General features: G+C 39.8%; 50 protein-coding genes and 3 pseudogenes (1 of these 53 running past the window's edge). 19 read left to right on the forward strand and 34 right to left on the reverse strand.

Going from position 1 to position 57671, the window contains the following annotated elements:
• Positions 1-259 (forward strand): transcriptional regulator (locus tag HWX04_RS01770; RefSeq protein ID WP_175868536.1); only part of this gene is annotated, 259 nt, incomplete at its 5' end.
• A gap of 565 nt (positions 260-824) precedes the next feature.
• Here the strand turns inward: HWX04_RS01770 and ybgC are convergent.
• From ybgC to HWX04_RS01800, 6 genes are all read right to left on the reverse strand, one after another.
• Entirely contained in the window at positions 825-1265 is a 441-nt protein-coding gene (gene ybgC, locus HWX04_RS01775; RefSeq protein WP_175868578.1) for a tol-pal system-associated acyl-CoA thioesterase, read from the reverse strand.
• A gap of 212 nt (positions 1266-1477) precedes the next feature.
• A complete protein-coding gene (ruvB, locus tag HWX04_RS01780; protein WP_175868537.1) occupies positions 1478-2569 on the reverse strand; it encodes a Holliday junction branch migration DNA helicase RuvB in 1092 nt (363 codons plus the stop codon).
• A gap of 13 nt (positions 2570-2582) precedes the next feature.
• Positions 2583-3197, reverse strand: a complete 615-nt coding sequence (ruvA, locus tag HWX04_RS01785; RefSeq protein ID WP_175868538.1) for a Holliday junction branch migration protein RuvA — start codon at positions 3195-3197, stop codon at positions 2583-2585.
• Positions 3198-3210: 13 nt separating this feature from the next.
• Positions 3211-3717, reverse strand: a complete 507-nt coding sequence (ruvC, locus tag HWX04_RS01790) for a crossover junction endodeoxyribonuclease RuvC (RefSeq protein ID WP_175868579.1) — start codon at positions 3715-3717, stop codon at positions 3211-3213.
• Between the two features lie 1067 nt (positions 3718-4784).
• Positions 4785-5303: a DUF1465 family protein gene (locus tag HWX04_RS01795; protein WP_175868539.1), complete on the reverse strand. Its 519-nt coding sequence runs from the start codon at positions 5301-5303 to the stop codon at positions 4785-4787.
• Between the two features lie 181 nt (positions 5304-5484).
• Positions 5485-6627, reverse strand: coding sequence for an OpgC family protein (locus HWX04_RS01800; RefSeq protein WP_175868540.1), 1143 nt, complete (start codon positions 6625-6627; stop codon positions 5485-5487).
• Between the two features lie 143 nt (positions 6628-6770).
• Between HWX04_RS01800 and HWX04_RS01805 the strand changes: the two genes are divergently transcribed.
• The 6 genes and pseudogenes from HWX04_RS01805 to HWX04_RS01830 all read left to right on the forward strand — a co-directional run bounded on the left by HWX04_RS01805 (position 6771) and on the right by HWX04_RS01830 (position 12762).
• A complete protein-coding gene (locus HWX04_RS01805; RefSeq protein ID WP_175868541.1) occupies positions 6771-7433 on the forward strand; it encodes a thiamine phosphate synthase in 663 nt (220 codons plus the stop codon).
• Between the two features lie 547 nt (positions 7434-7980).
• Positions 7981-8384 (forward strand): annotated as a pseudogene (locus tag HWX04_RS01810) (helix-turn-helix domain-containing protein).
• 324 nt (positions 8385-8708) lie between these two features.
• The gene (locus HWX04_RS01815; RefSeq protein WP_246257294.1) at positions 8709-8900 is read left to right on the forward strand and encodes a hypothetical protein; all 192 of its coding nucleotides are present in this window, start codon (positions 8709-8711) and stop codon (positions 8898-8900) included.
• 649 nt (positions 8901-9549) lie between these two features.
• Positions 9550-10593, forward strand: a complete 1044-nt coding sequence (locus HWX04_RS01820) for a tetratricopeptide repeat protein (protein ID WP_175868543.1) — start codon at positions 9550-9552, stop codon at positions 10591-10593.
• A 657-nt stretch (positions 10594-11250) separates the two neighbouring features.
• Complete coding sequence (locus tag HWX04_RS01825) at positions 11251-11661, forward strand: conjugal transfer lipoprotein TrbH (protein WP_175868544.1); 411 nt, start codon at positions 11251-11253, stop codon at positions 11659-11661.
• A gap of 779 nt (positions 11662-12440) precedes the next feature.
• Positions 12441-12762, forward strand: a pseudogene (locus HWX04_RS01830) (helix-turn-helix domain-containing protein).
• Between the two features lie 351 nt (positions 12763-13113).
• Here HWX04_RS01830 and HWX04_RS01835 read toward each other — a convergent pair.
• Positions 13114-13677, reverse strand: coding sequence for a hypothetical protein (locus tag HWX04_RS01835; protein ID WP_175868545.1), 564 nt, complete (start codon positions 13675-13677; stop codon positions 13114-13116).
• A 1239-nt stretch (positions 13678-14916) separates the two neighbouring features.
• On the opposite strand from HWX04_RS01835, the gene efp reads away from it, so the two are divergent.
• Together efp and HWX04_RS01845 are read left to right on the forward strand one after the other, a co-directional pair.
• Positions 14917-15492, forward strand: a complete 576-nt coding sequence (gene efp, locus HWX04_RS01840; RefSeq protein ID WP_175868546.1) for an elongation factor P — start codon at positions 14917-14919, stop codon at positions 15490-15492.
• Between the two features lie 12 nt (positions 15493-15504).
• Entirely contained in the window at positions 15505-16296 is a 792-nt protein-coding gene (locus tag HWX04_RS01845) for an inositol monophosphatase family protein (protein WP_175868547.1), read from the forward strand.
• Positions 16297-16867: 571 nt separating this feature from the next.
• On the opposite strand, the gene HWX04_RS08410 is transcribed toward HWX04_RS01845, so the two are convergent.
• The 4 genes from HWX04_RS08410 to HWX04_RS01855 all read right to left on the reverse strand — a co-directional run bounded on the left by HWX04_RS08410 (position 16868) and on the right by HWX04_RS01855 (position 20168).
• On the reverse strand, positions 16868-17173 hold the full coding sequence (locus HWX04_RS08410) for a hypothetical protein (protein ID WP_246257297.1): 306 nt from the start codon (positions 17171-17173) through the stop codon (positions 16868-16870).
• A 64-nt stretch (positions 17174-17237) separates the two neighbouring features.
• Positions 17238-17681, reverse strand: a complete 444-nt coding sequence (locus HWX04_RS08415) for a hypothetical protein (RefSeq protein WP_246257299.1) — start codon at positions 17679-17681, stop codon at positions 17238-17240.
• Positions 17642-18232, reverse strand: a complete 591-nt coding sequence (locus tag HWX04_RS08420; RefSeq protein WP_246257301.1) for a hypothetical protein — start codon at positions 18230-18232, stop codon at positions 17642-17644. Before HWX04_RS08420 ends, HWX04_RS08415 begins: the two co-directional genes overlap by 40 nt.
• Positions 18233-18377: 145 nt before the next feature.
• The gene (locus HWX04_RS01855; RefSeq protein ID WP_175868548.1) at positions 18378-20168 is read right to left on the reverse strand and encodes an ABC transporter transmembrane domain-containing protein; all 1791 of its coding nucleotides are present in this window, start codon (positions 20166-20168) and stop codon (positions 18378-18380) included.
• 190 nt (positions 20169-20358) lie between these two features.
• On the opposite strand from HWX04_RS01855, the gene rpmE reads away from it, so the two are divergent.
• A complete protein-coding gene (gene rpmE, locus HWX04_RS01860; protein WP_005774581.1) occupies positions 20359-20580 on the forward strand; it encodes a 50S ribosomal protein L31 in 222 nt (73 codons plus the stop codon).
• A gap of 749 nt (positions 20581-21329) precedes the next feature.
• Here rpmE and HWX04_RS01865 read toward each other — a convergent pair.
• The 6 genes from HWX04_RS01865 to tkt all read right to left on the reverse strand — a co-directional run bounded on the left by HWX04_RS01865 (position 21330) and on the right by tkt (position 28225).
• A complete protein-coding gene (locus HWX04_RS01865; protein WP_246257306.1) occupies positions 21330-21545 on the reverse strand; it encodes a hypothetical protein in 216 nt (71 codons plus the stop codon).
• A 305-nt stretch (positions 21546-21850) separates the two neighbouring features.
• Entirely contained in the window at positions 21851-22000 is a 150-nt protein-coding gene (locus HWX04_RS08335; RefSeq protein ID WP_210259576.1) for a hypothetical protein, read from the reverse strand.
• A 274-nt stretch (positions 22001-22274) separates the two neighbouring features.
• The gene (locus HWX04_RS01870) at positions 22275-23306 is read right to left on the reverse strand and encodes a class I fructose-bisphosphate aldolase (RefSeq protein WP_175868549.1); all 1032 of its coding nucleotides are present in this window, start codon (positions 23304-23306) and stop codon (positions 22275-22277) included.
• 122 nt (positions 23307-23428) lie between these two features.
• A complete protein-coding gene (locus HWX04_RS01875) occupies positions 23429-24622 on the reverse strand; it encodes a phosphoglycerate kinase (protein ID WP_175868580.1) in 1194 nt (397 codons plus the stop codon).
• A 385-nt stretch (positions 24623-25007) separates the two neighbouring features.
• Complete coding sequence (gene gap / locus HWX04_RS01880; protein ID WP_175868550.1) at positions 25008-26015, reverse strand: type I glyceraldehyde-3-phosphate dehydrogenase; 1008 nt, start codon at positions 26013-26015, stop codon at positions 25008-25010.
• Between the two features lie 203 nt (positions 26016-26218).
• Positions 26219-28225, reverse strand: coding sequence for a transketolase (tkt, locus tag HWX04_RS01885; RefSeq protein ID WP_175868551.1), 2007 nt, complete (start codon positions 28223-28225; stop codon positions 26219-26221).
• A gap of 339 nt (positions 28226-28564) precedes the next feature.
• Between tkt and HWX04_RS01890 the strand changes: the two genes are divergently transcribed.
• Both HWX04_RS01890 and HWX04_RS01895 read left to right on the forward strand, forming a co-directional pair.
• Positions 28565-28840, forward strand: coding sequence for a DUF4164 domain-containing protein (locus HWX04_RS01890; RefSeq protein WP_175868552.1), 276 nt, complete (start codon positions 28565-28567; stop codon positions 28838-28840).
• A gap of 28 nt (positions 28841-28868) precedes the next feature.
• Positions 28869-29246, forward strand: a complete 378-nt coding sequence (locus HWX04_RS01895) for a cell division protein ZapA (RefSeq protein ID WP_175868553.1) — start codon at positions 28869-28871, stop codon at positions 29244-29246.
• 884 nt (positions 29247-30130) lie between these two features.
• Here HWX04_RS01895 and pyk read toward each other — a convergent pair.
• Positions 30131-31566 (reverse strand): annotated as a pseudogene (gene pyk, locus HWX04_RS01900) (pyruvate kinase).
• A complete protein-coding gene (locus HWX04_RS01905; protein WP_175868554.1) occupies positions 31563-32051 on the reverse strand; it encodes a DUF1036 domain-containing protein in 489 nt (162 codons plus the stop codon). Before HWX04_RS01905 ends, pyk begins: the two are co-directional and overlap by 4 nt.
• 262 nt (positions 32052-32313) lie before the next feature.
• Between HWX04_RS01905 and HWX04_RS01910 the strand changes: the two genes are divergently transcribed.
• Entirely contained in the window at positions 32314-32574 is a 261-nt protein-coding gene (locus tag HWX04_RS01910; RefSeq protein ID WP_039760779.1) for a DUF2312 domain-containing protein, read from the forward strand.
• Positions 32575-33118: 544 nt separating this feature from the next.
• Here the strand turns inward: HWX04_RS01910 and HWX04_RS01915 are convergent.
• From HWX04_RS01915 to HWX04_RS01930, 4 genes are all read right to left on the reverse strand, one after another.
• Positions 33119-33682: a GNAT family N-acetyltransferase gene (locus HWX04_RS01915; protein ID WP_175868581.1), complete on the reverse strand. Its 564-nt coding sequence runs from the start codon at positions 33680-33682 to the stop codon at positions 33119-33121.
• Between the two features lie 554 nt (positions 33683-34236).
• Positions 34237-36102: an ABC-F family ATP-binding cassette domain-containing protein gene (locus HWX04_RS01920; protein WP_175868582.1), complete on the reverse strand. Its 1866-nt coding sequence runs from the start codon at positions 36100-36102 to the stop codon at positions 34237-34239.
• Positions 36102-36488 (reverse strand): YMGG-like glycine zipper-containing protein, encoded by a 387-nt coding sequence (locus tag HWX04_RS01925; RefSeq protein ID WP_175868555.1) that lies wholly within the window; start codon positions 36486-36488, stop codon positions 36102-36104. Before HWX04_RS01925 ends, HWX04_RS01920 begins: the two co-directional genes overlap by 1 nt.
• Before the next feature lie 103 nt (positions 36489-36591).
• Complete coding sequence (locus HWX04_RS01930; RefSeq protein WP_175868556.1) at positions 36592-37227, reverse strand: thiamine diphosphokinase; 636 nt, start codon at positions 37225-37227, stop codon at positions 36592-36594.
• A gap of 146 nt (positions 37228-37373) precedes the next feature.
• Here HWX04_RS01930 and HWX04_RS01935 point away from each other — a divergent pair, with 146 nt between their 5' ends.
• A complete protein-coding gene (locus tag HWX04_RS01935) occupies positions 37374-38936 on the forward strand; it encodes a M48 family metalloprotease (RefSeq protein ID WP_175868557.1) in 1563 nt (520 codons plus the stop codon).
• Between the two features lie 333 nt (positions 38937-39269).
• Here HWX04_RS01935 and HWX04_RS01940 read toward each other — a convergent pair whose 3' ends face one another.
• Entirely contained in the window at positions 39270-40181 is a 912-nt protein-coding gene (locus HWX04_RS01940) for an RNA polymerase factor sigma-32 (protein ID WP_175868558.1), read from the reverse strand.
• A 580-nt stretch (positions 40182-40761) separates the two neighbouring features.
• Between HWX04_RS01940 and HWX04_RS01945 the strand changes: the two genes are divergently transcribed.
• The 3 genes from HWX04_RS01945 (at position 40762) to HWX04_RS01955 (ending at position 43592) form a co-directional block, all read left to right on the forward strand.
• Positions 40762-42342 (forward strand): hypothetical protein, encoded by a 1581-nt coding sequence (locus HWX04_RS01945; RefSeq protein WP_246257310.1) that lies wholly within the window; start codon positions 40762-40764, stop codon positions 42340-42342.
• 21 nt (positions 42343-42363) lie between these two features.
• On the forward strand, positions 42364-42705 hold the full coding sequence (gene fdxA, locus HWX04_RS01950; RefSeq protein WP_175868560.1) for a ferredoxin FdxA: 342 nt from the start codon (positions 42364-42366) through the stop codon (positions 42703-42705).
• A gap of 302 nt (positions 42706-43007) precedes the next feature.
• Entirely contained in the window at positions 43008-43592 is a 585-nt protein-coding gene (locus tag HWX04_RS01955; RefSeq protein ID WP_175868561.1) for a CarD family transcriptional regulator, read from the forward strand.
• A gap of 1108 nt (positions 43593-44700) precedes the next feature.
• On the opposite strand, the gene rpmF is transcribed toward HWX04_RS01955, so the two are convergent.
• A complete protein-coding gene (rpmF, locus tag HWX04_RS01960) occupies positions 44701-44880 on the reverse strand; it encodes a 50S ribosomal protein L32 (RefSeq protein WP_005774555.1) in 180 nt (59 codons plus the stop codon).
• A 370-nt stretch (positions 44881-45250) separates the two neighbouring features.
• Between rpmF and HWX04_RS01965 the strand changes: the two genes are divergently transcribed.
• On the forward strand, positions 45251-46153 hold the full coding sequence (locus HWX04_RS01965; RefSeq protein WP_175868562.1) for a polyprenyl synthetase family protein: 903 nt from the start codon (positions 45251-45253) through the stop codon (positions 46151-46153).
• A 470-nt stretch (positions 46154-46623) separates the two neighbouring features.
• Here HWX04_RS01965 and HWX04_RS08940 read toward each other — a convergent pair whose 3' ends face one another.
• From HWX04_RS08940 to ispG, 3 genes are all read right to left on the reverse strand, one after another.
• Complete coding sequence (locus HWX04_RS08940; RefSeq protein ID WP_439330024.1) at positions 46624-47286, reverse strand: hypothetical protein; 663 nt, start codon at positions 47284-47286, stop codon at positions 46624-46626.
• Positions 47193-47486 (reverse strand): hypothetical protein, encoded by a 294-nt coding sequence (locus HWX04_RS08945; protein WP_246257315.1) that lies wholly within the window; start codon positions 47484-47486, stop codon positions 47193-47195. The genes HWX04_RS08940 and HWX04_RS08945 overlap by 94 nt, the downstream gene beginning before the upstream one ends.
• Positions 47487-48271: 785 nt before the next feature.
• Entirely contained in the window at positions 48272-49513 is a 1242-nt protein-coding gene (ispG, locus tag HWX04_RS01975; protein ID WP_175868563.1) for a flavodoxin-dependent (E)-4-hydroxy-3-methylbut-2-enyl-diphosphate synthase, read from the reverse strand.
• A gap of 877 nt (positions 49514-50390) precedes the next feature.
• On the opposite strand from ispG, the gene HWX04_RS01980 reads away from it, so the two are divergent.
• Positions 50391-50678 (forward strand): hypothetical protein, encoded by a 288-nt coding sequence (locus tag HWX04_RS01980; protein WP_175868564.1) that lies wholly within the window; start codon positions 50391-50393, stop codon positions 50676-50678.
• Positions 50679-51135: 457 nt separating this feature from the next.
• On the opposite strand, the gene HWX04_RS01985 is transcribed toward HWX04_RS01980, so the two are convergent.
• The 6 genes from HWX04_RS01985 to atpA all read right to left on the reverse strand — a co-directional run.
• A complete protein-coding gene (locus HWX04_RS01985) occupies positions 51136-52143 on the reverse strand; it encodes an HlyD family secretion protein (protein ID WP_175868565.1) in 1008 nt (335 codons plus the stop codon).
• A gap of 24 nt (positions 52144-52167) precedes the next feature.
• Entirely contained in the window at positions 52168-53799 is a 1632-nt protein-coding gene (locus HWX04_RS01990) for an MFS transporter (RefSeq protein WP_175868566.1), read from the reverse strand.
• 23 nt (positions 53800-53822) lie between these two features.
• A complete protein-coding gene (gene atpC / locus HWX04_RS01995; protein WP_175868567.1) occupies positions 53823-54239 on the reverse strand; it encodes an ATP synthase F1 subunit epsilon in 417 nt (138 codons plus the stop codon).
• Positions 54240-54351: 112 nt separating this feature from the next.
• The gene (gene atpD / locus HWX04_RS02000) at positions 54352-55959 is read right to left on the reverse strand and encodes a F0F1 ATP synthase subunit beta (protein WP_175868568.1); all 1608 of its coding nucleotides are present in this window, start codon (positions 55957-55959) and stop codon (positions 54352-54354) included.
• A gap of 19 nt (positions 55960-55978) precedes the next feature.
• Positions 55979-56890, reverse strand: coding sequence for a F0F1 ATP synthase subunit gamma (locus HWX04_RS02005; RefSeq protein ID WP_175868569.1), 912 nt, complete (start codon positions 56888-56890; stop codon positions 55979-55981).
• 20 nt (positions 56891-56910) lie between these two features.
• On the reverse strand, positions 56911-57671 hold the 3' portion of the coding sequence (gene atpA / locus HWX04_RS02010) for a F0F1 ATP synthase subunit alpha (protein WP_175868570.1). Its footprint extends 775 nt past the window's final position; 761 of the gene's 1536 nt are visible here — the last part of the coding sequence; its start codon lies beyond the right edge, outside the window — the gene reads right to left on this strand; the stop codon is at positions 56911-56913.

A 57671-nucleotide genomic window follows, 5' to 3' on the forward strand; every position in this document is an offset into this window, starting at 1 on the left:
TTTCCAACAAATCCAGAAATATGAAAAAAGCTTCAATCGTGTAAGCGCAGGGCGTTTACAAGAAATTGCCAACATACTGGAGGTTCCTATTACCTTTTTTTATGCGGATATTGCCACACAAGAAGATAACCTCACAAAAGAAAATCATTCCCACCATGATCAAAAAACCTATAGCGAAAAAGAATACACCCTTTTGAAAAATTTTAGAGAACTCCACCCTAAAAAACAGAAAGCAATTTGGTGGCTAATTTCAGATTAAGCAAAAGCCACCCAAAAGCCCAAATTCCTCACTTGCTTCTTACAGATTCACGTCTTTACGCTTTTTCATCTTAAAAGAAAACAGCAAACGAAACTATTCTCCGCACCATTCTATAAACACTCCGATTTCTGATTTAGTGAACTCCCCTACTGATTATTTCATAGGGTTATCACTTTCTCTCAAAGAAGCGTGTTCTCCAGCCTGCCAATCCTGCCCTAAAATATTTCACCCCCCATTTTCACAAGCAGCCCCTTACCTTTTACATTGCCAAACAATCACCATCGCAAAAAGCAGTGTTTTTCGGTATGATAGAATAAACATTCTCAGCTCAAAATTTGCAATCAGTTTTGAAACTTAAAAGGCTTTGTAAAAGGCATTTTATGCCTTTCTCAATCCTTTTTGTATTCACCCATCAATCCTGCCTGTGACAAGAAAATGATTTTAATGAATTCACACAAGAGTTCGAAATGAGAAAAACTTGACGTTATTCAAAGGCTGTCTTCAAGTTGAAGAATGCTATATTATCTTTATCAATCAAACTGTTATATTTTCAATATACAACAGTTTAACTAAGCATTTTTGCAAAAAGCTCTTTGGGTAGGCGTCGCGGTTTTGCCTCCTCATTAATCAGAGCAATTTCAACTTTCGCAGTTACCAAGGTGTTCGCCTCATGCCCAATAGATTGCTCCATAAAAAAGCGTGCCCCTTGGACATGATCAATCCTTGTTTTAACCACTAAAAGATTATCAATTTTAGCGGGTCGTAAAAAACTAATTTCCATATGACGCACAACAAAAAACAGTTTTTCTCCCTCACTCCCTGCGGCTAGCATCTTATTATTAAAACCGGTATCCCGTAAAAACTCTGAACGTCCCCGTTCAAAAAATTCTAGATAACGTGCATGATATACCACACCGGAAAAATCTGTATCAGCCACATAAACGCGCACCTGAAAATTATGAAAAGCATTTTTATGACTGCTCTTGAAAGGCGTTACTCCTGTCATTAACTTCATGTCCCATAAAATCATTTAAGATAGCAAATTGTTTATCAATCAAAAGATTGAACATATTTTTGTGTTGAAGTTGTGAAAAGAAAAAGAACAAAACTCTCCATCATTCTAAGCCTTTTCGGTCACAACACAAAGACAAAAAAACACCTCTTGCCCTTATAAGAGCATACGATCAATCATCCACACAGTTTCTTTAAAAAGATGCCTCAGTCATCTTCCTCATCCCATAAAGTTGTCTGAAGTGATGCATTGTCTTGAGCATCAGAAAGTTGCGTACGTTTTTGTATAGACGCTGAAGCAGGAGCGACAAGTCCTAAATGGCTCCAAGCCTTTTCGGTCAGAATGCGTCCACGAGCCGTTCTCTGAATAAAGCCTTGTTGGAGAAGATAGGGCTCAACGATATCTTCAATAGCATCACGGGGTTCTGATAAGGCAGCAGCAATGGTTTCAATGCCCACCGGTCCTCCTAAAAAAATTTCCGCAATCAAGAGCAAATAGCGACGGTCCAGCGGATCAAGCCCAAGATGATCCACCTCAAGGCGAAAAAGCGCTTCATCAGCGATTTTTCGGTCAATTTGTTTTGCTTGTTTTACCAACGCAAAATCACAAACGCGCCGTAAAAGGCGTCCGGCAATGCGCGGGGTCCCCCGTGCTCGGCGTGCAATTTCATGGGCGCCATCATCACTGATCTTAACAGCAAAAAGCCGCGCATTACGCTGCACAATATATTCCAATTCCTCTATCGTATAAAAATTAAGACGAATGGGAATACCAAAACGGTCTCTAAGCGGTGTGGTTAAAAGCCCCAACCGTGTGGTTGCCGCCACCAACGTAAATTTAGCCAAATCAATTTTAACCGAGCGCGCCGCCGGCCCTTCCCCAATGATCAAATCGAGCTGATAATCTTCCATGGCTGGATAAAGAATTTCTTCAATCGCTGGATTTAAGCGATGAATTTCATCGATAAACAAGACATCGCGTTCTTCCAAATTGGTCAAGAGAGCAGCCAAATCTCCTGCTTTAGCAATAACCGGTCCTGAAGTAGAGCGAAAATTAACGCCCAATTCTTTTGCCATAATCTGTGAAAGCGTTGTTTTTCCCAAGCCCGGTGGTCCAACAAACAAAACGTGATCTAACGCTTCTTGCCGCGTTTTTGCAGCTTCAATAAATATTTTTAAATTAGCCCGTGCCGCTTCTTGCCCAATAAAGTCATCGAGAACTTGTGGTCTTAAGGAACGATCCGGATCGTTGGAAAGGGAGGCAGCCCCCAAAAGGCGTTGATCTTCATCTTTTTGCATTGTTACCTTTTATTCAAGTAGGAGAAGAAAGTAATTTGAGACTATGGCGGATCAGCAGGGCAGAAGAAACAGTTTCGCCCTCAAGAGTATTCATTGCAAGAGCAAGAGCTTTGGCTGCTTGCTCACGTTCAAAGCCTAGTTTCATCAATGCGGAAAGTGCATCCTGCGCAAGCTGATTGGTCATCTCATTTTGTGGAACCGAAATAGTCTTGACCGCCTGTTCAAAGGGAAGTGTTTTACTTTTCAACTCACCCACAATTCTTTCACTGACTTTTTTCCCAACGCCAGGTGCTCGACTAATCATCGCCACATCATGTAAAGCAATGGCTTGTGCAAGTTCATCTGGCGATAAAGTCCCCAAGATTGCCAAAGCAACCTTAGCCCCTACGCCTGGAACATTTTGGAGCATACAAAACCACTCCTGTTCAGCTCTGGTTGCAAAACCAAAAAGGCGGATTGCCTCTTCCCGAACATGCGTTTCAATAAAGAGACTTAACGCCTCCCCAACAGAGGGCAAAGAAGAACGCAACCGATTTGAGATAAAAACAACATACCCCACCCCATGAACATCAAGAACAATATAATCCTCAAAGATATGTTCAAGCGTACCCTTTAATTTGCCAATCATAGTGTCGCCCTCATCACATCGCCATCCTTGCCTGATCAATCCTCTTACGATGCATACTATGACAAAGAGCAAGAGCAAGGGCATCAGCCGCATCATTACTATCAAATTCAGCCCGTGGAAGTAAAACTTTTACCATCATATGAATTTGTTCTTTAGCCCCGTGTCCAACACCAATAACCGATTTTTTCACTTTATTGGGCGCATATTCAAAAACAGGACAATTTGCCTGCGCAGGAACCAGCAGCGCAATCGCACGCGCTTGCCCAAGTTTTAAAGTTGCAGTAGCATCTTTATTGACAAACACATGTTCCACCGCAGCTTCATGGGGCATAAATCGATGTACAACCTCTGAAAGACCTTTATGGATCTGACAGAGTCTGGAAGCTAAATCACACTGTACCTTAGAAGAAACCGTCCCTGCGGCAACAAACTGAAGACGATTACCCGCAACATCAATAACGCCCCATCCAGTATACCGTAATCCGGGATCAATGCCTATAATACGAATCGTCTCTGCCATAACCCGCAGTTTATACACTTTTCCCCCTTTTGAATAAAGGCTCGCCCACAAAGAAAACAGCAGCAAAACATAAAACCCGTAAAAAGAAGGTCATGTGTCATGTATTTATACAGTATAACAGACGAACAAACAGTAGCTTTATGGAGCCCATAACTAAAAATCAAACAAAACCACACGCACACCTCAAAAGAAAGCAAAAGCACCCCATAAAAATTCCCCTTCTATCTCATCTTCCCCCTTCTATCTCATCTTTAATGTCATAACGATTAAATATCACAAGCAAACAAAGAGAGGCACCGTACTTTGATAGATAAATGGTAAAAATACTCCTCTCCAGATAGCATAGTCTTTACGAGATACGTTATACCCTCCCCATGGATATGGACATACATAAACATTAAGAAGTGTTTTTTATCATGCCCATCACACCATAATAACATTGCATGAGAGAGCCACAACATAGGAACCTCCATAGGCCCCATAGCGCGAGCTATACCTCTCCTATCAAAACTTAAGAAAACTCAAAAACTAAAACAATGCATCATTATCATAAGAAAACGCATTAATTGACAAGAATAGCCTAATATTCTTCATGTTAAATAAAAGGCGTGAAATATCGAAAGATTCTCTCACTCCAAATCTGTTTTATGTTGTATCCATCAAAACCATTCCCTTGCACACCATAAGGAGAAGAGCCATGTGGTATGAAACTGTACAAGAAGACATGCTTCTGATGAACCATCTCAAATATCAAGAACTGTAACAACATGAGAGATTCGTAAAGTGTATGATTACTCTTTTATGAAGCGTAAAGATGGAAGTGCTCAATGATTTTGTATGATTGAGAGAGAACTTTATACACTTCATGATAGCTTTACCCTTATATCATTCACGCACTGCCATCGCGAAAAGGGGGGTAACGAGCCTTAAGAGATATTTCTTTCAAACAAACGCGCAGATTGGCAACACCAGTATATTCCGTTTGAGACATTCGTTATAACACACGCTTTTCAGTTTTACTGGTTCTGATGACATTTCCCCTTCCTAAAAAGCCAAGGAAATACCCTCTAAGAACGCCCAAAAGCTGTTTTCAGCAATTCGATTTGTTTTCCCACTGGATTTTCATCACTCAAGTCAGAAGAGGCTGCTGCTTCCCACCCTGCGCGCATATATTTTATGCGTGCTTCTAAACGCAATGAATGAGCAACAAATTGGCGGAAAATTTCTGGAAGTTCGTTCCAATAAGGGGTTTCAAGCTCCAATGTTGGAGTATGAAGAGAGACCTTTACGATTTCTTTTTGTATTTGTTCTGATGACATTTCTCCCTCACGCTCTGCCCGAAGAAGAAGGAGTTGAGAAGCAATTTGCATAAGCCGTGTACTTAAATACATCGCCTCTTTTGCATAGACTGCAGAAATTTCTGCAGAAAGGGAACGTGCCATGACCTTCCCTTCTGAATCGATATAGGCTGCTGTTTTTTCAATCAGCGCCATTGTCTCTTCATAAAGACGATTAAAAGCATTTTCAAAAGCATTATGCTCAATCATGATAATAGGTTCATCATAGGGACGTTTATGTACGCTCACGCTTTTATACTCCAAATATCAGCACAAAACCACACCACTCAACGAACAGAGTCTTAAAAAGTTTCTTTTGTTGCTGTACAGAATACTTTTTTAAATTGACTACCTCTTTTAAATTCTTTGTGCAATGCGCTTTTTATACTAAGGTTAACGCAGACAAACAAGCACCATGGGACCGTTTTTCTTATAAACAGATCAGCTTCCTTGAAACAGTCCCCTGCAAAGACCGCCGTTTTTCACAATAATAGGCGACTCCAAATTGCAGAGCGATACCCGCTATCATTAAGAGGCTATCGGAAAAAAACGTTCCTGTCACTATTGTTTTTACAATTTGTCCAAACATCGCAAAAATAGTCCCCGTTACAAAGACTGGTAGACTATGTTTTCCTAAGATTGCTAAAGGGTTGTTCTCTGAAACAGAAAACCATTTATTGACACACGGCAAGCATACAATAAGAAAGGATAATGCAAGAACATGGAGCAAACGTGGCAAGCTTAAAAAGGTTTTATTAAAGTTGAGCAATGGGGAAGACCAGCCCAACCACCCCAAAATGCCCCACCAATTTAAGCGAACCCATAACAGTGCCAACAAGAGATATCCTGCCGCACAAACCACCCCAAAAGACTGAAAAGCGACTGTTTTTCCTTGTTTAAGCGCTAAAGTGCTGGTCAAGCCTATGACAAATAAAATTTGCCAAGACAAAGGGTTTAAAAACCACTTTCCCTCTATAGGATAGGAAGGGGGAGCAATTTTATAAAATCCGCAAGTAAGATAGAGTATAAACGAACCCAAAAGCAACCACTTTGTCTGTTTACGCGCCAAATACAGGATAAAAGGTGCAAAAAACATCAAAACGATATAAAGTGGAAGAATATTATTATAGCCTAATTGATGCCCCAAACTTAAGGTGCTAAAAAATGCTGTGAGCGGCTGTGTAACAAAAAGCCCTACATTGTTCATCGCTAACAATTTTTCTGTTCTCCATAATAAGAAGGCTCCTAAAAATAAGCTTAACGTAACAAAACTAGTGAAAAGATATGCCCCATAGAGTTGCAAAGCCCTATACCAAAGTTTACGCACAATGAAAGAAAAAGACTTATGCTGTAGCCGCGCATGAAAGCTTAAGCCCAGCGAAACACCTGAAAGCAAAACAAAAACTTCTGCAGAATCAGAAAAACCGAAATTTCTATGGGTTATATGCTCATAGAGTGTTCCGGGAATATGGTTGATAAAAATCGTCAATAAGGCTAAAGAACGAAAAACATCAATGCGTGTATCACGATGAAAAGGCTGCGTATTATGATCAATAACAGCTTGGTATTTCATAAATGGTCTCCCACACGACACAAAAACTTGAAGTTACATAAAAATGGTATTTACCCTTATTGCAAACAAGGTAGAATGAAACTTTAACTTTTAAGCATCATTTTTTTAAGAGTCATTATTTTTTTAAGAGACAGGGATAGGGCATGACACAACAAAAAAATACACCGATTAACTCCCCTCTTTTTCCTCAATTGGTTTTAACACTGGATGTTCGACGCAACACCCCGCACAGCTTTTTGCGTCCAATTTTGCAAACAAAGTCTTTTGCATGTGTCATCCTTTACGATTCTGAGAAGCAAAAAGATGATAGCTTTTTTTTACAACAACAGGCTCAAACCTACGCAAAAGATATTCAAAACAATGACGCCGCGCTTCTCATTGCTGATGACAACCGCATTGTGGGACGCATAAAGGCTGATGGCTTACACATAGAAGATGATCTTAGCGCTCTTGAAAGCTTTAAAAATCAGCAAAAGGAACAAAAAATCATCGGCTTTGGCAATCTACGTAATCGCCATAGTGCTATGATTGCCGCAGAAACAGGGGTTGATTATCTATTTTTTGGCAAATTAGGGGCTAATAAAAAACCCCATGCGCACCCCCGCAATATCCAGTTAGCCACATGGTGGTCAGAGATTATGGAAACCCCCGCCATTATTCAAGCAGGCAGCGATTTTGCCACCTTTGATGAAGCCTTAAAGACGGGCTGTGAATTCATTGCCATAGAAGAAGTCATCTTTACCCATGACACCCCCTTATCTCTGCTTCAACTTTGCCACGAAAAATGTAAAAACATCCCCTTGTAAAGCGCCTCCCTTTACAATTTTTCTTGTAAAGGAAAAAGCCTTTAGGATAACGTATACGCCCAAAACTACATAGACGCCCCACCACTTCCCACAGACATACACATCCTGTAGACACAAAAATTGCCCGCACCCTTCTTCAAACAGCAAGCGATTGTGCAAATTTTAATAAAGAAACCGCCTGTGAATTCATTACCGTGAACGAAATCTTTTTACCCCTCTCAACAAACACGGGGGCTGATGTCATGATTTTGGTACTCGCTCCAAAAAGGTTGAGAGGCGCGAATAGCCTCTCATTCAAAAAACAAATTTTGTCAGTCAAAAACTATTTTTATTGTAAATTTTCCGAAATTACTTTACACATTAAAAGGTGTCTTGGTCGTATACGCAACGACCAATAGGGATCTAAAAACCCGAAACCTAAACATGAATTTACCCCGCTTTGCGGGTATCCCGGAATTCCGGGCAATTTTGTTATGTCCAAGTGCTTACCAGCACTAAAAGCAAAATGCTGATTTAGGTTCAGTGTTTTTAGACTCCCGGAATACTCATGCGAGGGCGCTCGCAACCGGCGGGAGGGAAAATGCAATCTCAAAATCAAAATCTTAATATCGACCTTTTGGTCGGCAAAAAATTCGCTTGAGACGAAAATTGCTAAAAATGTCTCAAACAACTCTAGGCCATGCTTTAGGCTTAAGTTTCCAACAAATCCCAAAATATGAAAACGGTTTAAATCGTGTAAGCGCGGGGCGTTTAATGGAAATTTCCGATATTTTGAATGTTCCAATTTCCTTTTTTTATGCGGATATCGCCACCAAACAACAGCCTTCATATGATCATGATGAAGTCATCTCGAACGCAGAGGAATACCAGTTGCTCAAAAGATTTAGAACGCTCACCACTGTAAAAAGAAAAGCCTTTTTACAGCTCATCACAGATGAGAATGCAAGCTAAAATCATGTGAGTACCACAGGCTCTGTTTACCCTACAGGCTCTGTGCATCTGCATACATCATAAACATCCCCCAAAGAGCAGTGCTTGAAAATTTATTGGACAATCTGCAGGAGCACCCCATACAATCATTTCACTTCATCTGTTAAGCATAAGCTTTAAATACCATGAAAGATGATGATCGTTATATTGTTAAACAAAAACTTGACGAGATACCGACACGTGATAGCATAATAATAGAGAAGTTTCTTTTCTTAATCTTGTGCAAGAACTTTCTTAAGAAAAACGAGTCAGAAAAATTAAAAATGATAGAAGGGGGGAATGAAGATGTTAAAATATTTATTTCTGTCACAACTTTTGTTAGCGGCTGGTTGCGCATCTTCAGGGAGTTATGTATCAAATTACGTTGATCAAAATCTTGTGGAGAAGGATATAGAGACAAGATTAATCGAAAAATATCTTGCTAACGGTGTCAAAAGATCTTTACCATTAAATCCAACCGTACTTCCCCTCTTATAAAATGATACAATAGACAGCTTTACGCCTTTATTTACTGATCTGTCGCGGCGAACTGGATAAAATGTGATTTATACAGATCACCCCCAAAAGCAGCAAAACATGGGGGTGGGTTTGTTTTACTCACGAACACCAAGGATGATGGACGTATAATTTCTATGCTTCAGGAGGATTGGTCTGGAGAACCAAGTATTATCTACGCATTTATCAGAATAAATAAACCAGCTCTTTGCATATAGACATTCTCTCTATTTCAAACATAAAGACTTAGAAAGTTTTTGCAAAAAATAAAGAAATTTTCACCTCATTTTAAAGGCTCTCACAAGTGCTCCTACACGCTCTCTTCTTCTCAATATTGCGCGTTCTTCATAAGTAATTCATTGCGTACTTTAAAAGTAGCCTCATTATAGACGCTTTTTCATTGTAAGATGGGTAATTTATTAAAAGAAGATAGCCTCTCTAGGTCATTCTTTCATCATTGTTGTTTAAAATCGCACTGTTTAAAAAACTCTGGTTCTTATAACATTGATACACTTTTTATAAACCCACCTTAACTGCCATAAAAAATAAGAGCGCAATGGTGTCCTTATACGGCTTGTAATCATGAAAAAAAAATGTGAAAATTCTGACCGGTAATGAGGAGGAGATATCGATGATCAAGAGAAGTGTTAAACTGCTTATCCTAGGAATGATGGGGCTTGCAAATTCTGTTGTAAATTCTGCTGGAAACACTGAAGAATCGACCAGTTTTGAAAACTCTTTCAATACGATTCAAGAATCTTCAAAGCCAGAAAAACCTTTTCACCCCTTAAAAGCTGGAGACTATGACCAAGCTTATGACTATTACATCCAAGGCTATTATTTAAAAGCTTTTCAAGAAGCGCTCCGGCGTGCTGAAAAAAATGATCCTTTTGCCCAAACGCTTCTTGCCCGAATTTATATGGAAGGATGCGCTGTTCCTGTTGACGGAGCGCGGGCTGCTTTATGGTTTGAACGCGCTGCAAAACAAGGGGAACCGCAAGCCCAACTCCGCTATGGACTTATGTTGTTTGATGGTCATTTTGTAAAACAAAATCAAGAACTTGGTGAAAAGTTTATTCAAAAATCTGTCAACGCAGGCGTCAAGGAGGCCTATTTTTATTATGGACAACTGCTTCTTTATAAAGCCTCACAAGAAAAACAAAATCTCCCTGGCGTCTCTTTCCAAAGCCGTGAAAATGAAGCCATCGAGCAAGCTTTAAAATGGCACTTAAAAGGGGCTGCCCTTGGAGATGCTGAAGCTGCTTTTGCGGCAGCAAAAATTCTTTCCTTAGGCACTTTAAATCGACCAAAAGATGATCATAATGCCCGCAAGCTTATGGAAATCGCGGCTCAAAACAATCACTTAAAAGCTCAACTTCATTTAGCACAATGGCTTATACAGGGCCGTGGAGGAGAACCAGATTTTGACCGTGCTTTTCATTTGCTGCTTCACAATGCCAACAACATGATCGCCCCCGCACAGATTTCTCTTGCAAGACTTTATCGAGACGGCATTGGAACAAAAGGCGATACAATCATGGCAGCAGCATGGTATATGCTTGCGAAAGAAGCAAAAATGCAAGCACCTGATCTTGAAACAATGCTCCAAGGTATGGACGATACACAACAAGAAGAGGCGCGCAAAGAAGCAATAAAGCTTCTTCCTGTTTTTTAAAACGCCTTTAACAAACTTAAATTTTGCGGGGCACAAATTTCTTTCAGAAAGGCAGCATCAAAAGAATAAACAAAAGGGTGCTTTAAAACATGGAAGGGCAACACAATAACAACGCCATACTCTAACGGCGCCATGCGGCTCTTTCGGCTCAAGCAGGCAAAAAATACCTGCTCTTGAAACAATGCCCCCCCTCCTCACATATTCACCACCCATTCTTATAAAAACATCACATGTGCAAAGTCTTATGCCTTACCACACAACATTTCAAACGATAGCATTTTACAACAAACAGCATAAGCACTTATTCATATTTAAAAAAGGGAGCCTTCAAAAAGCAATGTTTGAAAATTTATTTGGTCGATCTAGAGCAACACCTAACACATCATTGTTATAATGGTGCCAGAAAACGTCATCTTAACATACAAGCGCAAAAGATTGCTCTTTTATCGCACTCCCCAAAAGCAGCAGTTTATTTAAAATATATGCTGCAAGAAACACTTCAAACAGCCTTAAATTCAAGCTAGAACCATTATCCATTAATGAATTACCGATTGTTTGGAAATCGATATGTTGTTAGTGTAGTTATGAGCGAAGTTGTTCTTATTCCTAATATAGAAACTTCGCAGAAGAGGCTGACAATATTGGGGGAGAGTTAAGATGTTAAAATATTTATTTCTGTCACCTATTATAGTGGTAGCTGGTTGCGCATCTGTAGGCAATTATTCATCAAATTATGTTGATCAAAATCTTACGAAGCAAGAAGCAAAACTCGTCGCTAACAATTTTATGAGCGATATCAAACGATCTTTCCCACCAGCAACAACCACACTTCTTATAAAGAAAAATGATACAGCAGACAACTTTACCCCTTTATTTATCGATCTGTTGCAACGGAATGGATATCGCGTAATCTATACAGATCAACCTCAAAAGCAGCAAAACATGGGTGTGAATTTGATTTATAGAATAAGATTAAATAGTACAACTATAGTGTCTGTTTTTCAATATAGTGTGGATGGAGAGCCACGTACTCATATAAGTACTCGTCCTAGATTAACCCGCCATTAATGTGAACATTCTCTATTTTCATACGTAAAAATTTAAAAGTTATTGCGAAAGACAAAGAGATTTTCACTTCAATAAAAAACTTGTTTTTTAGACAGAATGGATAAATTTTATTACATATTGTAACGATACAAAATAGTATAAGTTATGGCTTTAAGATTTAAAGAAAGTAGAGTACTAGAAACAATGAAAAGTACTCTACACCCTAGCAAATTACTATGCGAAGATGTCAATGCAAAGCTTGGTTTATCTATGATTAAAGCACCTGAATAGCTCGCTATATCTCGTGTAGCATTTTCTAAAGTATCGATAAAAACCCTCATCACGACATAATTCATGAGCAAAAAAATTCATTGGCAAGAAAAAGCGCTGTATCATTTGCTGAACACTATCCAATAAAGCAAAACAAGCTAACCGCAACACTGTAAATATTATCCTCCGGATATGGAAAGATCATAGGAACAAAAGAGCGCTGCCTTCTTTTCCATTACATAAAAAACACAGCGCCTCTCATTCAAAAAACTATTTTTTATTGCCAATTTCTTGAAATTACTTTATGAGTTAAAAGATGTGTTGGTCGCATACGCAACGACCAAGAGGGTCTTGAAAGCCCGAAAATCTAAGCATGAATTTATCCCACTTTGTGGGTATCCCGGAATTCCGGGAGTTTTTGCTATGTCCAGGTGCGTTTTCGCACTAAAAGCAAAAAAAGCTGATTAGGTTTCAGTACTTTCAAGCTCCTGGAATACTTATGCGAGGGCGCTCGCAACCGGAGGGGGCAAATGCAATCTCAAAATATTAATATCGACCTTTTGATTGGCAAAAAATTCGCTTGAGACGAAAAATGCTAAAAATGTCTCAAACAACTCTAGGGCACGCTTTAGGCTTAAGTTTCCAACAAATCCAAAAATATGAAAACGGCTTAAATCATGTAAACGCGGGGCGGTTAATGGAAATTTCCGATATCCTCAATGTTCCGATTTCCTTTTTTTATGCCGATATCATCACAAAACAACAGCCTCCATATGATCATGATGAAGTCATCTCGAACACAGAGGAATACTACTGCTCAAAAGATTTAGAACGCTCACCTCGATAAAATAAAGAGCCATTCTACAGCTCATCATGGACGAGAATGCAAGCTAACTAGCAACACACCACACTCTATAACCCGAAACGCGCTATGGAGCCAACACGCGCTGTTCATCAACATTCCACTCTTTTCATCTGGTCAAAATGAAAACTTTTAACATCATACACGCCCCCACAATCTCTATGCACTGCAACCACACCTATGGCTGCCTCTCCTTACCAGTGCTCTGTAATTTGAGACAATCTACACTCAAAAAAATGAGGCTCAAAACCCAATATTTTATTGTGTATTAAACCCAAAAAAATAAAAAGAAGATATAGAAAAAAGCTCTTCCTATTTTATACAACATTCAAAATTATTTTTTATTCATCATTTGAAAGATTGTCATAAGAAGCAGATAATTTTAGTTCATAGGTTCGTACGAATGCTACAGATTGATCACCTTTGAAGAAAAGTGCAGGATTAACCCAATACTGGTTACGCAATTTGGGTTTTAAAAAACCTTTAGCTATAAGTTCTTTTAAGCCATTGTGGAATGTTCTGTCAGTCATATCAGACTTTTCACCATTTAAGCCACCATTAAGCCAAGATAAAGTAATGCTATCTGTTAATTGAGTAGATTGATATATTTGAAAAACCTCTATGAAAATACGATATCCCGTACGGGTTAAGTTAAAAGTTTTTCGAAAATTTTCAATAAATGTTTCTACAAAGTATTTTTCATCCGTTTTTACAATCTCTTCAGCTTTTTCCTCAGCAATATGAGACAAATGTATGCGAACAACTTCATGTGTATTAGGATTGTTAAGTTCTTGGTGCTTAACATTTGTTATAACAGTTTTACCACAAATGCGTATTTGATGTTTATTAAGAAATGGATTTTTTATAGGTGAGTATTCTAACTTTCGCAAATTAATATTGTTCATTATAACTGTCCACCAAGAATTTTTAGGCAGCAATTTCACTCTTGTAACAAGCCATCAAATACAAAAGAAATAATTTTATATTTTTTCTTCTTTTTAAAGAAGAAAAAATTTGACATAACTTTCTTAAATGTCACATCTTATTAAAACTCACTACCAAACTGACAATTGTATTATTATAAATGACAATTCATACATTAGCTACACAAAGAAAGCAAACCATCAGGTGTGCAAAAAATCCATTTGAACGACAAAAACCATTTGGGGATGAGCATCCTTCTATTAAGAAAGAATCCATACTAATAGAAAAATCACATTTATCCAGCAGATGAAAAAACCCTTCCTACGCTTCCGGAAGATCTTGAATTTAGACAATTTACAAAACAACGCATTTCTAACATCGGGCTATTTTACAAGCTTGGTTCATCTGGTGTGAAGGTTTTTGAAATATTAGCGTGGATATTTCAAAATAAGACTATCTGTAAAGATCCCATACCTTTGAATTGTTTTGCGCAATTTTCTCAACCAGGAAAAACACGCCCCTCAATAACATACATTGTCTTTATCATCATCAACATTTTCACGCGTCCTAGCAGAGCTAGAAGAAGCCAAGATAATTGCCAAACATATCCGCAAAGGTTGGTATTTTATCAATCCAAATTTTGTTTTTAATGGACAATATGTGATATTCTTACGCCACATGAATTCTTAAAAAGAGTATAACAAAAATGTTGTTTCACACGGCTAACAACATTTTTTTCAACAGTATATGCCTCTTTTTTATGGAGCTCACTTTCATAAAACACTTAAGCTCTCCCTCACATATTCACCCCCCATTCTTATAAAAAACACCTCATAATTTTACGGAATTTCTATCATCAGCCTTAATAATATTTGACGACACAACGGGATAAATTTCCCCCGAATCCCCAAAATCTTAAAAAAACTTTGTGCAAATTTTTAAAAAGCTTGCGTCTTGGCGCTTTTTATGGTCTTGCAAAGAACTGAAAAGCAAGAATACATCAAGGTCCTTTTTGTACTTAAGCTTTTCGCTGCAAAGCCCATGAGAAAATCCATGGCAAGACAAATGAAAAGCACTTAAGAACCATGCAGAAGCAGCAAAGCGAACAAGAGGATTGGAGCCCAAAACAACACAAGAGCTCACAGTTAAAGGCAGCAAAGAAAAGTACCGTAAGGACAACAAGAGAGCTCTTTTTGCAGGAATAGATTTGGATAGAAACGATGAAAATTAATGGCAATGAAATTCGTCCAGGGAATGTGATTGAGCATCAAGGCAGCCTATGGGTTGCAGTGAAATGTAATGCTGTAAAGCCTGGAAAAGGTGGTGCATTTAACCAAGTTGAAATGAAGAATTTGCTTGATGGTACAAAACTCAATGAACGCTTTCGTGCCGCAGAAACAGTAGAACGCGTACGCCTTGAACAAAAAGATTTCACCTTTCTTTATCAACAAGGGGATGCTTTGGTCTTTATGGATTCAGAATCTTATGAACAATTGGAATTGCAAAAGGATTTTGTTGGTGAACGCGCTGCTTTCTTGCAAGATGGAATGACTGTCACCGTTGAACTTTATCAAGAAAAGCCTATTGGCATCTCACTTCCTGATCAAGTTGCTGTCACGATTGTGGAAGCTGATCCAGCTCTCAAAGGACAAACAGTCACAGCTTCTTATAAACCAGCCATTCTTGAAAATGGCATTCGTATTCTTGTCCCCCCTTTTATGAATGCCGGTGAACGGATCATTGTCGATACCAACGAGTTGATTTATTTGCGTCGTGCAAATGAAAAAGATAAATAAAGGAATTAAAAGATGGCCCATTCTGCGATCATGAATGTCATGGTGCAAGCTGCCATGAAAGCAGGGCGCTCGCTCGTGCGTGATTACGGTGAAGTACAAAATTTGCAAGTATCTTTAAAAGGGCCAGCCGATTACGTCAGCCAAGCAGATCGCAAAGCAGAAAAAATTATTTTCAATGAACTGAGCAAAGCACGCCCTAAATTTGGTTTTCTAATGGAAGAATCTGAGGAAATCGTTGGCGAAGATTCCCAACATCGTTTTATTGTCGACCCTTTAGATGGCACCACCAATTTCCTCCATGGCATTCCTTTTTTTGCTGTTTCCATTGCTTTAGAAAGCCAAGGAAAAATCGTTGCCGGTGTCATTTACAACCCCGTGAGTGATGAACTCTTTACCGCTGAACGTGGTGGTGGTGCTTTTTTTAATGACCGCCGCTGTCGTGTTTCTGCGCGGCGTAGATTAGAAGATTGTATCATAGCCACAGGCATGCCGCATTTTGGACGCCCAGGTCATGGAACCTATCTCATTGAACTGCGCAATATGATGATGAAAGTTGCTGGACTTCGCCGTTTTGGTGCAGCAGCCCTTGATTTAGCCTATGTCGCCGCAGGCCGAACCGATGGCTATTGGGAAGACAACCTGCAAATTTGGGATATGGCTGCTGGAATATTAATGGTTCGCGAAGCCGGTGGTTTTGTCACCGATAAAGAAGGTGGCGATGACATATTCCGCAAAAAAAATATCCTCGCCGGCAATGAACACATTCGTACCAAGCTAGAAAAAGTTCTCAAGAAAGGCATTTAAACCTTACAGCCTTTCGAAAAGCCCTTTAAAACCTGCCCCCTCCTTAAAATTTTATAAAATCCGAAAAAAAGCAATGTGGAGGTAGGCTTTTCAACTTTCTTTACAGACATAACAGAAAACAACGCATGAAACAGTGACAAAACACCATCACAACAATCAGTGCCCCCTATCCCCCTAAAGACGCAAGAACAGCTTAGCCAATATTATAAACGCTATTTTTCCCAATTCCCCTACAAACAAACTAGAAAACAAAAAGCACCATCACAAACCGCTTCAAAAAACACCAACCATACCAAAAACAAGCCCCTCTACTCCTCTTAAGAGATCCCCCCCTACACAACAGCAAAAATCTTGGCTCTAAAAATCCCCCTCTTTTGTGAGAGCTGTCACATATACCTCTCAAGAACCCTCACCCCTACAGAGCAACAGAAACCTCAGCAAATTCATTGCACGCCCCCTTTATTCAACCATTATATTCCAGACAGTTTATGAAATGCGCACAAGATTGATTGTAATGAAAATCTTTATTTTCGACAATCGCCTCTCGTAGTTTGATACTAAAAAGCTCTTTTTATTTATTAATAGCCTCTTCCAGTTTCTTTAGCTGCTCCTCACCAAAAATATATTGTAATTTATCTTTCGCATTTTCTATTTTTAGAAACATATCCCAATAAAACAATTGATCAAAACATTTCTCATTTGATGATCTCATCCATTCTTTAGCACCTAATTTGTAAGCTTCTTCAAATGTTGGTATCTCTTCAGAAATGCTAAGGTCTTTTTTCTCTTCTTTATCATTCTCCCTACAAGTATTAATCGCATTTTTAACTGTATTAAAATCGCAACTCTTATCAAAGGCAAGATACCTCTCTTTCACCGTATTAATCAGCTTCTTATAGTAAATAAAAGTTGTTATTGCTTTTCTATAAGCATTAGAAATACTATATAATAATGACAAAATGTAACTTTATATTATCTAATAACCAATCACCTTCATTGCGATGGGGACTTATTGTTTTCTGTATTTCTTCGCATTCTATAATCGTAGATATGTTGCCCTTATAACTATCCGTAGATTCCTGTTTTTCATTCTTCTCACTAGAGAATTCTTCTGATTGTTTTCGATTCCAATTAGCAATCATATTATCAACCACATACAAGTACCAATGAAAAAACAACATTGTAGGTTTATATTTTATTTCTTGCGTATAGGGCTTTACAGCCTCTTCAATAATTATCCCATTCTCTTCTATTAACTGTAATGTTTTCTGATAATTTTCCTTAAAATGACTAATATCTATACAATACTTTACGCTGTTATTAATTTTTTCATAATGCTCTTCAGTCAGTTCTTCTTCAAGTGCCTCTTTGTACAATAAACGCAATTCTCTCCCCCTTGCGCACAAATATTCTTGAGTTCCTTCTCATACAATGAATATATTTTTTCTTGCCCTTGCACACACATCCCCTTTACCAATGAAAGTCTATTGCCGCTGACTTTTATTCCTGACCCAGTTTTTTCAATCCCTAATACATTCCTTTCCCATTGCCTTACTCCCTCATCCCATTGCTCAATCCATTCCTTGGATATTTTTTGCGTTTTTTCAAAAAGCCTTTGCTCCCCTTCTTCAATAATTTTTTGATGTATCTGACACTCTTGCTCTTTTTGCTCAAGTTGCTTAGTTAATTGCTTGTTACGATAAATTTGGGCTACCAGTATTATACCTCCCACACAAAACACTATTCCCATTGCAAAGCCTAACAACACGTTCGTTGAGTATCCCCAAGACCGCAACCCACCTATCACTATGGCAAATACAACCAATCCTATAAAAACAGATAGCTTCTTCCTCTCTTGGATGAACTTAATTATAGTTATTATGAAATCAATTCCTTCTATCGCGGCAATAATTCTGTCTATTATTTCTCCATACATTATGCCCCTCTTTTTTAGCTAATCGTTTATGCAACCTTCTCGGAGATTGATGCACTTTAAAGAAAAGCCAGCCCTTAAACTTGATAAGCATGGCTTTAAAAAAGAGATATTAGCCTTAAAAGAACTGCCCTTGGATCAAGATCTCTTATTTGGGTGAAAATTGCAATTTGGCGAGATAAGCATAAATGCCATTTTTTTCCACAAGTTCGGCATGAGTTCCCTCTTCCACAATGGCTCCTTTATCCATCACAAGAATACGATCCGCTTTTAAAATTGTTGCCAAACGGTGAGCAATCACCAATGTTGTGCGGTTTTTCATGAGCCCTTCTAAGGCTTTTTGCACCAATTTTTCACTTTTTGCATCTAAAGCAGATGTCGCTTCATCCAGCAGTAACAGAGGAGCATTTCTTAAAATCGCCCGCGCAATACCAACGCGTTGCTTTTGCCCACCAGAAAGCATGATACCGCGTTCTCCTACTTGTGTATCCAAACCGTTTGGTAAAGCTTCAATAAATTCAAGGGCATTGGCTGCTTTAGCAGCAGCGATAATTTCCTCTTCCGTAATATTTTCAGTGCCAAAAGCAATATTATCACGCAATGTACCATCAAAAATGGCAACATCTTGAGAAACATAAGAGATTGCACCACGTAAATCTTGCAGAGTCAGACGATTAATCTCCACACCATCAAGTCGGATTTTCCCCCTTGTTGGATCATAAAAACGAAGGATCAAAGAAAAAAGTGTACTTTTCCCAGCCCCTGAAGCACCAACAAAAGCAACTGTTTCACCTTCTTTTATAGAAAAGGAAAACGCGTGTAAAATCTTCCTTTGAGCTCTAGAGGGATAGGTAAAATCAATCTTATCAAAAACAAGTTCGCCTCGAACAGGTTTTGCCAAAGAAACAGGATTTTTTGGTGCTAAAATCATGGGCTGTTCTTGCAACAATTCAGCCAATCGCTCAGCAGCGCCTGCTGCTTGGATTAATTCTGCTCCCAATTCTGATAATTGCGCAAAGGTTGAGGCGCCAAAAACGGCATAGAGAACAAATTGACCTAAAGTTCCCGCTGTCATGGTACCATTCAAAACATCTCGAGAGCCAATCCATAAAACAGCAACCACACTGCTAAACACAAGAAAAATTGCAAAGCCGGTAAAAAAGGAACGCAAGATCACAGAAGCACGCGCGGTTTGCAAAGCACGTTCAATCAACTGTGAAAAACGTGTTATAACAAGTTTTTCAGCAGTAAAAGCTTGCACCGTGCGAATAGCGCTAACCTGTTCGGTTGCCAAAGCATTAGCATCTGCAACACGGTCTTGTGCCGCGCGTGTACGTGTGCGAACCTTGCGCCCAAAAACCACTAAGGGAATTGCCACAAAGGGAATAGCAAGTAGCACAAGAGCAGATAATTTGGCATTAGTGATAACCATCATGACGATTGCACCAATCACCACAATCAGATGACGCAAAGCTGTCGAGGCAGTTGAACCAACAGCTAGTTTTATTTGCGTTGTATCGGTAAGAAGCCTTGAAATAAGTTCACCAGAATGAGATTTATCAAAAAAAGCGGGCGAAAGTTTCATAATATGGATAAAAACATCACGCCGTAAATCAGCAACAATCCGTTCTCCCAAGGTGATAACACAATAATAACGGCAAGCCGAAGCAAGTGCGAGCAGCAAGGCTAAAGCGAATAAAATAAAAAAATAAAAATTGATATGCCCATGGCTTGACGTAGAAAAACCATGATCAAACATTTTGCCAATAGCAACAGGCAAAATCAATGTGACAAGAGCAGCAACAGTCAAAGCAACAAAGGCAAAAATAAACAACCAACGATAACGCACAAGATAAGGGCCAAAAGTTTTAAGCGAAGAGAATGAAGATTTTTTTACTGAAAATTTTGTAGATTGTTCTGAATGATTGAGAGGATTCATAAGGTTTCGCTCACTATATTTAGGTTGTCTATAATACTTGATACAATGATGCATCTTGAACACTTGTTTTTTGATGCATGCTCAGTTATAGAAAGAGTACTTTAATCATTTTATCAAAAAGATAAAGGAAGCGCACTTAAAAAAATCGAACAAGTGTTCTTTCATTCTATAAACGCAAAAGGTTTGACGCATGAAAGCGAATATTCATCCTAACTATCACAAAATTACCGTTGTTATGACGGATGGAACCCAATATACGACGCGCTCCACTTGGGGAAAAGAAGGGGATACTCTTAATCTCGATATTGATCCAAGAACGCATCCAGCATGGACAGGTGGGTCCCAGACACTTGTAGACCGTGGCGGTCGCCTTTCTAAGTTCAAAAATCGTTTTGGCAATATTGGTATGTAAAAACCTCATTCTCATGGGACATAAAGATTTTAAACAAAACGATTGCCTCATTAAGCAATGAGGCTTTTTTTGTACGGTAAAGCGTGCACTTTAAAGATTAATTCAAAAACGCATCCAACCAAAATAGATAAGTCTCAAACACTTATTAATCGTGATGGCTGCGTTTTTTCAGATTCAAAGAGCATTTTTGAAAGATCCACATAAGCCCCTTTTCATGAGACACAAAGATTTCAAATAAAAGGATTTCCAACAGTTTATCTTTTTTGAACTGAAAACACTCATAAAGAGGACATTCTTGCCGCTGCCAAAGCGGCTAATACACTTGAATTTATCCAAACTTTACCAGATGGCTTGGATACACAAGGAGGAGAATGTGGTACCATGCCTTATTAAAGGAAAAATGACGCATTCATATTGCACCTGCTATTTTTAAAAATTCCCCCTTCTTGTTGCAATAAAGATGCTTTCTCCTTTTTCCATTTAACACACGAAAACATACCATTTAAGCACCCTGAGAAGCTTTCTCTTTATATCATGATTTCATAAGCCGCGTGAAAAGGACAAAACAAGCTGTTTTTGTATCTTAAGATCCAAGATTTGTTATAGTCCCTTCATTAAATGCAGCTCTAATGGCATGATGGAGAACGATTATTAATAATTTGAGAAGCTGCCCACCTCTCATTTTGATTTGTATGCAACCAAAGTACACTCTCTTTATTAAGGGAGAATAAGAACATACCCTGGAGGTGCTAAACGAAATAAGAGAGCATCGTACCCCCACCTAGCGACATGCAGCAAATATAAGAAATGCCTTCACTAATTGCTAAAAGTAATGTGAACGATATAGCGGCTTCATCTGCTGTTGCTTCACGGCGTTGTAAAAAATATCCCCCAAAAAATAAAATGCACCCGATTCCACTCACCGCCCCAAAGACGCCTAATGCGGTATAAATCGGTCCACGCATGTTGAGCAAGATAAAAAAATTATGAAAAAAACACTAAGAATATCCCAGTGAATACCCCACGCACGATATGGCAAAATTTTCGCATCATAATTGCAGAAACGCTCTTTTCTGCATATCGATTTTTTTCTTCAGTGCTTGTATTCTTAGAAGATATGCTGTCCACAACTCCCCCCGATTTTTAAGCCAAAATGCTACAAAATTAGCTTTCTATAATGATATCATCACAAAATACAAGAAGAATTTATTCATTTTAACGAAAAAAGAGGGGGTTTATTAAGGTACAAACCTATTTTCTTTCGCAAGGGTTATTCAACCCATTCGTCAATAAAAGACCACCCCACTTTGAAAAGAAAGCTATCCTGACGTACAAAAGCTTCATAAGCCGTATGTCTAATCCATAAAGAAATCACAACTCTCCAATCAACCCGCTTATCCACCTTTGAAACTGCACACAAATGGATTCTGCTGATGACAAGCAACAACACACACTAAAATGCTGCGCATTTACAAATTTCCTTTAAAGCACCATCTCCCCTTCCTACAATCGCACCTCTCTCGCAATCTTATTTCTCGATACTATCCATAAAGACTTTTAAAATATCCAAGAAGAAAACTCTCTGAGAAAGCTTTCAAGCCCAAAACGCCCCCATCATTTTTATCATGATGAGGACTCCTCAATCACGCAGAAATATGCAAAATATCCTCGCATTTAGGCATAGAGCTTGTACTTCAAGCGCTGACCTTCTCCCGCTCTTTTGTCCATTGTCCTAAAGCCGCAAGATGGTTCATCCGAGCACGATGACAAAATGCCTTTTGTGCAACAGCAATATTTTCATCGCGACCAGCCCATGCTTTTAAAGCAGCTGCTTGCAAAGCACGTCCATAGGAAAAGGTCAATTTCCAAGGCAATGCACCCAAAGAATTCATGGCCGATAAATGTGCCGTTGCTTCCTGATCAGATTGTCCACCAGAAAGAAAAGCAATTCCTGGAACAGCGGAAGGTACAGTCTGTTTAAGCACACGGACAGTCTTTTCAGCCACTTCTTCAACAGAAGCCTGGCGCGCATCTTTTCCATCAATCACCATATTGGGCTTTAAAATCATCCCCTCTAAAACCACACGGGCCTCAAACAATTCTTTAAAAACAGTTGTCAAAACAGCGCGTGTCACCTCAAAGCAACGCGTAATGGAATGCTGGCACGACAGTCCATCCATCAGCACTTCCGGCTCAACAATCGGCACAATATTGAGTTCTTGACATAAAGCAGCGTAACGCGCAAGGGCTTGTGCATTTTGATTGATGGCACTTCTTGTTGGTAAAGTATCGGCATTAATAGCAATCACCGCCCGCCATTTAGCAAAACGTGCTCCCAAAACATAATAATCTTTTAACCGTTCACGAAGACCATCCAGCCCTTCGGTAATTGTCTCTTGGGGAAAAGCAGCCAAGGGTTTAGCACCCGTATCAACTTTAATTCCTGGAAAAGCACCAGCATCCCGAATAAGATCTGTCAACATTTGCCCTGTTGATGCTTTTTGTCGAATGGTTTCATCAAATAAAATGACCCCAGAGATAGCGTTTTCCATAGCGTCTTTTGCGCTAAAAAGCATTTCACGATAAGCACGACGCCGATCTTCATTGGATTCAACACCAATGCTTGTAAAACGTTTGCCTATGGTTGCCGTACTTTCATCTGCTGCCAAAATACCTTTACCCACTTGGACAAGAGAAAGTGCAATATCTTCAAGCCGTTCAGTCATAAAAAAAATTCCTCTTTATTTTCTCTATTTTGTCTTAAAATTTTCCAAAAATGCGTAATACGCTTAAACATATACCTTATGCAACGACACATAGCTTTAAAGCTGCTTTTTCAATAAGCCCTCTAAAGCTGCATAAGAGCAAGAATTCCAGGCAGAGCCTTTCCTTCCATCCATTCCAAAAAAGCCCCTCCTGCAGTTGAAAGATAAGTAAAATCGTTGGCAACACCAGCATGATTAAGGGCAAAAACCGTATCGCCTCCTCCGGCAATTGAAACCAACTTTCCCGTCAAACTGCGTTCTGCGGCATAGCGTGCAACGGCAATTGTTCCTTTATCAAAGGGAGGCATCTCAAAAACACCAAGGGGTCCATTCCACACAAGGGTTGCAGCCTTATCTATCACGCTATTGATATAGGCAATAGAGCGCGATCCAATATCCAATATCATACCATCTTCAGGAATATCACCAATATCATAAAGACGATGCGGAGCATCTTTTTCAAAGCGAAATCCAACGACAGCATCCACAGGAAGCAGAAGCGTACAGTGACATTGTTGCGCTTTTTTAATGATTTTTTTTACCGTTTCCATCAATGCGTGTTCACACAGTGATTTCCCCACTTGGATACCTTGCGCAGCTAAAAAGCTGTTGGCCATCCCCCCCCCAATCACTAAGGTATCGACTTTTTCCACCAAATGATTGAGAACAAAAAGCTTACTGGAAACTTTTGCTCCTCCCACCAGTGCGACCACAGGATGCGTTGGATTTCCCAGCCCTTTTTCTAAGGCCTGCAACTCACCTTGCAGCGATCGCCCCGCATAAGAGGGCAACAAATGCGTTATTCCCTCCACCGAAGCATGAGCACGATGAGAAACCGAAAAAGCATCATTGACATAAAGATCCCCATTATGGGCGAGAGCCTCAGCAAAAGAACAATCATTCTTTTCTTCACCGGCATAAAAACGAACATTTTCGAGCAATAAAATACCCCCGTTTTGCAATGCCTCCACCGCGTCCTGCACCGTAGCACCAATACAGTCAGGAGCAAAAGCAATGGGCTGTTTCATGATATTTTCCAGTACTGGCACAACAGGGTGGAGTGAAAATTCTGGCTCTACCTTTCCTTTCGGGCGTCCACAATGAGAAAGTAGAATAAGCTTAGCTCCCCGCTTTTGCAGCTCAACGAGTGTTTCTTTATGTCGTTGAAGACGCGTCTCGTCACAAACTTTGCCCAATGCCATAGGAACATTAAAATCCACACGCACAAGAACACGTTTGCCCAAAACATCAACATCATCAAGCGTCCGAAACCCCATCACTGCTTCCTCTTCACTTCCCATTGTTGCAAACAAATGCATTGGCTCAATTTTACTTTCACTGATTTATTTCCACTAAATAAGCCCTTTTACTTTTATGCAAAAGAGTTTATATCTTTGGTTTTCTGATATTTTCTCAAACATTGTCTCGTTCAGATGTTACTTTTTCGAGTTTGACTCTTTCTTGCGGCTTTTAAAAGCACATATTGCGCCGTATTTAAAAACACCATCATCTCTCAACAGTATCTTCTCTCTAGCATACAAAAACAACAATCTCTCTCGATTTATCAAAAGAATGCGCCTTAATTTGTACAAAAACGAAGCTTTTTCTTAATAAAACTTTTTCCTATAAAAAGAGGACCCTAAGGTCCTTTTTTTATAGTGTTTATATTGTCTTAGCAAAAGCCACAGCTGTGTCACTCATACGGTTAGAAAAGCCCCATTCATTATCATACCAGACCAGAACACGACAAAACTTACCATCAATCACTTTGGTTTGATCATTGTGAAAAATCGCTGAATGCGGATTATGATTGAAATCACAACTCACAAGCTTTTCTTCCGTCGTGTCCAAAATGCCTTTTAGGGCACCTCGTGCAGCAGTTGCAATAGCGGTATTAATTTCTTCAATTGTTGTGGAACGCTTGGCATTAAATGTCAAATCAACCACAGAAACATTAGGGGTTGGAACACGAATCGACACCCCATCAAGCAATCCCTTTAATTCCGGCAAGACCAATCCCACAGCTTTTGCCGCTCCTGTTGAGGTAGGAATCATCGAAAGAGCAGCCGCACGGGCACGATAAAGGTCACGATGCATTGTATCCAACACAGGTTGATCTCCCGTATAAGAATGGATTGTCGTCATAAAACCCTTTTCAATACCTACCGTGTTGTGCAAAACTTGTGCAACGGGCGCCAAACAATTGGTTGTACAAGAAGCGTTTGAAACAATGCGATGCTCTTTGCTTAAAGACTGATGATTCACCCCGTAGACGACCGTAAGATCTGCACCCTCTGAGGGAGCGGAAACCAAAACACGCTTTGCCCCTGCATCCAAATGAGCCTTTGCTTTATCACGCGCAGTAAAAATGCCCGTACATTCCAAAACGATACCGATATCCAGATCTTTCCAAGGCAATTGTGCTGGATCACGCTCTGCGTATACCTTTATTAAGCCACTCCCCACATCAATGGCATCCCCCACCACCTTAACTTCTCCAGGAAAACGCCCATGAACTGAATCATAGCGCAACAAATGGGCATTTGTTTCCACCGATCCCAAATCATTAATTGCAACCACTTTAATATCTTTTCGTCCACTTTCCATAAGTGCCCGTAAAATATTGCGTCCAATACGACCAAACCCATTAATTGCAACACGAACCGTCATTTCACATGTTTCCTTATCTCATTTTTAAAGCATAACATTTAAAACACAACAAATGGGCATTTTCTAATCCCAAACCATGAATTCCCAAGACGTCAATATCTCGATCAATAACTCATTTATCCACAATAATGCACAACATTATCCACAATGCTGCACAGAATGTGATGCCTTACAACCACTCCCACTCATGAAAACACAAGCTGTCATTTTGTCTTTTCCTCTTCGATCTTTTCCAGCTCTCTTTCAACGGTAGCCACGACATTTTCCCAAGTAATACCGAAATGCGCATAAAGGGCATCAATTGTTCCACTTGCCCCAAAGCCCTCCATACCGATAAACACACCATCGCAGCCAATAAAACGGTCCCATCCTTGGGCAACAGCCGCTTCAATTGCAATTTTAATTGGCGCATCGCCAATAAGAGCCCGTTGATAGGAGGAAGACTGTTGAGAAAAGAGTTCAAAACAAGGCACAGAAACCACACGTGTTGGGATACCTTTTTCTTCTAAGACTTCATGTACTTTAACCGCAATTTGCAATTCTGAACCAGAAGCAAACAGTGTCACTTTTGCCTCATCACTGGCCGTTAACAATTCATAAGCACCAAGCATACAGAGATTTTCTTCTTCATACTCTTGACGCAGCAGCGGCAAATTTTGTCTGCTCAAAGCCAAGGTGGAAGGCGTCCCGCGTGCTTTCAAAGCCAATTGCCAACACTCGACTGTCTCCATAGCATCAGCAGGACGAAACACAAGATGATTAGGCATAGCGCGCAAGCAAGCCAAATGTTCCACGGGTTGATGGGTCGGACCATCTTCCCCAAGCCCAATAGAATCATGGGTCATGACATAAACCACCCGCAACCCCATAAGAGAAGACAAACGCATGGCAGGACGCATATAGTCAGAAAAGCATAAAAATGTTCCGCCATAAGGAATAAAGCCCCCGTGGAGAGCTATCCCATTCATGATAGCGCCCATAGCATGTTCACGAATGCCATAATGGAGATAGCGCCCTGAAAAATCATCTGCCGAGATACTTTTCATCTGGCTGCTTTTTGTATTATTAGAGCCGGTCAAATCAGCAGAGCCACCAATGGTCTCTACAACAACCTCATTGATCACTTCCAAAGCCATTTCCGAAGCTTTACGCGTAGCAACCACAGGGCGCTCTTCAACAAGTTTTTGCTTATAAGCATCCACAGCGCCATCAAATCCACCCAACAGATCACCACGCATTAACCTTTCAAATTCCACCCGCTCTGAAACAGGAAGATCAGCCAATTTTTCTTCCCACTTTTGTCGCCTTTTAGCAGCATTAAGCCCTGCCAAGCGCCAACGATCGAGAATATCGGCTGGAATAACGAAAGGCTCCGCCTCCCACCCCAAGGTGATACGAGTCTCAGCAATTTCCCGTGTTCCTAAAGGGGATCCATGAACTTTATTGCTTCCCGCTTTATTGGGCGCACCAAAGCCTATCGTTGTTTTACAGGCAATCAGCGTTGGTTTATCAGAATTTTGTGCTGTTTCAATAGCTTGCGCAATGGCGGCTTGATCATGCCCATTCACTTTGAGTGTATTCCAACCAGATGCTTTAAAACGGGCTATCTGATCTGTACTATCCGCAAGGGAAATTTCTCCATCGATAGAAATATTATTATCGTCCCACAACACAATAAGCTTATTGAGTTTCAAATGTCCAGCCAAGGAAAGTGCTTCTTGAGAAATACCTTCCATCAGGCATCCATCACCAACCAACGCATAAGTATAATGATGAATGAGATCACCAAAACGGGCATTTTGTAAGCGCTCAGCAATTGCCATTCCCACGGCATTCGCCAACCCTTGTCCCAGAGGTCCCGTCGTTGTTTCAATTCCTGCCGCATGCCCATATTCTGGATGCCCCGCAAGCTTTGCCCCTAATTGGCGAAAATTTTTGAGATCCTCAATACAGATATCTTCATAACCAGAAAGATACAACAGAGCATAAAGCAACATAGATCCATGTCCTGCTGATAAGACAAAACGATCACGATTAGGCCAACGAGGTTTTTTAGGATCATGAGCGAGGAATTGTGTATAAAGAACCGTAGCAATATCGGCTGCACCCATTGGCAAGCCCGGATGACCAGAATTTGCTTTTTCAATCGCATCAATAGCAAGAAAACGGATAGCATTGGCCATCTGATTTTGTTGGTGGGTATTTGTCATGAATGATCGACCATTTCGTTAAATACGTTATTCTATTGCTTTTTCCGTATTCTCTTAAAGTTCTTTAAGAAATACTCTTTATTTAACCATCAGCGTGAAACTTTTTGTCACCACTTCAATAACATTAATAACACATTCCCCTCACGCATCCTGTATATCCCATGTCATTTATGCCAATATGAGCAAAAAATCCAGCTTTTAATTTATATCTCCCCCCTGCTTTGCTTGCTAAAATATCCTACATACTTAAAAATAAAAGAGACACACTATAAGAATGTAAGTGATTCGTTTTTGCATAATGCGTTGATAAAGGATACAATTACCCAAAGGACAAAAGCAATGAACCAAGAGACTACGGTTCTACAAGATGCTCTAGAGCACTTAGAAAAAGCACTTAGAACCTTAGAGATCACCATAATAAATCGCAACGCCATTATTGATAAAAATAACGAATGGGAAGAAGAAATTCAACGAATGAATGCTGATCGCAGCCATCTTGCCCAAGCGCTTGACAAAGCTGAAGCCCAAATTGAACGCTTAGAATCTGTTAACAAAGAAGTTTCCAAACGTCTTATTAAAGCAATGGAAACGATTCGTGTCGTCATTGATAGATAAAAGTTTAGATAGATAAAGGTTTGAATGTATGGAAACAGTTTCCGTTACCATTGATGGTAAAAATTATCGTATGGCTTGTAATAAAGGACAAGAAAGTCATCTTATTGCGCTTGCAGCTCAATTAGATCAATATATCACCCATTTAAAGAAAAATTTTGGGGAAATTGGCGATCATCGTTTATCGGTTATGGCCGGCATAATGATTATCGATGAAATGGAAGAAATAAAACGAGAAAATAAAAAATTACGAGAAGACTACGATGCACTTTTACGGCTCCACAATGAAAAGGACCGCACCATGGAACAAATTATGCGTGACACCACACAACGCATTGAAAAGCTCACTAATCAATTGCTCAAAGATGATCAAAACAGTAAAAACATTCAAGAACAGGAAGACTTCTAAACACACATCATCGCGCAATCAGCAAACCAATTTGACTGACCTTCTATGCCTCATAGGATAAACATTCTTAAACTCATCACCCTATAACAGTCTGATTTCTTATCAAGAGGATTCCAGGGACTGATCACTCATGGCCCTCTAAAGAATTGACTTAAAGTTCGATCAAAAAGTCTTTTCGTGAATATTTTGCTGACACACAAATACTTTATACATCAAAGAGGCTGCCTTATATCAGCACGCTTCCAATGAGAGCTCTCACACAACAAATGAGCAAAACCAATATTCCAAAACCAATCTCATTGTAAAAAAATCATATCAATGATCGCTCCAAAACAACGCATAAAGCCAACTGCTTTTACATAAAAACAACACACCAAAAGCATATTTTTTTAAAACACATTTATCCGTCACTTTATTCTCATGCCATAGCAGCATGACTTTTGAGAACACATAATTTTATTCAATTCTATTTGCAAAAATTTCATCCGTTCACAAAAGCTTAAAATGAGAAAAATTTTAAAGCTCTCATTCAAACAGCAAAAGAATAAATTCTCATGATCAATGAATAGTCTGACTCGTAAGAGATCAATAAAGCGATCCGAAATATATCTAAAAATATGATATAAAAGAATTTTTCCCATTAAAGCCCCCACCGTAACGTAAGCCCCACATCTTCAAAACGAAAGACACCTCCCCAATTCAACAGACAAAATTATAATATCACCCCATCCCGCCCCAAACCCCGATGTTCAAACATCGCACTGTTTCCACAAGGAAAGATCAAAGCAATAATCGGTCTATTGAGACGCTCACGAAAAACACGCACACTCATTGTTCCTAAAGCCTATGCAAAGACATATGAAAAAAGACCATATGGCAACGGATCAAATTCCCCTCGTTCCATCTTGAGAGACAGAAGCAATACGCAAAAGATTTGTTGCACCAGGCGTTCCAAGGGGAACACCGGCTGTCACAAGGAAGCGATCTCCCCCTTGGCAAAAGCCTTCCTGAAAGGCAATGGATGCTGCACGATCAACCATATCTTCTAAATTCTTCGCATCCTCAGCAACCACACAATGAAGCCCCCAAACGAGTGCCAAACGTCGTGCTGTTTCCACAATGGGCGATAAAGCAATAATCGGTCTATTGGGACGCTCACGAGAAACACGCACACCCGTTGTTCCTGAAGCCGTATAGGCAACGATAGCGGCGAGTGAAAGTGTTTCAGCAATCTGACGCGCTACAAGAGAAATTGCATCCGCCCCTGTTGATTTTGGTGCAGGATGTTGTGCTTCAACCTGAGCGGCATAAGTATGATCTTGTTCAATTTGCCGTGCAATTCGATCCATCATAAGTACAGCTTCCTCCAGATAACGACCAGAAGCAGATTCGGCCGACAACATCACCGCATCTGTTCCAGCATAAACCGCTGTAGCAACATCCGATACTTCTGCGCGCGTTGGCACAGGAGATGTGATCATTGATTCGAGCATTTGTGTCGCCACCACCACCGGTTTTCCGGCTAAACGACAAACTTTTATCAGCTCCATCTGAAGCGTAGGCACCCTTTCCAGAGGCATTTCCACACCAAGATCTCCCCGTGCGATCATAATACCATCAGAGACTTCAATTATCTTCTCTATATATTCCAAGGCTTGAGGCTTTTCGATTTTAGCCATCAAAGACACCTTGCTTTTTGTCAACCGGCGCACCGCTATAATATCTTCTGGACGCTAAATAAAAGAAAGGGCAACCCAATCAACAGGCTGCTGTAACAGAGCCTGAAGATCAGCCTTATCTTTTGAGGTCATCGCATCAAAAGGCAAAATTGTATCCGGAAAACTCACCCCTTTTCGATCAGAAATACGGGTTCCTGCAACAACACGACATTGAACAAAATGATCATCACAAACTTCAGCGCGCAATTCCAATTTTCCCTCATCAATTAACAACCGATCCCCTGGCTTAATCGCCAAAAATACATCCTTATGAGGGAAAAAACACGCTGTGCATCACCAGCCACATCGCGATGATCTAACGTAAAGCTTTGCCCGACACGCAAATCTTCTTAACTTTTGTCAAAACGACCAACACGCAGTTTTGGTCCCTGAAGATCCACTAAAATACCGATGGGCCGTTGAACGATTTTTTCAACCTCCCGTATAGACTTGATCAAATCACCCATTGCGTCACAATCTGTATGACTCATATTAAGGCGAAAAACATCTGCTCCTGCCCTAAAAAGCTTCTCAATCATTAAACGAGAAGAAGAAGAAGGACCAAGAGTCGCAATAATTTTTACTTTACGGGACCGTTTCACGGTGGAGAATTTCCTGAAAGAGAGGGAACAACGGAATTATTAAACAACGAATCATCCGTCAACTGGATCATCCAACTAGTTTGGTTGCCGGTATCAATTTCTTTAAACTCAGCCTTTTGATATCCTCGAGGGAAACAATCATGAACCCCTTGAATGGTAAATTGGCTATCTTGTACACACATGGTTACAGAGCCTGCCCAGCTTCCTTTTTTTTGTGCCCCCTCCGCGTAAAAATAATAAAACCGCGAGGCAAGAGGTCCTTCGATTAAGGTTTTACATTCTGTCACGGGAACCACCCACCAGCCTTCGCTCACCCACCCTGAAAACGTACGATATCCAAGAGCAACCCCCACAGACTGTTGGGTTGTATTACACACCCTAAAGTCAGCTTTTGCATAAACAACAAGGGGAAACAAAAGCAAAACGCCCAAGAGAAAAACCTTTAATCCTTTCCTCAATGCCCAATATTGTTTTTTCAAAATCACAAGACTTCCTCTATAATGTTAATTCTCAAAACAAATCATACATCTCTTTTTTAAAAGCCTTTCAAGGCTAAAACACATATTTTTATATTTTTCTTTTTATAGCCCTTTTATCAATGCATATATTTTAAAAATTTTACAAAATATTTAAAGTCAATTTGTAAAAAAACTGTGTAGCTTGATTGATTTTTTATTTTTCAAGCTTTTGCAACAAAAATTCGTCGTCAAAAAAACAACTTGAAACATATAACCTGGAGAAAAACAAATGAATGATACAGTAACCGATCAAACCCACGCTATATCCGTCAACCAATTACGCTCTTTTATCGAACGGATTGAACGACTAGAAGAAGAAAAAAAAACCATTTCTGATGATATTAAAGATGTATACACAGAACTTAAAGGCTCTGGTTTTGATAGCAAAGCTGTTCGAAGCATTATACGCTTGCGTAAAAAAGAAGAGCATGAACGTATGGAAGAAGAAGCCATCATTGAGCTTTATAAAAATGCACTTGGAATGAGTTAACGCCAATGAAATTTTTCTTAAGAGAATGGAAAATGGAAAAAACAAGTGAATACGCAAAAAGTCTGCCAACCGTGGGCAGTTTGTGCACAATAACAAAAAATTCATGTAACTTGTGACGAAACAACAGATCACAGGATGTATAAGATTGCAACAGCCCTCATCTTTGAAAGGATTCATGAAAAGCGCATTTTTAGTCTTATTCTTCAATGATTTTTATCCATATGGGCCCCCCTTTAAGCCAACTGCACTTGTGCATACTGTGCATACAAAGCAAGGTGTTTTGAACGCTTCACCTTAAAAATAGATGTGAAATAGAGAAAATCGTACGGTATTCTGAGGACTCTTATTCAAATTGAAAATCAATGAATGTTGATAAATCAATTCACTATCTAGGCTAAAAAACATTTCAAAGGGGGCAGCAGCAGAAATTCGCTAAACAAGGGTCTGAGCTCTTTACAGAAGAGAGATGATGGATCCTTTGTCTTTTAGGATAATGAAGAATTCAGCTTATTGATACATCTGGTAAAAAGCCCCTAAAAGAATTTTATTCAAATCTATTGATGTGCTCATAAAGCTCATTCATTCGAGAGGTTAGAATATGATCTCTCCATTTTCCCGAAATCATCAAATAATCTTTGGCATAGCCTTCTTTTTCAAAATGAAGGCGCTTTAATAAAAGTCCGCTTTTTATGTGATCAGGTCTATAATTTGCCATCACTCTATGCAAATGATAGACATGAAAGATATGGTGTATGAGAGCTGATAAACTCTCAAACATGAGACCTTTGCCTTGTTGTTTTTCATCCAAAGAAAAATCAAGATGGCAAGCTTGAAAAACACCACGAACCACATTGGTAAAATTCACCACCCCAATGAGTGTATTTTCATTTTTTAATCGTACAGCATATCGGTAGGCTTGTCCTTGTGCACTTTCAACCGCAAATGCATTGGCGCGTGTTTCCCAAGCTTTTAGGACGTGGTAATCAGCAGATCTTACAGGTTCAAAAGGACGCAGATGATCCGCATTACGGAGATAATAAGAAGACAATGAAGCAACATCTTCTAAACCGATCAATGTAAAAATTGTTCGCTTTGTTTTAATTGCCATCATTTTCTCCTCCTAGAAATGTTATAATAATACGTTGATTTATCGTGACATATCATCATTTTTAAACTTACATCATAACGTGGAATACAATAAGCTTTTCTCATCAAAATGCTTCTCACGTTAGAATCAATGAGAATCACTTCTTGTTCCTTTATAAGCGGGAGTGGTTGGTAAGGGTATAAAGTAAAGACAACAGAATGCTTTTATGAATGCTCTCAAATGCCAAGGACTATAGCAACATTAAGAATGAGCAAAGTGCGTGATGAGACTGGCATGCTTCCATAGATGAAATTTTGAAAAAACGCACCGCAACAATAATTTTTTCCTTATCAAGAATTGTGCAAAAAAGCCAAACATAAACAGTAAAGCTCGCTTCAAAAATCCATGAACCTGCACTATGACTTTGAGCCACAGTCAAAAGTGTGTTTTTAAAAAATCTACTCTCTATGAACTCAAGGATACTGTCGTCATTCTTCAATACACTCAAGCGCGCTCACCATAAAGCGATGATAGAATACAAATCTCTTAAAATTGAGATAGAAAAATCTGAGACATTAACGTGAACACGCTTCTATTTCTTCGCGTAAAATCTCAAGTTCTAGCCATTCTTCTTGCTTTTGTGTGCAAGTATTTTTCTTTTTTTCCAACGCTGTTGATAAACGCTCAAAACGCTCTTTATCCCTGCTATAAAGGGCTGGATCAGAGAGCTCTTGTTCAATTTTTTTGATTTCATTTTGCAAAACAGCGATTTCTTCAGGCAATTTTTCCAATGCATAAACCTGCTTATAGGACAATTTGCCTCGTGTTCTTTTCACTCCTGCGCTATCCAAGCTAGGATCTGTGGATGAGGCATATTTTCCGCCCCCCCCTGCACAAGATTTTGAAGATGCTTTACGGTGCGATAATTCTATTTCTTTGCGTTGTAAGCGGAGAGCTTGCTTATTTTGCGCCATCATATCACTATAGCCGCCCGCATACAAAACCCAATGACCATCGCCCTCCGGTGCCAACATATGCGTTACAGTACGATCTAAAAAGTCTCTGTCATGGCTTACCAACAACACGGTTCCCGCAAAATCAGCAATAAACTCTTGCAACAAATCCAAAGTTTCCATATCCAAATCATTGGTCGGTTCATCAAGAATTAAAAAATTTGCAGAACGTGAAAGAAGACGCGCCAACATGAGACGTGCTCTTTCTCCCCCTGAAAATTCTTTAAGGGGGGTACGCATTTGTTCTGGCAAAAATAAAAAGTCTTTCATATAAGAAACCACATGCCGTTCCTGCCCATTGATCACGAGAGTATCGCTCCGCCCCCCTGTGAGATAATGCGCTAAAGTTTCTTCTTCATTGACAATACGTTGCTGATCAAGCAATGCCATAGACAGGTTATAGCCATGCCTGACTGTTCCACTATCCACAGCTTCTTTCCCAATCAATGCGGAAAGGAGTGTTGTCTTTCCGATACCATTGGGCCCTACCAAACCGATTCGATCACCCCGCTGAATGCGTAAAGAGAAATCTTTCACAATAACGCGCGCACCATAAGATTTTGAAATTTTTTTTGCTTCGAGCACCAATTGACCAGAATCATGACTTTTCGCAGCACTCAAAAGTGCACTTCCAGGCTGCCCTTTATAGCTTTGATGACGCTGTCTTAAGTTTTTTAATTCACCCAAGCGGCGTATATTACGCTTACGCCGTGCGCTCACGCCATAACGCAACCATTGCTCTTCACGGGCAATTTGGCGCCCCAATTTATGCTGCTCGAGTGTTTCTTCTTCCAGCGCTTTATCACGCCAACTTTCAAATTCGGAAAAACGCTTTTCCAGTCTTTTTGTTGTGCCACGATCCAGCCATACCGTTGAACGCGTAACATTTTCTAAAAATCGCCGATCATGGGAAATCACCACAATCGCTGAACGCAAAGAAGATAAAACCCCTTCCAACCATTCAATGGTTGATAAATCAAGATGATTGGTTGGTTCATCTAAGAACAAAATATCGGGTTTTGCTGCAATGGCCCGTAACAATGAAACACGCCTCTTTTCACCCCCTGACAGGGTTTCTAATTTTTCCGCCCCTAAAAACCCTAAATTTGTGCGAAGCATATTGATCCACTGAACATCAGATGTCTCGTCCAGCCCTGCTTCCATATAAGCGTTAATATCTTCAAAACCTGAACAATCCGGATTTTGAGAGACATAACGAAGTGTTACCCGAGGGTGGCGAAAAATTTCGCCACCATGAGGTTCTAATATTCCTGCGGCAATTTTTAACAGAGTCGATTTTCCACAACCATTACGCCCCACCAGCGCAATACGTGCTCCCTGCTCAACCGATAGACATGCTTGGTTGAGCAAAGGCGTTGTCCCCACATTTAAGAAAATGCGGTCAAGCCGCAGCAATGGCACCGCCATTAACGAACGTGGCGCGGACAAGGTGCTTGATACATCATTCCTTTTCCATCACTGTAAGTACATAATTGTTTTACGGGGACTCTTTGGGCACAAGGTGCGTGGTAAACATGTCCTCTACGAGAGCGATATGTGCACAATTGTGATGCTTGTTTTTGTTGTCTTTTTTGATTTGCAGCCTCACCTGTTACTGTTCCAGCCAAAGCGCCAAATGCTGCACCGGTAAGCGCTGCTCCCGCGGTGCTTCCCCCAATAGCTGTTCCCGCCAAGGCACCGATTGCTGCTCCCCCAACACCGTACCGTGCAACACGTTCATCACTTGTCGTACAAGCCACCGAACTGAAACCAATCGCTGAAACGACGGCTACTTTTAAAATTGATTTTAACATATAAAACCCTTTCCTTCTCAAGATCAATACATAATATATCGTTTATGTCGGCCCTTAATCACTAAGCCCCCCCCTGCCTTATTCAAAATATATTGGAAGAGCTTTACGAAGTAGGCACAGACGCTAGCAATATAGCTTTTCCAGAACCTAAATGGCAAGAAAAGGTTCCACAAATACGGTTAGAAAGTGTTAAAGAAGAGCCAAACGGCACATTTTTGTCACAAATTGGCCATTTTACCCCTTTAAGTGTTAAGCTTTGTAAATCGGAAAAACCGATAAGACTAAACAAACATCCTTCAGGCAAATCATATGGCATAAGTTTTGGCACAACCGGCCAACCTTCTTCCAAACCGCTTGTCAACAACACTGAAATGCCTTTCTCAGCCATCATCAACGCTTGCGTCATATGAGAAAGGCTATGATCACTTCGCTCCCCTCCTAAAGCCCCGCACAAAATCAGCTTTTTAGCACCATTTTGTAGCGCTTTTTCACAAGCCAAAGCACTATCTGTCATATCTTTATCAGAGGGAAAAACCTCACGTGGAATATGGTTATATTCGTCTATCAGAGTCTGATCAGATGAATCGAAATCCCCTAACCACAACTCAGGCTTCACATTAAGCACGCCCGCATGACGCATACCACCATCCGCAGCAATCACCCGACTGTTCTGAATTTGATTAAGCAAACGATCAGTGATAAAAAGATCTCCGTTTAACAATATCGTAAATGTTGTCATGCTCTATTTTGCCTTTCACAAAATCTTCTTCTCTCACATCCCCTTATCCATGAGAGTTATTTTTTATAAACAATAACCGTGATATAGCCAAACGAATCCTTATCCCTAAAGCTGCTTTAAAAAACACAGACGATACAAAGATACACATGAAATTTGCCCAATTATACCGTACAAACAACTTGCCCCGCGATACAACAGACGCCATTTTTCAACGAAATTTTCTTTTTCGCTCTCTCCCTTATAAAGCAATTTTCATCAGTTTAATGCTTCTCCTTCCAGCTTGTCATACCCCCCTTTCTCAAAATGACAGGCTTTCTTCCAGTTCTTCTGAAACAATCAAACGTACCGACAATTACAATATCTATGTCACATTAAGCGCTCTGCAACACCCCCGTATTTTGCAAATGTATAATGGCGCCTATCATAATACAAAACTTGAATGCTTTTTAGCAAAAATTATCCAGAAACTAACCATTGCATCTCACCATTCACATCAAAGCTATCGTATCACAATTTTAAACTCAGGAAGTGTCAATGCATTTGCGCTCCCCAATGGCTCGATTTACATTACCCGTGGTATGCTGGCACTCGCCAATGATTCTTCAGAAGTTGCCGCAATCTTAGCCCATGAAATGGCACATATCAGAGCCAATCATGGCATTTTACGCCTGCAAAAAGAAGCCCAATTGAAGATGAAAAATCATATGTCTCAACGTCTTTTTTCTTCTATGGGCAAACAACTTCACCATCCCATACACAACAAGCAACAACTCGCGCAATTTTCCCGCAATCAAGAGCTGGAAGCTGATTCCCTTGCTCTCGAAATGCTCCCAAAAGCAGGATATGATCCATTTGCTTTACCACGCTTTCTTCAAACAATGGAAGCTTATAGTGCTTTTCAGAATATTTCTGGCACCCCAAATGCTTCCTTAGACTTTCTAGCCTCTCACCCAACCACCCCCCAACGCATTCGACTTGCGAGAGAAAAAGCCCGTAAAATCAGTAAACAAAACAGTGGAAAGATGGATCGTGATTCTTTTCTCAAAAACATTGATGGCATGACTTTTGGAGGAAACTTTTACACTGGGTTTGTACGAGGCAATGAATTTATTCATCCACAATGGCGCATCGTTTTTTCTGTTCCCAACAATTTTACAATAGAACACTCAGCACAAACAGTTTGGGCCAGCGGACCCGATAAAATTGCCATTCGTTTTGATGCCATTCCCCACCCGGCGAGAATATCTGCAAGTGATTATTTAAAAAGCGGATGTATTATAGGGCTAGACCCATCATCTATCCGTCCCCTTACAATTCAAGGGCTCCCTCATCAAGGAAAGCTAGGCCCGAATTTACTTGGAGCGCAAGCCCATGCAATCCATGAGCAATGGCAATTTGATGTGGTTGTCATTCTGTTTAATAATCATATTTTTCGTTTTCTAACGGCATCCCCCCATAATTCTCAAAATTTTGCAGAAATTGCCCAAAAAACGGTACAAAGCTTTCACCCTCTTTCAACTTTAGAGTTAAAAAAATTGAAACCCTTAAAAATCAGTGTTGTCCGCGTTAAACAAGGAGAAAATGTTGCAAATCTTGCCAATAAAATGCAACATACACCAGATAAAGAAAAACTCTTTCGTATTCTCAACGCCCTCTCACCAACTCAAACTTTACGCGCCGGTACAAAAGTGAAAATTATCACCGAATAAGGCTCCTTTTTTATCTGCTGCAGTCTTGATTCTTTGTCTCACTTTAATCACGCCCCACACCTCCCCGCGCACCTATCCCCCTCAAAAGCCTTTCTCAACTTATAATCATGAAGATCTTCTGAATGAACGTGTCAAGGAGAGCAAAACGCAATTTCTACACAGACCTTCTTAAGCGAACCGCACTCTCCAATCTTCCTCTGTGCATAAAGATGGCTCAATGTGGCCCACAAGGAAGCGTATTGCTTGATAAAGTGAGCTAACCCTCAACCCGAGCCTCATCACGCCCTACACCTCCCCGCGCACCTATCCCCCCCCTCAAAAGCCTTTCTCAGCTTATATATCATAAGCATCTTCTGAATGAACCGTAAGGAGAGCAGAACGCAATTTCTGCAAAGCCCGTGCTTCAATTTGGCGCACACGTTCTTTCGAAATTCCTAATTTTTCACCCAAAACTTCTAAAGTAGCCCCCTCTTCATTTAAGCGACGAAAGCGAATAATTTCCAACTCCCGTTCGTTGAGAATTTGCAACGCATCGTAAAGCCATTGCGTACGCCGTTGACCATCAATCACTTGCTCAATTAAAGCATCAGGAAGTGGATTCTCATCGACCAAAACATCCATCTTCGCAATGGGATTATCACTGTTTTCAGAAACAGAAACGCTCAAGGAATTATCCGAACTGGAAAAACGAAAATCCATTGTTTCAACATCGCGTACGGAAACACCGAGTTTTTCAGCGATTGTGCGAAAAATATCCTGTTTTGACAAAGCGCTATCATCTTGCACCAGTTTTGCACGCAAACGCCGCAGATTAAAGAAAAGTGCTTTTTGAGAAGAACTGGTTCCTCCTCGAACGATTGACCAATTTCGCAAAATATAATCTTGAATAGAAGCCCGTATCCACCATGTTGCATAGGTTGAAAAACGCACTTCCCGATCAGGTTCAAAACGAGCAGCAGCTTCCAACAGTCCTACATATCCTTCTTGTACCAAATCCCCTAAGGGCATTTTGAAACGTTTAAAGCGGTTCGCAATAGCAATCACCAAACGCATATGAGCTGCGGCAATTTGATGCATAGCCTCATCATCGCGTTTATCTTTCCACCGCAGAGCCAAATCATGCTCTTTTTGTCGTTCAAGATAAGGTGCTTGCATAGCAGAACGCATCATATTACGTCCTAAGCTTTTGTCTGCATCGCTATAATTTTTGCTGCTTTTATAAACAGCATTTGAAAGATTACCCATAATAACCCCTTGCGATTAAAATTATCAAAATTGATTTGGCAACGACATCATTGTTCTTCCTTAAAAGAACGCAAAAGTTGTTTTTTCTGATTATACTACTTTAACGCGTAATTTTATAATCGCAATTGTTTTTTTAGTGTTATGGTAAAACTTTTTGTCATAAGACATAATTTCACCTGCAAAATGCCCTTACAATATACCTTCCAGCCTATGAAATGTTTGAAAAAAAACTTTCTCTTCACTTTTCATGACAAAACAGCAAAAAAAATAAAATGATTCAGACAAAACACATGCTGTTTTTTTGATGACGATTCCATTTCCTTTTGAATTTTAGAAAATCTATTTATGCTTTCAGCTTTACATTACAACCAATGAATGTAATCTACAAATATAAAATATCCTAACTGAATAAAAACTGAATAAAAAAGAAGCATCTAAATTTTAAAGATGCAAAAAGAAACATCAAAAAACAACAAGAGTGATTGAAGCAAGCGCAACAAACGTGTTAAAGAAAGGGTAGCATTATGGAGTTGTCGCAAAAGGCTTTTTACCAGTGTCGCACTGAGAAAGAATAATGATCATGGATAGCAAGATTGTTCAACAGAATGAGATTCTTCAGGATGATATTCTCATTGAAAAATACGGAAGGGGTAAATTTGAAGGTTTTCGTTTTTATGCCACCCCAAATAATACGGATCAAACAGTTGAAAAGCATTGCTCAATAGAGAATGAAAATTTGATTCTTGCGTTTTCCAAACGCGCAACACGTTTTTGTGCTTGTGAAAATGGCGATTTTACCCTCAGTTCTGATGGCATTGTGCGGTGGATTGGTCAACCTGTGGGACAACTTGTTGCGACAGAAGATTTTTTCAAACCCAAACTGATTGTTTTAGCAGACACACACCTCACAGGGGAATCCCGTGACAACGTCGTAAAGCGATTAGGGCGCTTTGTAACCTTTCATTTTGAAACGGCTTTAAAGCCTTTATTTGATTTGCGCAATGCCGATAATTTAACAGATTCAACCAACAGTCTTGCCTTAAAACTGGTTAACTCTTTAGGGGTTTTACCCCGCCGCGAAGTTTTAGACCTTGTCAAAAACCTTGCGCAAGAATCACGTGCTGTGCTTCGGCGTTTAGGTGTGCGTTTTGGTGCTTTTCATATCTATGTTGCAGGCATGCTTAAACCGGCTCCGGTTCAAGCCATTACCCTTTTATGGAACCTTCAAAATGCGGGACAAGACCAAACGGGTTTGGGTGAAATTTTGACAGCGTTATCTGCTGGTCGAACCTCTTTGATTGTTGACCCTACCTATAACCGCCAATTTTATCAATTAGCTGGGTACCGAATCTTAGGACAACGTGCCGTACGCATTGACATTTTAGAACGTCTTGCCAATCTTATCCGCCCCACTCTTCATTGGAAACAAGGAAGTGATCCAAAACCCGATGGCGCCTATGACGGCAAAAGTTTTTTTGTGACCCCAGCCATGATGTCCATTCTTGGGGCCAATGGCAATGATATGGAAGAAATCCTCAAAGGACTTGGCTACCAATCATACAGCATAAGCAATACTGTTTTTGAACAAAATCTTCTTGCACACCAAAGCTCTTTTCCTGTCAAGGAGATAACACGAGAGGACCGACCAGCAGAATGTGTTGGCAGTCTATGGCAAACAATCAATATTTTAGAAACAACACAAAAAGAAAAAAAGATCTCATCCTTGAATACTTTATTCTCTTGTACGGAAAAATATCCCCATAAAACCAATCGATTACCAACCGCTGAACCGGTTGGAAATTTTGCCAAACCCACTCCCGCTCTCGCGGAAGACAAAGTTATTTTATTATGGCATTATAGGCACCAATTTCACCACCACACACAAAAAAAACGTGATAAATCTGGACATAAGTGGAAAAATAAACCGAAGAACGCTGTAAAAAAAGGGGACAATGCAAATGAAAACTCTCCTCAAGAATTATCCTCACAAACAAAACGTTCTCATAAGTTCCATAAATCCCAAGACAAGCGTATGAATTATAAACCTTTTCAAAAAGAAAAGCCTCTTAACCCTGATTCACCTTTTGCAAAATTAGCTGTGCTACGCGATCAACTCACCAATCATAAAAACACTCACATACTTTCCTCTAAAGAGCATTAAAGTAACAAATGGAGTTTGATCTTGACCCACGTAGTAACCGACAACTGCATTCATTGCAAATATACGGATTGCGTTGAAGTTTGTCCTGTTGATTGTTTTTATGAAGGTGAAAATATGTTGGTCATTCACCCTGATGAATGCATCGATTGCGGTGTTTGTGTGCCAGAATGCCCAGCAGAAGCCATTATACCAGATACAGAACCAGGACTAGAACAGTGGTTAGAACTTAATCTTCATTATGCAAACAAATGGCCTAATCTGACGACCCAAAAAGAGCCTCTTCCTCAAGCTAAAGAAATGGATGGTGTTCCAAACAAATTAGAAAAGTATTTTTCAGAAAATCCAGGAGGTGGAGAAGAGTAATGATATAATGTACAATGCTCTTCTTTAACAATTGAAAGACTTCTCTTGTAGAAATAAAAAAAACCTCAAGCGAAATGATTGATTCTTTTGAAGTTTGATGTTAATGTGTTCTAATATGATCATCTTTCTAAGTATTTTTCTTTGCTTTTTTTAGTAAAGCAATGTATTTTTTTTGGATTTAAAAGTACTCGGCTTTTATGCTCACTTAATTGGGACAATACTTGGTTAAAGAAAACTCAACCCTCAGGTTTATAACCTGTTTTCCGATGCATTTGTTGATCATAAGGGAGTAAACTAAAATTATGGCATCCCAACATGGAACGTCCCCCAAGACTAAAGAATTTGCAACCTCTGAATACATCGTCTACCCCACGCATGGTGTAGGACAAATTATAGCGATTGAAGATCAAGAAGTTGCAGGACATAAATTGAAACTTTTCGTCATTCATTTTGCGAAAGATAAAATGGATGTCAAAGTCCCCATTGCAAAAGCCCTTTCCGTTGGAATGCGTAAATTATCTGCTGGTGATTCCGTCGAACGTGCTTTAAAAGTCTTAAGTGGAAAAGCACGCGTTAAACGGACCATGTGGTCACGCCGTGCTCAAGAATATGATACTAAAATCAACTCAGGAGATCTTATTTGTATCGCTGAAGTGGTTCGTGATCTTTTTCGCTCTAACCTACAGCCCGAACAATCCTACTCTGAGCGTCAACTTTATACTGCTGCTCTTGAAAGAATGGCTCGGGAAATTGCGGTTATTAATAGCCTTTCTGAAACAGAAGCGATTAATCTCATCGAGATGCATCTCTCCAACAAGACGAAACGCGAATTTAAAACTGAGAGAGAAGAAACAGCTGAGAGTAGCAAAACTGTCTACGCTGCATAATACACTCTTTCATAGCAACAGGATATTTTGATAAAACCAGCTCTTTGCTGGTTTTATTTTTTTATCATCCTCTGCACTCTCAAGGAGAAAGTTTCTTGAAGAACCAATAAACACTCTAACTTTTTGACCAATTCCACCTACCAGCGCCTCATGCACATTAATTCATAGCGAGCTCATTGATTAATCATCATCATACATCATTTTTTAACTGAAATCATAAATCTGAATACAGGAAGATCCTCTCACATTACCCTCCTAAAATGGCTTTCTTAAATGTCATATGTAATTCAAAACATTGATTTATAAAGATAATTTATCATTTTTTCATATTGTATTAAAACCCTGAATAGCGAAATATTTTTCCATTCTCAACCTCTTCCATGTTGGAATCAATTAAAACCCCTCATTTACTCGTTACAAGCGGGAAAGTCATGTGAGTAAAAACTTTACAAAAAAGACATGTCTCTTATGAGCCCTTTCAAGAGCTAAAGACTTTGCCCCCCAACGAGCTGACAAAATGTATGACAGTGTTGGCGTGCACTTTTATGAAATTTAAAGAGAGGAGAAATAAATTTTATATTATTTCATGAGGGTGTTACAGTTATACTCTTCACAAAGAACCGTTGCAAAATGCGCTTAAGAGCAGGTTGAAAGAAGCCCTTTTTAAAAAACGCGTGAACGTACAACACAAGTATATTTCATTTGGGGCATTTTATTTTACATGACGGTTATGATCTCATAAAAGAACAAGAAAAAAGCATGAAATAAACCGTCATCTCCATTCTTTAAAAGACATTGCACACAAGCAATTCTTTTATTGTCTCTCAAAAAAATAAGCCCCCCCTCCACAATAGAAACATGTTTCTATAGCAAAACATTATCCTCTATTTCAGGAAAAGCAGAAAATGCACGGCTCAAGAACACGCATTCACCAATAAATCAAAGGAAACTTACCAGCAGAGACAAAGAGCTAAAATGCTAAAGCCTTAATCCCTCAAATGGAATGTCCACGATACATTCCCGTTTTCAAATCAATGGCCCATTTTCAAATCAATGGCATGAGAGGCGACGCAATAGCACCTCAACAGCCACCTTAAAGAGAAAATGCTCAGTCCTTAACCACTAAAACGGAACGTCCACGATACATTCCCGTTTTCAAATCAATGTGATGAGGGCGGCGCAATTCACCAGAATTTTTATCCTCGATATAAGTCGGCGCCTTCAGAGCATCAGCCGAACGGCGCATGCCCCTCTTCGCTGGAGAGGTTTTTCGTTTAGGTACAGCCATAAAAAGACACTCCAAATCCATTAAAACAGAAAAAGCAATGTCAAAAATGACAATGCTTTATTTAAAAACACCATAAAATTTGAAGATATTATACACGGATAAAAAAGAAGAGGCAATGTCAAAATGCTCCTCCTCTTAGCAAAAATGACCTTGCTTTTATCAAAAATGATATCACACGAACCAAATGAATAGCAAAAGTACCACAAATTTGTGGATTTTATACACCAATGAAAACATTTTTATTCAATTTTTTATTTGGCTTTAAAAGGGATTTGCGCATACAGTAGAGATGCGCATAATAAAGAGAAATTGATTTTTAATAAAAACCTAAGCCAATTGATGAAAGCAAGAAAAAACAAAGGAAGCAAGAATGCATGAATTTACCACCCTTCTTGCAAAACACGGACACACCGTTGAAAAACGCCTAAGCAGACTTTTAAGTGATCAGATCCAAAATGGGGAAATTTCACGCCCTGAAAATTTAATCAAAGCCATGCGCTATGGGGTGCTAAACGGTGGAAAACGCCTGCGTCCTTTTTTTGTGATTCAAAGTGCGGCACTTTTTGATATCCCTGTAGAACATTCTCTTAATATTGCATGTGCCTTAGAATGTGTTCACTGTTATTCGCTCATTCATGATGATCTTCCCGCCATGGATAATGATATCCTCCGGCGCGGAAAACCCACCGTCCACATAGCATTTGATGAAGCAACAGCCATTCTAGCCGGCAATGCTCTCTTGACATTTGCCTTTGAAATCATTGCTCATAAAGCCAATGCACTATCTGCGGACATCAGAATAAAATTGATCACAGCTCTTGCACAATCAGCCGGACTTGGTGGTATGCTAGGGGGACAAATGTTGGATCTTGAAGCTGAAAAAAAAACGCAAGAAAGTACTGACATCATCATACTACAACGCATGAAAACAGCGGCCCTGATAAGCTTTGCTTGCCAAGCGGGTGCCATCATTGGCAATGCATCAGAAGAATTATCAACAAAGTTGTCGGCTTTTGGAACCTATCTTGGTTTAGCCTTTCAATTAACCGATGATCTTCTTGATGTTACTGCCAACACGCAAACCCTAGGCAAAACAGCTGGGAAAGATGAAACGGCACAAAAGGCAACTTTTGTTCGCCTTTATGGCATTGAAGAAACCCAAAAAAAGCGAGATGCACTCATCACAAAAGCAGAAGCCCTCTTACACCCTTTTGGAGCCAAAGCACTCCCTCTCCAACAAGCTGCTCGCTTTAGTGCAACACGTCAAAATTAACGTCATCTGCCCTATTGTACATATCGTACATTATCATCTTTGTTAAGTGTTTAAGCGATTTTTTTAAAACCTTACCATTGGTCCCCTCATTCAATGCATGTGACAAGCCTTAAGAAGGGGTACATTAAAACAAGCGCATAAATTTATAAAACACACATAATAATACGTTACTCTTCTCACTGAGCTTTTTTGAGAGTTTCTTCTAAAAAAAATACTGCCAACAAGTAAATCAATAAATAAAGAGCAAAAATATAAACGAGTGAGAAAAAGCCAAACCTATAGACCATAGATGCACTCATGTAAAAAAACACCAAGAGACTCAGTCTTCCAACAGTTGACAAGAAAGACTCATATGTCGCGCGAAAATAATCGCTAATACAATCATGCAGAATAACTTCCACACGAAGATAGATATACTTAATGAGATAAGAAATCACACACACTAAAATGACAGCAATTTCTTTTCTTAGTTAAAAGAAAGCCATTGTAAAAATCAGTGATGCTGAAAGAAACAGCAATAAAACAAAATTTATTTTCTCGCTTAGTTTTGTAAAGAAAAAACTAGCGAGGAGCTGAGAGAGTAATATCAACGAAAATGTCACACAAAGATCAAAATAAGTGACATGAATATGATGATCTTTAAAGATCCACTGCCAATATTGCGAAAAGATATTGAAAAAAATCAATGAAAAATAAAAGCATAAAGAGATATAAAGAACTTTAACAAAAATAGAGACCATCTCTTTAGCTTCACAAATAAGAGAATTTGCCTGAACAGAATTTCTATGGCTTAGTTTTCTCTGTCCTTTAAGGTCATCAAGAAAAAACAAACCAAAGCATGTTGTCATCAACATTATAAATACCGCGATATACCATATATATTGGCTAGAATAATCGGCAAAATAGGCGCCGATTAAACTAAAGACAAACATACCAATGTAATTATATTGAGAACTTAATCCCAACACTTGTTTAGTCGATGTCACTTTTGCTTTTGCATATTGAACAAGTAAAGCATTATAAGCCCCCGCAATCAATGTCAGCGATACTGCATTAAAAGTTTCTGCCAAAAGAAAACCATAAAAGCTTGTAGAAAAGCCCATGAGAAACAGCCATGTGGCTGCAAAAGCCACCGCCAAAACGATGGGTATTTTATAACTTTTTCGATCGGCAAAATAATATCTGTAACCATCATAATAAAAGCCTGAAATGACTTAATAATCCCGATATCAATAAGCGTTAAGCCTTTTTCAAGCATATAAAAGACAATAAAAGCGCCTGTTAAAATTCTTATACCGTTAAATAAAAAGCCAAAGGCTAATATACTTGTCATTCATTCCCCCAATAGCGCCAAAAAGGCACCTGTATACATCATTTATATCAATATAAAAGCTTACAATTTACGACAAATAGAACAATAACCGCTATAAGGATCTCCAGTCCTACCCATATCTGGAAAATGCCTAAAACTGCCGGAAGAATAAATAAATCATGTTTTTCTATAATTGAATATTTGTCAAAATTCGTTAAATATTTCAATGCTTCAAGCACCGCCAACGAGCCAGCAACAACATTTACGGGTCTATCAAAGTCTTCATATAATTTCACTTAATAGTCTTAATAAACTCAAATGCATCGATATCGATCATAGGCTTCTGATAATATGCATAACAACTGATTTTTCTTGAGATCATAAGCGACCCAATAGCTTTCATCGTAGCCAAAACCGCGTATAACAACACTACATTGATTTATAAAAAGTATTCATTGTTTTGCATATCGAATGAGCATCCTACCCCTCTCATAGATGCATCAATTAAAATCACTTAACTTTCCTATCACAAGCACAGAAGTGTGCCTATGAGTAAAAATTTTACAAGTAAAGACTAAAATGCCTCTTATATACCATCTCAAATATTTAAAAAACTGTATGAGAACATGCCCAAGTGTGTGATACTTGCCGGCTTGCGCTCTTTTATTAAACTTAAAAGATGAAGGAAGCTCTATAATTTTTATACACTTCGCGAGAACTTTACCATTATACCATTCATAAACGCTCTCAGGAAATAGCTCTCTTTAAAACAATGCACCCGCTGCCCTTCAACCCTGTGCAATTTTTTAACCTTGCCCAAAGCGTTGATGAATATAATCACTCAAAAGCCCTTCAAATTCTTCCGCAATGTGATCACCACGCAAAGTTTTTACCTTTTGTCCCTCAATAAAAACAGGTGCCGCTGGACTTTCGCCCACTCCAGGCAATGAAATACCAATATCCGCATGTTTTGATTCTCCCGGTCCATTGACGATACAGCCCATCACAGCAACCTTTAAACTTTCAACCCCTGGATATTTTTCACGCCAAATAGGCATATTTTTGTGTAAATCTGCTTCAATTTTTTGTGCCAATTGCTGAAACACTGTCGAGGTTGTGCGACCGCATCCAGGACAAGCAGCAACAACAGGCAAAAATTGCTGAAACCCCATCACCTGCAAAAGTTCTTGCCCCACTTTTACTTCTCGTGTTCGGTCACCACCCGGTTCAGGCGTTAAAGAAATTCGTATCGTATCGCCAATCCCTTGCTGTAATAAAATGCCCAAAGCCACCGAAGAAGCCACAACCCCCTTCGTTCCCATCCCTGCTTCCGTTAATCCCAAATGAAGCGCATAATCACAACGCTCTGCCAAGGAGGTATAGACCGCAATAAGATCTTGAACATCACTCACTTTAGCAGAAAGAATAATTTTATCACGCCCCAATCCAAGTTCTTCAGCGAAAACAGCCGAAAGCAAAGCCGACTGCACAACCGTTTCCCGCATCACTTCAACAACAGATAAGGGACTTTCTTGTCTCGCGTTTTCATTCATAAGCTGTGTCAACAATGCATTATCAAGAGAGCCCCAATTCACACCAATGCGAATAGCTTTCCCATATTGGCAAGCAATCTCGATAATTTCTGCAAACTGGCGATCCTTCTTTGCACCAAAACCCACATTTCCAGGATTAATCCGATATTTTGCCAGTGCCTGTGCACAAGCAGAATGTTTTGATAAAAGCTTATGACCAATATAATGAAAATCTCCTACCAATGGTACAAAAAAGCCCAATCGCTCCAATCGCTCACGTATTTTTGGTACAGCTGCCGCTGCTTCATCGCGATCAACCGTAATTCGAACCAATTGTGAACCAGCCTGCCAAAGAGCAGCCACTTGAGCAACAGTTGCATCAACATCAGCGGTATCTGTATTGGTCATTGACTGTACAACAATCGGGCTCTGCCCCCCAACCATCACATCACCAACAGCAACACCGACAGAGCGACGACGCTCAAGAGGTTTCGACAAAGAATAAGTCGTGCTCATCAAATCCTCAAATTTTTAAAACCTGCACTATAAATCATCATTTATATTGACCTCCTCTGCGCCTCAAAAGACGAAAATGACACATTGCTCACCAATTTTAACAGATTGCTTTAAGTTTCACCTGTCAACCCTTGTTGCCATTCAAGTTCATAAGTGAAATTCATTTCACAGATGCCCCAGATAAGTCCTACCGCTCCTGGTCAAGTTCATCCTTTTACACTTGGTTGCTTTAAAAAGAAACTGAAATCAGACAGGGACAAAACTGTATTTTTAAGTGGCATACTATAGCTTACATCAACGTCATCGAGGAACAATATTTTACAACACAACAGATAACGCTTATCAAAGCACCATTTTAAAAAATATTAAAAAAATATACAGAATATACCACCCAATTCAGTCAACATATTAATTTATAATAATCTCTTTTTTACACATTTGAATAGAAAACCTAAACATCGTCAGCTTCTTTCATTTCAAATCTGTTCATCATTAATCAAAGCCATGTCCCTTACACACCTAAAAGTAACCATAGAGATAAAAAATAAAAATGCTTGAGAAACTCTCTCCAACAGCGCTCGCAACACTTTGAAACAAGCATAAGAAAATGAAGCAACGAGCTTAATACCCCTCACGAGAAATTATTCTTTGCAGGGGATTTTACCTTATATCCTTCCCCCCATCATGAAATATAAGCGAGACTATTCAAAAATGCCTCATTAAACCCAAACGCTTAATTTTCATCTCATCCCCAAGCAACGTAACCCATCCAAGCCACACAATCAATGCAACCTTTCAATTTTTAAGCCGTTATAGCAAAACGCCAAACACAATTCCAACTATCATGCAACAATTTAACACATGAAGGAGTCAACAGATGTGTCTATTTTCAACCAATGCCAAAAATGCTAAAATTAAAAAACGCATTGCACAATTAAAAAGAGAGCTGGTCCCCATAAATCGTTGGAGTTCTCACAATGATAGCTTTGAAAACATTTCTGAGCTGTTTAACACGTGGAAACAAAAGGGACGTCACGCACTTTATTACCTGAACGAACATGTGACAGAATTAAAGAAAAAAGCGAAAGAAAACCCTAAAAAAACCTTCGCATTAGCAGCAGGATTAGTTTTAGCAAGCGTCTTACTCATACGCAAAAATTACTAACACTAACAACTTTCCCCTTTAATGCCCGTCTCAAAGCGGGCATTTTCTTATCGTGAATTAAACACAATACTTGATACCCTCCCCCTCACTTTAGGCTCCCCAAAGGATCAATTTTCCCCCATCAATCTATCATTCAGCTTTTTATCGAGCAGGATCATCCACGCATGCGCTTCACATCACCGCACCTTAAAGAATAGTGTTGTGAGAAACGACAGACAAGCTTTTACGTATTCCATCTATCCTCGCCCCCCTTGACTGAGTTATTTCAAAAAAAATGGAATTGATTAAAGAGACATGCGCTTTAATGTTCTTTAGAACATTACTTTACACCACGACAAATAAGAACTTGAAGAGCTTTAAAAGATAGATCATCATAAACCAAACGAAATCTTCTAAAGTGAACACCCACTTACTATAAGAAAATAGTATAAACATTAAATTGAAAATACCCAAAATTTTATCCTCCAGAATCAACCCGCTGCGAAGTATCCACATACGTAACCACAGACATCCCAGGAATGAGTTTTTCAGTCCCTTCCTGACCAGGATCTAAAGCAATCCGTACTGAAATACGTTGCGCAATTTTAATAAAATTACCAATTGTTGTATCCGTTTTTAACAATGAAAACTCTGAACCTGTGGCTGGAGCAAAACGAACCACACGCCCTGTTAACTTTTTGTTGTTCAATGCATCAACAGAAAAAACAACCGGTTGTCCCACACGCATCTGAGAAAGTTGCGTTTCTTTATAATTAGCAATAATCCAAATATCATCAGAAATCACGGAAACCAATTGCGTCCCCGGCATAACATATTGCCCAACCCTAGCGCCAACCAATCCAACATAGCCTGTTCGAGGCGATAAAATCTTTGTATGATTGAGATTAAGTTTTGCCAACTCAACTCCCACCTTTGCTCCCGAAACTTCTGATTGTAAACTTTGCCGTTCAAGATTTAATTGTTTTTGCAATTGCCGTTTTGTTTCCAGTGCGGCCAAGAGTTGTGAAAGAGGACGAGAAACAGAACTTGCCGCATCACCAAAGCCTAACTTTTTACTATCAGGAACAACATTGGAGAATGCTCGTGAACGAGCCAATTCGACTTCTGCTGTATTAATTTCGCCCTGCAAAAGCTGTGCTTGCAATTCAATACTGGCTAATTTTGCATTTTTTGAATCGAGAACAGCCTGTGCCCGTGCAAGCTGCTGACGAAAAAGAGAATCATCAAGTTCAAAGAGCAGCATCCCCTTTTCAACACGTTGATAATCTTGCACATAAATTCGCCCAATCACCCCAGAGATCTGTGAACTAACGAGGGTAACGTCGCCCTTAATGAAAGCATTATCCGTTATTTGAATGTTGCTCACAAAAGGAGGAAGTCTCCAAGCCCACAAAATCAGCAAAACACCCGTAATACCTGACAGGAATGCAACAATTGTAGCCTTTGATCGTAATGCTTTTATCATTTTTTGCGCCCCTCTTCCATGATATCACTCTTTTTCTAATGCACGCACAGAGCATGATTTAACAACCATTGTTACAAAAAAAATGACGAATACAACCATTGAAATATAAAAATAAAGCCGAAAAACGTCATCATAAGCAAAAATATTTGCTGTTAACTTAAATTTTTCTATCAACAGAGAAGTCATCTGATCATTTCCCAAGCCATGAGAAACAGAAGCACCATGAGAAGACGAAAATAAAGTATTCATCTCAGCAGAAATAAGCGGATCAGTTACAACAATATTTTGTGTTAAGGACTCAAAATTCTTATGGGCAAAATAAAACTGTAGGCTGCCAAAAAAAGCCGATCCCATCAATCTCCCTGTAACTTGTGTTAGCAAAAAAACAGCAATAAAACTCAAAACATACCGCGGCCCTCGCTGACCAGCGATCACAAACCCTTTAAAAAGAACAGGAGGCAAAAAAAGAGCATAACTAAAACTCACCAATCCTTGGCTCAACATCATGTCTTGTGGACGCGTTAAGTGGTTTACACGACTGTCTAAATAAGCTCCAAGCGCCAAACAACCCAAAGATAACAAATAAAAATAATCCTCACGCCCTGCCCGTAAAAAAGACACACAAACAGCTCCCCCTAACAGAATTCCCAATATCACCGCAAAATACATGGGCGCCATCTCACGATTGAGCAAACCAAAAAGATTAAAAAAACCGAAGGGTAAATTGGATCGCTCCAACAAGAAAACATGAAAAATCAACAAAATAAAAACAGATTGGATCATTTCTTTACTGAAAATCCAACGCAAATCAATCAATGGTTTTTCTCTATTAAGCTCAATCATAATAGCAAGTGCCAAAGAAAAAATAGCAAGTGCAAGTCCCCAACCAATCCATGGTGCTTCATACCACCAATACAATATGCCAACAGACATAATTACAGCATTAAGACCAAGACCAAGAGCAATCAAACCATAGCTTATCCAATCTAACTTTTGAATAACCTTGCTGCGAACAACAGGCGTAAGGGGCAAAGTATAGATACAGACCAAACTGATGAGAACCAACCCCATTTCCAAAGCAGAAAGACTAGAAAAACCATTATTTTCCAGCAAATCAGGAGAAATCAAACGAGATAAAGGTGCAGCTAAAGCCGCATTCATATAATTCAAACTAAGACCAACAGTAAACTTCTTTGCTGGCGCAAAAGCCTCCATCATATAAAGCAATGCAAGCGAAGCCAAAGGCGCAGCAGCAATCCCAGCAAAAAAGCGAATAATCAGCGCAGAACGCAAATCGGTCACAAAAAGCTGCAAGGCACAAACCAAAACGAAGCCAAGAATTGATAGTTCAGCAAAAGCACGCAACCCAAATTGATAGCGGATTTTGATCAACATAATCGCCACACTTACATTTGGTGCCATATAGGCTGCGACCAACCATGTCGTCTCAGCCAAAGTTGCGTGAAAATCACCGATCAGATGGACAATATTAGACTGAACAATATTAGCCCCTAAGCCATAAGCCCATTGCAAAATAAAAGAAGCAAAAATATAAACAAAACATTTCGGCAAAGGTCCCGCGAAAACACGACCAGGATGAGGAAAAGGTTTTCCGCCCCTTTTGGCAAACACAACCGTACTTTTTTTTCCGCTCATGTCACCTTATCCTGTATACCCTTCTACGCTTTTATCATCATAGAACCATCAGCTGACAATTGCTGGAAAAAAGCTTCAATTTTAGGACTTTTTGCATCACCCATTCCCCCCTCTAATGTCGCTTGAACCTGCAAAATCTGCTGTTCTAATACATCAAAAGAAAGATGCTCAACAGCCACAACATGCTCTACCAATAAAGAGCATCCCGAAAAGGTAATATTTGCAACACCACCGCAAACAACAAAGAGCTTTTCCCCCGCAGAGGTACGAACACGAACACTCCCCAATACAATGCTTGCCACCAATGGTGCATGCTGTGCCATAACTGTCAAAGCACCAGAAACTGAAGGAAGAACAACAGACACAACCTGCTCTGAAAACACAATCTTTTCAGGCGATACAAGCTCAAACAAAAAATGCTCTTCTCTATTGTTTTCCACAAAAGTCTCCACAATACTCAATAGAAGGACTCTCCGTCCTCCTTAATAACTTATCTTTTTCAACAACTTGCCCTTTTTTAACGACAAATATTCATGACAGATTTCTCCTGAATTAAGAAGCCTCTGCCATGAGACGTTTTCCTTTTTCAAGGGCTTCCTCAACCGAACCAACCATATAAAAAGCAGCTTCTGGCAAATCATCATAATCGCCCGCACAAAGACCTTTAAAGCCTTTGATTGTGTCTTCCAAAGGAACGAGTTTTCCTGGCGAACCAGTAAAAGCTTCTGCCACATGGAAAGGCTGCGAAAGGAAACGTTCAATTTTACGCGCCCTTCCCACCAACAATTTGTCATCTTCAGAAAGTTCATCCATTCCAAGAATAGCAATAATATCTTGAAGCGCTCTATAACGTTGTAAAATAGTTTGCACTTGACAAGCAACCGTATAATGCTCTTCCCCCACAATCAGTGGATCTAACATACGCGAGAAAGAATCAAGTGGATCCACGGCTGGATAAATTCCCTTTTCCGCAATAGAGCGGGAAAGAACGGTTGTTGCATCCAAATGGGCAAAAGATGTTGCCGGCGCCGGATCCGTCAAGTCATCGGCAGGAACATAAATCGCCTGAACAGAAGTAATAGATCCTGTTTTTGTACTGGTAATACGTTCTTGCAAAGCACCCATATCCGTTGCCAAAGTAGGTTGATAACCCACAGCAGAAGGAATACGTCCTAAAAGAGCAGATACCTCAGCCCCTGCTTGTGTGAAACGGAAAATATTATCCACAAAGAAAAGAACATCTTGTCCTTCATCACGGAAGCTTTCTGCAATAGTCAACCCGGAAAGAGCGACGCGCGCACGCGCTCCTGGTGGTTCATTCATTTGCCCATAAACAAGCGCACATTTTGACCCTTCTGTTGAACCATTATTGTCTTTTGGATTCACATTCACACGGCTTTCGATCATTTCGTAATAGAGATCATTTCCCTCACGTGTACGCTCTCCCACACCAGCAAATACGGAATAGCCACCATGTGCCTTTGCAATATTGTTGATAAGCTCCATAATGAGAACGGTTTTTCCAACACCAGCACCACCAAACAAGCCAATTTTACCCCCTTTCGAATAAGGGGCTAACAAATCCACAACCTTAATACCCGTGACAAGAATCTCTGAAACGGTCGATTGTTCGACATACTCTGGCGCCTCTTGGTGAATAGAACGCGTTTTGGTTGAAAGGATTGGTCCCACATTATCCACTGGCTCTCCAATCACATTCATAATACGTCCCAACGTTGCTTCGCCTACAGGAACACTAATCTGTGCTCCTGTATCCACGACCTTTTGGCCTCGCATCAGACCATCGGTCGTATCCATCGCAATCGCACGCACGGTATTTTCACCCAAATGCTGCGCAACTTCTAACACCAAGCGATGGCCTAAATTCTCTGTTTCCAAAGCATTAAGAATATTTGGCAATGCACCTTCAAATTGCACATCAACAACAGCACCTATAACCTGCTTGATTTCACCAACAGCACCTTTTGCCTGCTCTTCTTTTTTCACCGGTGTATCTTTAGTGACACTACGTGCAGACGCAGTTGAAGTCTTTACATCCCCTTGAGATTTTGAAGCGTCTTTTTTTGCACCGGAACGAGCAGCTGGTTTCTTTTTTTCACCTTTTTCTGCTCCTTTGCTTGAGGTTACTGCTTTTGCCATCAATCCTTACCTTTTCCATTTAAAGCGCTTCAGCGCCCGCAATAATTTCGATCAATTCTGTGGTAATTTGTGCCTGACGTTGACGATTATAAGCCACCGTCAATTTATTAATCATTTCGCCCGCATTGCGCGATGCATTATCCATAGCTGTCATCTTTGCGCCCATTTCACCAGCAACATTTTCGAGTAAAGCCCGAAAGATTTGCACTGAAAGATTGCGTGGCACAAGCGCCTCTAAAAGAGAAGCAGCATCAGGTTCGTATTCATAAACAGTTGTTTGTGAAGCTTTTCTCGGCTCTGTTTGCTCACCAATATCTATTGTCTCAACAGTTGCTTTTGGAGCCCCCATAGGGATTAAGCCAAAAGCTGTTGGGCGCTGATTAATCACGGAAACAAATTCAGAATAAAACAGCGTACAGACATCAAAAACGCCTTCATTGAACAAATCAACAATGCGTTGACTAATCATCACCGCCTCTGCAAAACCAATTCGCTTTACAGCATGTAAATCAATGTGATCAATCATCAAATTTTTGTAATCACGCGATAAAATATCCGCACCCTTTTTGCCTACAGTGATAATTTTCACAATTTTACCGGCTGCCAACAGTGCTTTAATATGCTCACGGGCACGACGAATGATTTGCACATTAAAAGCACCACATAAACCGCGTTCAGCAGTACAGACCACCAAGAGATGCACATCATCGCGCCCCGTACCACGCATGAGAGCCGGTGCATCAACACCATCCACATCAGCAGCAACACTGGTTAAAATATCAGCCATCCTCTTTGCATAAGGGCGTGCTGATTGTGCCACCTCTTGCGCACGATGCAACCGCGCTGCTGCAACCATCTGCATAGCTTTGGTAATTTTCTGTGTTGCTTTAACCGAAGCTATACGGTCTCTAAGATCCTTTAGTGAGGCCATCCAAGCATTCCATCAATTCATCACGAAAAATTTTTCGCATAAGTGTTAAGAACAGTTATCAACTTATCTTTTAGCTCATCTGTTAATTGCTTTTGCTCAGCAATTGCTTTTAAGAGATCTTGATAATCACTCCGCAAAAGCACCAAAAGCCCTTGCTCAAACCGTGCAACATCAGAAACCGCTAGAGCATCAAGATAGCCATTCACACCCGCGAAAATAACCACCACCTGCTCTTCTGTTTTGAGTGGAGAAAATTGTGGCTGCTTTAAGAGCTCTGTCAAGCGTGCTCCTCGATTCAATAGCCGCTGGGTTGATGCATCCAAATCAGAGCCAAACTGCGCAAAAGCCGCCATTTCACGATATTGGGCCAACTCACCTTTAATCGAGCCAGCAACTTGCTTCATTGCCTTAATTTGTGCTGCCGAACCAACGCGCGAAACAGAAAGACCAACATTCACAGCAGGACGAATACCCTGATAAAACAAATTTGTTTCCAAGAAAATTTGCCCATCCGTAATCGAAATCACATTTGTAGGAATATAAGCCGAAACGTCATTAGCTTGTGTTTCAATGACCGGCAAAGCTGTCAACGACCCTGATCCATTTTCCGCATTCAACTTTGCAGCGCGTTCTAAAAGACGCGAATGCAGATAGAAAACATCTCCTGGATAAGCCTCACGCCCTGGTGGACGACGAAGCAAAAGAGACATTTGACGATAAGCCACCGCTTGTTTTGACAGATCATCATAACCGATCAAAGCATGTTGCCCATTATCACGGA

Source organism: Bartonella gabonensis (assembly GCF_903679515.1).
Lineage (GTDB): Bacteria > Pseudomonadota > Alphaproteobacteria > Rhizobiales > Rhizobiaceae > Bartonella > Bartonella gabonensis.

Coding starts and splice junctions, on each gene's coding strand:
- HWX04_RS01925 (WP_175868555.1), bottom strand. CDS start 36,488: ATGTTAAAATCAATTTTAAAAGTAGCCGTCGTTTCAGCGATTGGTTTC.
- ybgC (WP_175868578.1), bottom strand. CDS start 1,265: ATGACAGGAGTAACGCCTTTCAAGAGCAGTCATAAAAATGCTTTTCAT.
- HWX04_RS01865 (WP_246257306.1), bottom strand. CDS start 21,545: ATGCGTGGACCGATTTATACCGCATTAGGCGTCTTTGGGGCGGTGAGT.
- HWX04_RS01835 (WP_175868545.1), bottom strand. CDS start 13,677: ATGAACAATATTAATTTGCGAAAGTTAGAATACTCACCTATAAAAAAT.
- ruvA (WP_175868538.1), bottom strand. CDS start 3,197: ATGATTGGCAAATTAAAGGGTACGCTTGAACATATCTTTGAGGATTAT.
- HWX04_RS01895 (WP_175868553.1), top strand. CDS start 28,869: ATGGAAACAGTTTCCGTTACCATTGATGGTAAAAATTATCGTATGGCT.
- HWX04_RS01985 (WP_175868565.1), bottom strand. CDS start 52,143: ATGATAAAAGCATTACGATCAAAGGCTACAATTGTTGCATTCCTGTCA.
- HWX04_RS01815 (WP_246257294.1), top strand. CDS start 8,709: ATGTTAAAATATTTATTTCTGTCACAACTTTTGTTAGCGGCTGGTTGC.
- efp (WP_175868546.1), top strand. CDS start 14,917: ATGAAAATTAATGGCAATGAAATTCGTCCAGGGAATGTGATTGAGCAT.
- HWX04_RS01845 (WP_175868547.1), top strand. CDS start 15,505: ATGGCCCATTCTGCGATCATGAATGTCATGGTGCAAGCTGCCATGAAA.
- HWX04_RS01805 (WP_175868541.1), top strand. CDS start 6,771: ATGACACAACAAAAAAATACACCGATTAACTCCCCTCTTTTTCCTCAA.
- HWX04_RS08420 (WP_246257301.1), bottom strand. CDS start 18,232: ATGTATGGAGAAATAATAGACAGAATTATTGCCGCGATAGAAGGAATT.
- ruvC (WP_175868579.1), bottom strand. CDS start 3,717: ATGGCAGAGACGATTCGTATTATAGGCATTGATCCCGGATTACGGTAT.
- HWX04_RS02005 (WP_175868569.1), bottom strand. CDS start 56,890: ATGGCCTCACTAAAGGATCTTAGAGACCGTATAGCTTCGGTTAAAGCA.
- HWX04_RS01875 (WP_175868580.1), bottom strand. CDS start 24,622: ATGGGGTTTCGGACGCTTGATGATGTTGATGTTTTGGGCAAACGTGTT.
- HWX04_RS01935 (WP_175868557.1), top strand. CDS start 37,374: ATGAAATTTGCCCAATTATACCGTACAAACAACTTGCCCCGCGATACA.
- atpD (WP_175868568.1), bottom strand. CDS start 55,959: ATGGCAAAAGCAGTAACCTCAAGCAAAGGAGCAGAAAAAGGTGAAAAA.
- HWX04_RS01820 (WP_175868543.1), top strand. CDS start 9,550: ATGATCAAGAGAAGTGTTAAACTGCTTATCCTAGGAATGATGGGGCTT.
- rpmF (WP_005774555.1), bottom strand. CDS start 44,880: ATGGCTGTACCTAAACGAAAAACCTCTCCAGCGAAGAGGGGCATGCGC.
- rpmE (WP_005774581.1), top strand. CDS start 20,359: ATGAAAGCGAATATTCATCCTAACTATCACAAAATTACCGTTGTTATG.
- HWX04_RS01930 (WP_175868556.1), bottom strand. CDS start 37,227: ATGACAACATTTACGATATTGTTAAACGGAGATCTTTTTATCACTGAT.
- HWX04_RS01980 (WP_175868564.1), top strand. CDS start 50,391: ATGTGTCTATTTTCAACCAATGCCAAAAATGCTAAAATTAAAAAACGC.
- ruvB (WP_175868537.1), bottom strand. CDS start 2,569: ATGCAAAAAGATGAAGATCAACGCCTTTTGGGGGCTGCCTCCCTTTCC.
- HWX04_RS01890 (WP_175868552.1), top strand. CDS start 28,565: ATGAACCAAGAGACTACGGTTCTACAAGATGCTCTAGAGCACTTAGAA.
- HWX04_RS01990 (WP_175868566.1), bottom strand. CDS start 53,799: ATGAGCGGAAAAAAAAGTACGGTTGTGTTTGCCAAAAGGGGCGGAAAA.
- HWX04_RS01920 (WP_175868582.1), bottom strand. CDS start 36,102: ATGGCGGTGCCATTGCTGCGGCTTGACCGCATTTTCTTAAATGTGGGG.
- HWX04_RS01965 (WP_175868562.1), top strand. CDS start 45,251: ATGCATGAATTTACCACCCTTCTTGCAAAACACGGACACACCGTTGAA.
- HWX04_RS01955 (WP_175868561.1), top strand. CDS start 43,008: ATGGCATCCCAACATGGAACGTCCCCCAAGACTAAAGAATTTGCAACC.
- ispG (WP_175868563.1), bottom strand. CDS start 49,513: ATGAGCACGACTTATTCTTTGTCGAAACCTCTTGAGCGTCGTCGCTCT.
- gap (WP_175868550.1), bottom strand. CDS start 26,015: ATGACGGTTCGTGTTGCAATTAATGGGTTTGGTCGTATTGGACGCAAT.
- HWX04_RS01855 (WP_175868548.1), bottom strand. CDS start 20,168: ATGAATCCTCTCAATCATTCAGAACAATCTACAAAATTTTCAGTAAAA.
- HWX04_RS01945 (WP_246257310.1), top strand. CDS start 40,762: ATGGATAGCAAGATTGTTCAACAGAATGAGATTCTTCAGGATGATATT.
- HWX04_RS08945 (WP_246257315.1), bottom strand. CDS start 47,486: ATGACAAGTATATTAGCCTTTGGCTTTTTATTTAACGGTATAAGAATT.
- HWX04_RS01910 (WP_039760779.1), top strand. CDS start 32,314: ATGAATGATACAGTAACCGATCAAACCCACGCTATATCCGTCAACCAA.
- HWX04_RS01825 (WP_175868544.1), top strand. CDS start 11,251: ATGTTAAAATATTTATTTCTGTCACCTATTATAGTGGTAGCTGGTTGC.
- HWX04_RS01915 (WP_175868581.1), bottom strand. CDS start 33,682: ATGGCAATTAAAACAAAGCGAACAATTTTTACATTGATCGGTTTAGAA.
- HWX04_RS01940 (WP_175868558.1), bottom strand. CDS start 40,181: ATGGGTAATCTTTCAAATGCTGTTTATAAAAGCAGCAAAAATTATAGC.
- tkt (WP_175868551.1), bottom strand. CDS start 28,225: ATGACAAATACCCACCAACAAAATCAGATGGCCAATGCTATCCGTTTT.
- HWX04_RS01800 (WP_175868540.1), bottom strand. CDS start 6,627: ATGAAATACCAAGCTGTTATTGATCATAATACGCAGCCTTTTCATCGT.
- HWX04_RS01870 (WP_175868549.1), bottom strand. CDS start 23,306: ATGACTGAACGGCTTGAAGATATTGCACTTTCTCTTGTCCAAGTGGGT.